General features: G+C 63.1%; 47 protein-coding genes and 1 pseudogene. 26 read left to right on the forward strand and 22 right to left on the reverse strand.

Going from position 1 to position 51,723, the window contains the following annotated elements; translation table 11 throughout:
• Positions 1 to 117 precede the first annotated feature (117 nt).
• The 9 genes from tssA to AC57B1_RS19635 all read right to left on the reverse strand — a co-directional run bounded on the left by tssA (position 118) and on the right by AC57B1_RS19635 (position 10,945).
• Positions 118 to 1,224: a type VI secretion system protein TssA gene (gene tssA, locus AC57B1_RS19595; protein WP_496418359.1), complete on the reverse strand. Its 1,107-nt coding sequence runs from the start codon at positions 1,222 to 1,224 to the stop codon at positions 118 to 120.
• Positions 1,225 to 1,288: 64 nt separating this feature from the next.
• Entirely contained in the window at positions 1,289 to 3,964 is a 2,676-nt protein-coding gene (gene tssH / locus AC57B1_RS19600; protein ID WP_496418360.1) for a type VI secretion system ATPase TssH, read from the reverse strand.
• A 35-nt stretch (positions 3,965 to 3,999) separates the two neighbouring features.
• A complete protein-coding gene (gene tssG, locus AC57B1_RS19605) occupies positions 4,000 to 5,094 on the reverse strand; it encodes a type VI secretion system baseplate subunit TssG (RefSeq protein ID WP_408349571.1) in 1,095 nt (364 codons plus the stop codon).
• Positions 5,058 to 6,896: a type VI secretion system baseplate subunit TssF gene (gene tssF / locus AC57B1_RS19610; RefSeq protein ID WP_496418361.1), complete on the reverse strand. Its 1,839-nt coding sequence runs from the start codon at positions 6,894 to 6,896 to the stop codon at positions 5,058 to 5,060. Before tssF ends, tssG begins: the two co-directional genes overlap by 37 nt.
• A gap of 138 nt (positions 6,897 to 7,034) precedes the next feature.
• Entirely contained in the window at positions 7,035 to 7,514 is a 480-nt protein-coding gene (tssE, locus tag AC57B1_RS19615) for a type VI secretion system baseplate subunit TssE (RefSeq protein WP_091801930.1), read from the reverse strand.
• 85 nt (positions 7,515 to 7,599) lie between these two features.
• Positions 7,600 to 8,103 carry an Hcp family type VI secretion system effector gene (locus AC57B1_RS19620; protein ID WP_091801933.1) on the reverse strand — a complete coding sequence of 168 codons (504 nt, stop codon included), beginning with the start codon at positions 8,101 to 8,103 and terminating at the stop codon, positions 7,600 to 7,602.
• A gap of 71 nt (positions 8,104 to 8,174) precedes the next feature.
• Positions 8,175 to 9,665, reverse strand: a complete 1,491-nt coding sequence (gene tssC, locus AC57B1_RS19625; RefSeq protein WP_091801935.1) for a type VI secretion system contractile sheath large subunit — start codon at positions 9,663 to 9,665, stop codon at positions 8,175 to 8,177.
• Between the two features lie 15 nt (positions 9,666 to 9,680).
• A complete protein-coding gene (gene tssB, locus AC57B1_RS19630; RefSeq protein ID WP_408187373.1) occupies positions 9,681 to 10,229 on the reverse strand; it encodes a type VI secretion system contractile sheath small subunit in 549 nt (182 codons plus the stop codon).
• Between the two features lie 35 nt (positions 10,230 to 10,264).
• On the reverse strand, positions 10,265 to 10,945 hold the full coding sequence (locus AC57B1_RS19635) for a tetratricopeptide repeat protein (RefSeq protein ID WP_496418362.1): 681 nt from the start codon (positions 10,943 to 10,945) through the stop codon (positions 10,265 to 10,267).
• A 362-nt stretch (positions 10,946 to 11,307) separates the two neighbouring features.
• On the opposite strand from AC57B1_RS19635, the gene tssJ reads away from it, so the two are divergent.
• The 3 genes from tssJ to icmH all read left to right on the forward strand — a co-directional run bounded on the left by tssJ (position 11,308) and on the right by icmH (position 14,165).
• On the forward strand, positions 11,308 to 11,934 hold the full coding sequence (gene tssJ / locus AC57B1_RS19640) for a type VI secretion system lipoprotein TssJ (protein ID WP_408349560.1): 627 nt from the start codon (positions 11,308 to 11,310) through the stop codon (positions 11,932 to 11,934).
• Between the two features lie 108 nt (positions 11,935 to 12,042).
• Positions 12,043 to 13,389: a type VI secretion system baseplate subunit TssK gene (gene tssK / locus AC57B1_RS19645; protein ID WP_496418363.1), complete on the forward strand. Its 1,347-nt coding sequence runs from the start codon at positions 12,043 to 12,045 to the stop codon at positions 13,387 to 13,389.
• A complete protein-coding gene (gene icmH, locus AC57B1_RS19650; RefSeq protein WP_091801949.1) occupies positions 13,386 to 14,165 on the forward strand; it encodes a type IVB secretion system protein IcmH/DotU in 780 nt (259 codons plus the stop codon). Before tssK ends, icmH begins: the two co-directional genes overlap by 4 nt.
• A 69-nt stretch (positions 14,166 to 14,234) precedes the next feature.
• Here icmH and zwf read toward each other — a convergent pair whose 3' ends face one another.
• From zwf to AC57B1_RS19670, 4 genes are all read right to left on the reverse strand, one after another.
• Positions 14,235 to 15,722, reverse strand: a complete 1,488-nt coding sequence (gene zwf, locus AC57B1_RS19655) for a glucose-6-phosphate dehydrogenase (protein WP_408349554.1) — start codon at positions 15,720 to 15,722, stop codon at positions 14,235 to 14,237.
• A gap of 332 nt (positions 15,723 to 16,054) precedes the next feature.
• Positions 16,055 to 16,993 carry a bifunctional Delta(1)-pyrroline-2-carboxylate/Delta(1)-piperideine-2-carboxylate reductase gene (gene lhpI / locus AC57B1_RS19660; protein WP_496418364.1) on the reverse strand — a complete coding sequence of 313 codons (939 nt, stop codon included), beginning with the start codon at positions 16,991 to 16,993 and terminating at the stop codon, positions 16,055 to 16,057.
• A gap of 338 nt (positions 16,994 to 17,331) precedes the next feature.
• Positions 17,332 to 17,583, reverse strand: coding sequence for a hypothetical protein (locus tag AC57B1_RS19665; RefSeq protein ID WP_496418365.1), 252 nt, complete (start codon positions 17,581 to 17,583; stop codon positions 17,332 to 17,334).
• Between the two features lie 177 nt (positions 17,584 to 17,760).
• Positions 17,761 to 19,101: an NAD(P)/FAD-dependent oxidoreductase gene (locus AC57B1_RS19670; RefSeq protein WP_091801962.1), complete on the reverse strand. Its 1,341-nt coding sequence runs from the start codon at positions 19,099 to 19,101 to the stop codon at positions 17,761 to 17,763.
• 252 nt (positions 19,102 to 19,353) lie between these two features.
• Here AC57B1_RS19670 and AC57B1_RS19675 point away from each other — a divergent pair, with 252 nt between their 5' ends.
• The 3 genes from AC57B1_RS19675 (at position 19,354) to AC57B1_RS19685 (ending at position 22,099) form a co-directional block, all read left to right on the forward strand.
• Positions 19,354 to 19,608, forward strand: a complete 255-nt coding sequence (locus AC57B1_RS19675; RefSeq protein WP_408349546.1) for a helix-turn-helix transcriptional regulator — start codon at positions 19,354 to 19,356, stop codon at positions 19,606 to 19,608.
• A gap of 2 nt (positions 19,609 to 19,610) precedes the next feature.
• Positions 19,611 to 20,951, forward strand: a complete 1,341-nt coding sequence (locus tag AC57B1_RS19680; RefSeq protein WP_496418366.1) for a type II toxin-antitoxin system HipA family toxin — start codon at positions 19,611 to 19,613, stop codon at positions 20,949 to 20,951.
• Between the two features lie 293 nt (positions 20,952 to 21,244).
• Positions 21,245 to 22,099, forward strand: a complete 855-nt coding sequence (locus AC57B1_RS19685) for a helix-turn-helix domain-containing protein (protein ID WP_496418367.1) — start codon at positions 21,245 to 21,247, stop codon at positions 22,097 to 22,099.
• Between the two features lie 46 nt (positions 22,100 to 22,145).
• On the opposite strand, the gene AC57B1_RS19690 is transcribed toward AC57B1_RS19685, so the two are convergent.
• Positions 22,146 to 23,984, reverse strand: a complete 1,839-nt coding sequence (locus AC57B1_RS19690) for an ATP-binding protein (protein WP_496418368.1) — start codon at positions 23,982 to 23,984, stop codon at positions 22,146 to 22,148.
• Positions 23,954 to 24,484 carry a putative pterin-binding protein gene (locus AC57B1_RS19695; RefSeq protein ID WP_408184945.1) on the reverse strand — a complete coding sequence of 177 codons (531 nt, stop codon included), beginning with the start codon at positions 24,482 to 24,484 and terminating at the stop codon, positions 23,954 to 23,956. The genes AC57B1_RS19690 and AC57B1_RS19695 overlap by 31 nt, the downstream gene beginning before the upstream one ends.
• 233 nt (positions 24,485 to 24,717) lie before the next feature.
• On the opposite strand from AC57B1_RS19695, the gene AC57B1_RS19700 reads away from it, so the two are divergent.
• Complete coding sequence (locus tag AC57B1_RS19700) at positions 24,718 to 25,665, forward strand: phosphoribosyltransferase family protein (protein WP_408349534.1); 948 nt, start codon at positions 24,718 to 24,720, stop codon at positions 25,663 to 25,665.
• Positions 25,666 to 25,761: 96 nt separating this feature from the next.
• On the opposite strand, the gene AC57B1_RS19705 is transcribed toward AC57B1_RS19700, so the two are convergent.
• Positions 25,762 to 27,483, reverse strand: coding sequence for an ATP-binding domain-containing protein (locus AC57B1_RS19705; RefSeq protein WP_496418369.1), 1,722 nt, complete (start codon positions 27,481 to 27,483; stop codon positions 25,762 to 25,764).
• 215 nt (positions 27,484 to 27,698) lie between these two features.
• Here AC57B1_RS19705 and AC57B1_RS19710 point away from each other — a divergent pair, with 215 nt between their 5' ends.
• Together AC57B1_RS19710 and AC57B1_RS19715 are read left to right on the forward strand one after the other, a co-directional pair.
• Positions 27,699 to 28,325 carry a glutathione S-transferase family protein gene (locus tag AC57B1_RS19710; protein WP_408349528.1) on the forward strand — a complete coding sequence of 209 codons (627 nt, stop codon included), beginning with the start codon at positions 27,699 to 27,701 and terminating at the stop codon, positions 28,323 to 28,325.
• A gap of 156 nt (positions 28,326 to 28,481) precedes the next feature.
• On the forward strand, positions 28,482 to 29,057 hold the full coding sequence (locus AC57B1_RS19715) for a Fur family transcriptional regulator (protein ID WP_496418370.1): 576 nt from the start codon (positions 28,482 to 28,484) through the stop codon (positions 29,055 to 29,057).
• A 162-nt stretch (positions 29,058 to 29,219) separates the two neighbouring features.
• Here the strand turns inward: AC57B1_RS19715 and AC57B1_RS19720 are convergent, their stop codons facing one another.
• Positions 29,220 to 29,732, reverse strand: a complete 513-nt coding sequence (locus AC57B1_RS19720; RefSeq protein ID WP_408349522.1) for a response regulator — start codon at positions 29,730 to 29,732, stop codon at positions 29,220 to 29,222.
• Between the two features lie 514 nt (positions 29,733 to 30,246).
• Between AC57B1_RS19720 and AC57B1_RS19725 the strand changes: the two genes are divergently transcribed.
• The gene (locus tag AC57B1_RS19725) at positions 30,247 to 30,966 is read left to right on the forward strand and encodes a ribonuclease activity regulator RraA (protein ID WP_496418371.1); all 720 of its coding nucleotides are present in this window, start codon (positions 30,247 to 30,249) and stop codon (positions 30,964 to 30,966) included.
• Positions 30,967 to 31,170: 204 nt separating this feature from the next.
• Here AC57B1_RS19725 and AC57B1_RS19730 read toward each other — a convergent pair whose 3' ends face one another.
• A complete protein-coding gene (locus tag AC57B1_RS19730) occupies positions 31,171 to 31,959 on the reverse strand; it encodes a TetR/AcrR family transcriptional regulator (protein ID WP_496418372.1) in 789 nt (262 codons plus the stop codon).
• Between the two features lie 75 nt (positions 31,960 to 32,034).
• Here AC57B1_RS19730 and AC57B1_RS19735 point away from each other — a divergent pair, with 75 nt between their 5' ends.
• From AC57B1_RS19735 to AC57B1_RS19745, 3 genes are all read left to right on the forward strand, one after another.
• A complete protein-coding gene (locus AC57B1_RS19735; RefSeq protein WP_496418373.1) occupies positions 32,035 to 33,570 on the forward strand; it encodes an MDR family MFS transporter in 1,536 nt (511 codons plus the stop codon).
• 395 nt (positions 33,571 to 33,965) lie between these two features.
• Positions 33,966 to 35,234, forward strand: coding sequence for a hypothetical protein (locus AC57B1_RS19740; RefSeq protein ID WP_408349511.1), 1,269 nt, complete (start codon positions 33,966 to 33,968; stop codon positions 35,232 to 35,234).
• 203 nt (positions 35,235 to 35,437) lie between these two features.
• A complete protein-coding gene (locus AC57B1_RS19745) occupies positions 35,438 to 36,511 on the forward strand; it encodes a TAXI family TRAP transporter solute-binding subunit (RefSeq protein WP_091802001.1) in 1,074 nt (357 codons plus the stop codon).
• A gap of 47 nt (positions 36,512 to 36,558) precedes the next feature.
• Here AC57B1_RS19745 and AC57B1_RS19750 read toward each other — a convergent pair whose 3' ends face one another.
• Entirely contained in the window at positions 36,559 to 37,086 is a 528-nt protein-coding gene (locus AC57B1_RS19750; protein WP_091802004.1) for a hypothetical protein, read from the reverse strand.
• Positions 37,087 to 37,336: 250 nt separating this feature from the next.
• Between AC57B1_RS19750 and AC57B1_RS19755 the strand changes: the two genes are divergently transcribed.
• From AC57B1_RS19755 to AC57B1_RS19800, 10 genes are all read left to right on the forward strand, one after another.
• Positions 37,337 to 38,224, forward strand: a complete 888-nt coding sequence (locus AC57B1_RS19755) for a DMT family transporter (protein ID WP_091802007.1) — start codon at positions 37,337 to 37,339, stop codon at positions 38,222 to 38,224.
• A gap of 124 nt (positions 38,225 to 38,348) precedes the next feature.
• On the forward strand, positions 38,349 to 39,245 hold the full coding sequence (gene sapR, locus AC57B1_RS19760; RefSeq protein WP_496418374.1) for a sap1 transcriptional regulator SapR: 897 nt from the start codon (positions 38,349 to 38,351) through the stop codon (positions 39,243 to 39,245).
• Positions 39,246 to 39,395: 150 nt separating this feature from the next.
• A complete protein-coding gene (locus tag AC57B1_RS19765) occupies positions 39,396 to 39,677 on the forward strand; it encodes a hypothetical protein (RefSeq protein WP_496418375.1) in 282 nt (93 codons plus the stop codon).
• A 196-nt stretch (positions 39,678 to 39,873) separates the two neighbouring features.
• Positions 39,874 to 40,467 carry a GNAT family N-acetyltransferase gene (locus AC57B1_RS19770; protein WP_408349500.1) on the forward strand — a complete coding sequence of 198 codons (594 nt, stop codon included), beginning with the start codon at positions 39,874 to 39,876 and terminating at the stop codon, positions 40,465 to 40,467.
• Positions 40,468 to 40,667: 200 nt separating this feature from the next.
• Positions 40,668 to 41,525, forward strand: coding sequence for a MerR family transcriptional regulator (locus AC57B1_RS19775; RefSeq protein ID WP_496418376.1), 858 nt, complete (start codon positions 40,668 to 40,670; stop codon positions 41,523 to 41,525).
• Between the two features lie 274 nt (positions 41,526 to 41,799).
• Complete coding sequence (locus AC57B1_RS19780) at positions 41,800 to 42,795, forward strand: sulfonate ABC transporter substrate-binding protein (protein WP_496418377.1); 996 nt, start codon at positions 41,800 to 41,802, stop codon at positions 42,793 to 42,795.
• A 123-nt stretch (positions 42,796 to 42,918) separates the two neighbouring features.
• On the forward strand, positions 42,919 to 44,517 hold the full coding sequence (locus tag AC57B1_RS19785) for a flavin-containing monooxygenase (protein WP_496418378.1): 1,599 nt from the start codon (positions 42,919 to 42,921) through the stop codon (positions 44,515 to 44,517).
• A gap of 118 nt (positions 44,518 to 44,635) precedes the next feature.
• Positions 44,636 to 45,544 carry an SDR family NAD(P)-dependent oxidoreductase gene (locus tag AC57B1_RS19790; RefSeq protein ID WP_408349491.1) on the forward strand — a complete coding sequence of 303 codons (909 nt, stop codon included), beginning with the start codon at positions 44,636 to 44,638 and terminating at the stop codon, positions 45,542 to 45,544.
• A 68-nt stretch (positions 45,545 to 45,612) separates the two neighbouring features.
• Positions 45,613 to 46,494 (forward strand): metal-dependent hydrolase, encoded by an 882-nt coding sequence (locus AC57B1_RS19795; protein WP_496418379.1) that lies wholly within the window; start codon positions 45,613 to 45,615, stop codon positions 46,492 to 46,494.
• Positions 46,491 to 47,435 (forward strand): alpha/beta fold hydrolase, encoded by a 945-nt coding sequence (locus AC57B1_RS19800; protein ID WP_496418380.1) that lies wholly within the window; start codon positions 46,491 to 46,493, stop codon positions 47,433 to 47,435. Before AC57B1_RS19795 ends, AC57B1_RS19800 begins: the two co-directional genes overlap by 4 nt.
• Here the strand turns inward: AC57B1_RS19800 and AC57B1_RS19805 are convergent.
• On the reverse strand, positions 47,410 to 47,964 hold the full coding sequence (locus tag AC57B1_RS19805) for a putative glycolipid-binding domain-containing protein (protein ID WP_496418381.1): 555 nt from the start codon (positions 47,962 to 47,964) through the stop codon (positions 47,410 to 47,412). The two genes, AC57B1_RS19800 and AC57B1_RS19805, sit on opposite strands and share 26 nt — an antisense overlap.
• A 241-nt stretch (positions 47,965 to 48,205) precedes the next feature.
• Between AC57B1_RS19805 and AC57B1_RS19810 the strand changes: the two genes are divergently transcribed.
• Genes AC57B1_RS19810 through AC57B1_RS19820 form a run of 3 tightly spaced genes read left to right on the forward strand, consistent with a single transcriptional unit; the run spans position 48,206 to position 50,217 of the window.
• Entirely contained in the window at positions 48,206 to 49,150 is a 945-nt protein-coding gene (locus AC57B1_RS19810; protein WP_496418382.1) for an urea transporter, read from the forward strand.
• A gap of 57 nt (positions 49,151 to 49,207) precedes the next feature.
• A complete protein-coding gene (locus AC57B1_RS19815) occupies positions 49,208 to 49,984 on the forward strand; it encodes a class II aldolase/adducin family protein (RefSeq protein ID WP_496418383.1) in 777 nt (258 codons plus the stop codon).
• A gap of 47 nt (positions 49,985 to 50,031) precedes the next feature.
• Positions 50,032 to 50,217 (forward strand): 4-oxalocrotonate tautomerase, encoded by a 186-nt coding sequence (locus tag AC57B1_RS19820; protein ID WP_408349472.1) that lies wholly within the window; start codon positions 50,032 to 50,034, stop codon positions 50,215 to 50,217.
• A gap of 170 nt (positions 50,218 to 50,387) precedes the next feature.
• On the opposite strand, the gene AC57B1_RS19825 is transcribed toward AC57B1_RS19820, so the two are convergent.
• Together AC57B1_RS19825 and AC57B1_RS19830 are read right to left on the reverse strand one after the other, a co-directional pair.
• Positions 50,388 to 51,587, reverse strand: coding sequence for a porin (locus tag AC57B1_RS19825; protein ID WP_496418384.1), 1,200 nt, complete (start codon positions 51,585 to 51,587; stop codon positions 50,388 to 50,390).
• A gap of 23 nt (positions 51,588 to 51,610) precedes the next feature.
• Positions 51,611 to 51,723 (reverse strand): annotated as a pseudogene (locus tag AC57B1_RS19830) (IS5/IS1182 family transposase); the annotation flags it as partial.

Consider the following 51,723-nt stretch of genomic DNA (forward strand, 5'->3'; position numbering starts at 1 on the left):
ACGTGGAGGCCGCCACGCTTCAAAAGCCGGACGGCCAATCTGCCAGCGGGCTCTTACGGATAATACGACTCACTGGCAAAAAATCAGTGCTCTGAAAATGAGTTATGCAGACCTTCCCTAGCTGTTCTCTTCCGGCTTCACACCGAGCAACTCGCGAATATGCGCGAGCGATCCGTCGTCTTTCACCACGCTCGAAAGCCATTGATGCAACGGCATATCCGCCGCCTCCGCTGCCTTGTCGGCGAAATAGGCGGCAGGGTTATGCGGCTCCGTAGCGCGAAAGAACCTGGCCACCGCGCGCAAATGCGCGACAGCCTGCGCACGGCTTTGAATTCCTGCAATGGGGCTGGCGGGCATGGTCGTCAACACAGGTTCCTCACGTTGCGGTGAAGTCTTGAAGGCGGGCTCGGCCCGTTCGTGCTCGTTCGGCGCAGGTCCTTTCGCGGGTGGCGCCGCTTCGGCGTTCACGCCCACTTCGCGGGCGAAGCGTTCCACCAGCCGGTAGACGCTTTCATACGCGTCTTTTGCCTGACGGAAACTCGGCGCGGAATCGCCGGCATGCCGGTCCAGCTCCTGTTCGAGCGCCAGCATGGCCGCTTCAAACGCTTTCAGATCGGCGAGCAGCGCGGCGTAGAACGCCGTTGATGTGGCGCGTTTCGACGCCTCGATCTGATCGATCGACGGTTTGCCACGCGCGATGTCGTCGGCATGATCCGGATCTCGCTTGACGGCCTGCGCGACGTGCGTGGCGACATCCCAATCGATCGTGCTGTACGTATTGCCTTGCGACGACGTGATCGGCATCGCGCGCAGCAGATCGCCGGTGCGGCCGACGAGCCACGCGACGTTGCCAAGGCGATACTCGGTGTCGTCGCCGTCCGGCAACGGATGAACGTGGTCCCAGTAGCGCTCGCAAAGTCCCGTCAACAACCCGTAGCCTTGCGAGAGACCGTTGATGCCTTCGTCGATCGCGAGCGCCTCGGTCAGCCAGACTGCCAGGCGAAGATCCTTGGTCTGCGTTTGTAGCAGACTACTCGAGCGCTCGATGACAAACGACCAATCCGCCTCTTTGATTTCCGTGACCCACTCGCCCTGATCCAGCGACGGGTCTTCGAAACGGCGTGCGTGCTGAATCGCATCGAAATCCGCTGAGAAAAGCAGATCTTCGCCACAAGGCGAGATTTCGCTGAGCGGAGCCAGCAACGTGTTCAGATTAATCGGCATGAAAGAAAGCAATAAGTATCCGGTACGGCATTAAACAGATTGACGCGCGATTCGGCGCGCCCGCTCATACCACCGTGTAGTCGAATTCGCCCGCTTCGCTCGCCCGCACGGCGATGCGTTCGAGCGAAGCGCCGTTGGCCACGCGTTCCAGCACGCGCTGCGCAACTTCGGGCAGCAACGTACCGTTCAGAATGTGGTCGACATTGCGTGCGCCTGAATCCACCTCGGTGCACCGCGCGAGCACCGCATCGACCAGCGACTCGTCCCACTCGAACACGGCCTTGTGATTCGACTCGATGCGACGGCGGATCCGTTCGAGCTTCATGTCGATGATTTCGGCGAGCACGTCATCGGTAATCGGATAGTACGGCACCACTTTCATGCGGCCGAGAAACGCCGGCTTGAACGCCTTGTACAGTTGCGGGCGCAACGTCTCGGCGAGTTCGCCGGCGTCGGGCAGTTCTTCCTCGCTCTTGTTCAGGCAGGCTTGCATCACGGCCTGCGAACCGACATTCGAAGTCAGAATGATCAGCGTGTTGCGGAAATCGATTTCGCGGCCTTCGGCGTCGTCCATGGTGCCCTTGTCGAACACCTGGAAGAACATTTCGAGCACGTCCGGGTGCGCCTTTTCGACTTCGTCGAGCAGTACCACGGAGTACGGATTGCGACGCACCGCCTCGGTCAATACACCGCCCTCGCCGTAACCGACATAGCCCGGCGGCGAGCCTTTCAGGCCGGACACGCTATGCGCTTCCTGATACTCGCTCATGTTGATCGTGATCATCTTGCGTTCGCCGCCGTACAGCACGTCCGCCAGCGCGAGTGCGGTTTCGGTCTTGCCGACGCCCGACGGCCCGACGAACATGAATACGCCGCGCGGCTTGTTCGGATCTTCGAGATTGGCACTCGCGGTACGCACGCGCTGCGCGATCGCTTCAAGCGCATGATCCTGGCCGATCACGCGCGCGGCCAGCAACGGTTGCAGGTTCAGCACGGTCTGGATTTCATCCTTCACCATGCGGCCGAGCGGAATACCCGTCCATGATGCGACGATCTCGGCGACCACATGAGCGTCGACCTGCAACGGCACCATTGGCTGGCCGCCTTGCAAGGTGTGCAATTCGGCCACACGCGTGGCAAGCGTTTCGCGCGCCTGCTGCGCCTTGCCGGCTTGTTCGGGGTCCGCGCTGGCGACACGCGCCGCGTCGAGGTCCGCGCGCAGCCCGACGATTTCCGTTACCAGAGCGCGCTCCTTGTCGTAGCGCGCTTCGTCTTCGGCGAGGTCCTTGAGGTCTTCCTCACGCAGGGCGCGCAATTCAGCGAGACGCTCGTCGTGCAATGCGCCGCTCGCTACTTCGCGTTCCAGTGCGGCGATTTCAGCGTCGATACGTTCGAGGCGCTTCTTCGTGTCGTCGATTGCAGCCGGCGTGGAGCTGTGCGCGAGCGCCACTTTCGCGCAAGCCGTGTCGAGCACACTGATCGCCTTGTCCGGCAGTTGCCGGCCGCTAATGTAGCGATGCGACAGGCGCACCGCTTCGGTGATCGCGTCGTCGAGCACGCGCACGTTGAAGTGTTTTTCCATCAACCCCGCCATGCCACGCAACATAGCCGCGGCGAGCGCCTCGCCCGGCTCCTCGATCTTCACGACCTGGAAGCGCCGCGCGAGCGCCGCGTCTTTCTCGAAGTATTTCTTGTACTCGCTCCACGTGGTGGCCGCAATGGTGCGCAATTCACCTCGCGCCAACGCCGGCTTCAGCAGATTCGCGGCGTCGTTCTGCCCCGCCTGACCACCCGCGCCGATGATGGTGTGCGCTTCGTCGATAAACAGAATGATCGGATGCGGGCTCTTCTTCACCTCGTCGATCACGTTCTTCAGGCGGTTCTCGAACTCGCCCTTCACGCTCGCCCCGGCTTGCAGCAGTCCCATGTCGAGCACATGCAGCGCCACGCCTTTTAGCGGCGCGGGCACGTCGTCGGCGGCAATGCGCAGTGCCAGCCCCTCGACCACCGCCGTTTTGCCGACACCTGCTTCGCCCGTCATGATCGGGTTGTTCTGGCGGCGGCGCATCAATATGTCGATGGTCTGGCGAATTTCGCCTTCACGGCCGATTACCGGATCGATCTTGCCTTCGCGCGCTCGCTGCGTGAGGTTGCTGGTGTACGTATCGAGCGCGGGTGTTTTCGATGGCGCGCCCGGTGCGGCATCGTTGGCCGCGGCCGCGGCTGCGTCCCCTTCCGCGCCTTGCGTGCCGTTGCTGCGCTCCACTTCGCGCGAGCCGGCGGTCAGCTCATCGAATTTGTGCTTCAGATCGGTCACGCGTACGTCGCGCAGCAGCGGCGACATGCGCTCGGCGAATTGCGCGAGATCCGGCGCGCTCAGCAGCGCCAGCAGCAGATGCCCGGAACGGATGCGTCCGATCTGCGAATCGAGCGATGCAATCAGCCAAGCCTGTTCGAGCCATTCGATCAGATGCCTGGAAAACACCGGCGTGCGCGTGTTGCCGGTTTTCAACCGCTGCAATTCGCGCTCCAGATCCGCACGCAACGCGTGCGCGTCGATTTTGCTTGCGCGCAGAACCAGCGCGACGTCGCTGGCCGGTTCGTCCAGCAGTGCCAGCAACAGATGCTCGAGGTCGACCTCGTAGTGACCACGCGCGAGACAATTGTTCGCCGCCAGCAACGCCGCCTGCCGGCAGGTCGGATTCAGTTTGGCGATCAGGGTGTTGAGGGACGTGCTCATGTCGTGCGATCCGGGTCCAGGTTCTGTCGTTATAGTCAGTGAATCACGTGCAATTCGTAACGGGCATCCGCGCGATCACGGTCGGCCTCTTTCGTGCACAGGAACGCGTCCCAGCCGAGGCGCGCGCCCTTGCTCAACACGCTCGGGCCGACGGCCTCACGGCGCAATACCAAAGACACCTCGTATTCGAGCGTGACGCCGGCCAGCAGCGTCAACATGCGTTCGAGCGCCACCGCGCGATCGGCGCCAGGTAGAAACGCTTCATAGTCGGCTTTATCGAGCGGTCCGATCACGAGCCGCGCACGCATGTCGCGCTGCCAGACGCGCTCGCCCGCCAGCGCGGTCGCGCCGAGCGTCGCGTTCACGCTGCCGAGCAATGTCAACTGATCGTGCGGCACGTCGTACCATTTGCCGACGAACTGCTCGACGCGCACTCGCACTTTGAAGTACTCCGACAGCGTGCGTTGCAAATAAGCCGCCGACACCGGACGATGCCGCGCGGCCAGCGCGTAACCGGCAATGGCTTCGTCGAACAGTGCGCCCTCGCCGCTTTGCAGACTGTTGCGCGTGTCGTCGTCGGCGACGCCGGCCAGCGCGAGCAGCAACGGCAAATAACGTTCGTCGCGGTCCAGCTCGTAATGAAACGGCAGACGGTATTTTTTCCACGCCGCGTAGAACAGCGCCGTCGCGCGATTCGAAAACACGTCGAAGAACTCACGCGCGGCACGATCGCGCTTGATCTGCTCGCGCGCGACGATCTGCTCGGTGTAATGCAGCGGCAGCGCGCCCTGCCCGCCGAGCAGACCGAAAAACGCCGGCGTGATATCCACTTTGTCGAGCGAGCCGTCTTCGAGCGCGGCGGCACGTTGCGTTTTCTGTTTCAGCGCCGCGCCCGCAGCGTCGTAAGACTGCGCGCCGTGAATCTCACTCGGCGGAAACGACATCGACAGCGAATTGCGGAAAGCGATTCGCTGCGCGACGATTTCTCCGGGGCGCCCGGCATGGGAAGGCGATTGCTGAGCGAACCACTTCTCGAGAATTCGCACCGCCTGAAAGAATTCGAAGCGATGCGGCTCGTCGAGAAGCTGCTCGACTACGCCAGGATCGATTCGCCGCTGCGCGGTTTGCATCGCAGAATCTCCTCGCCGGTGCGCTTCGACACGACGACCAGTTGCACAAAGCTGTTCAGATGCACGTACAGCCCAAAAAACGTGTCGATCACCCGCACGAACGACGCGAGACTCGTGCCGACGAAATGTTCTTCGTCGATAGTCAAACGAATCTCAATGCCGCGCACGAAAGTGGCAAACGGTTTGCCAGGTAGCCATTGCACGGCTGCGCGCTGTTCAATGCCCACCAGCCCGTCGATATGCCGCGCCGAGACCGCCGTGCGCCGCAAATCGTAGAGCACGAGCATTTCCTTGAGCGCCGACAGACCGCTGTTCGCCAGCGAGACGTGATTCAACGCCAGATGCGAGATCAGCCGCCAATGCGCGGCGCGCCCGCGCTCGAAACGCACGCTCGGCGTGGGGCGCCGCAGCATCGAGATGCTGCCGGTCAGCGAGCCGCCCTCGAGAAACAGATCGCCGCCTTCGAGCCCTACGGCGAGACCGGCGGGCAGATCGCGATTGGTACAGGTCAGATCAAGACTCAACGTATCGGTTTGCGGCGCGGCCGGTTCGAAGTCGATATCGACGATCGAGATTTCGGTTTCATAGCCGGGGCTTTTCTGCGCGACCCAATCGTTGCGTCTGGCGAACCAGTAGTGCCCCGCGCGCGCTGCTTCGCCGTGATGCAGCGAATAGAATGGCCGGAATTCGATCACCGATTCTTCATGCGCCTGCTGCCTGACGAGTTTCACCGAATCGATCGAATAGACCTCGTAGGCAAATGCACGGCGCGCTTCGGCTATTACCGGATACGAAATCGCCTGATGGCTGACGCGAATCGGCTCGCCGTGCTGCTCGAACAGATTCACCACGGGCGTGCAGAAAAGGCGGAAATGATGTGCGCCCAATGAATCCAGCAAACGCGCCACGTGTGAGTCGCTGCGCACTTCCTTGAGCACCACGTGCAGCGTGACACGCTGGCAGCGGCCGCTCGCGCGCGTCATGGCCGCGAGATCGAAGTCGGCGAAATTGAATTTCTCGGGGAACGCGAAGTACTCGGTCAGCAACCGGTACGCCGGGTGCGATTTGGCTGGATAGTCGATCAGCGCGTCTTCTTCGCCGAAACCCGCCTGCACGACCGGCGATTCGCGCACCTCTTTCCACACGCCGCGCCGGTCCGCCTCCACATACGTGGCCATGGCGTTGACGAACAGACAGTCCGCCAGCGCCGCGATAAAGGACTGTTCGCCGTGCAGGTGCGTGCGCAGCGTGCCGAGTTTAAGCGCGGACAGATCGAGTTGCGCCGCCGTCGATTCAAAGGTGATCGACACGATCGCCGTGGCATTGCCTGGTAGCACGGTTGCACTCGGCGCCATCGCCACCGAGGTGTATTTCGCCTCCGAAATACGGATTGGCGCCAGCGTCACGTCGTAGGCGGTACGGAACCGGCATTGCACGCCGCGAATGGGCCGTGACTTGAGTTCAGTGCCGCGCTCCACCCGTACGGGTCCCGTCAAATGACTCAGCGCGGCGGACGTGCCCAACTGTGCGATCGAGCACGACGGAAATGGCCGCAGGTAGTGCGGATACAGCACTTCCAGCAGCGCTTCGGTGAATTCGGGGTAATCGTCGTCGAGTTTCTTGTTGATGCGCGCGCCGAGCAGCGCGAACGACTCGATCATCCGCTCGACGTGCGGGTCCTCACAATGCTCGCCGGACATGGCCAGACGCGCCGCGATCTTCGGGTAGCGTTCGGCGAAGTCGCGCGAATAGCGCCGCAGAAATGACAATTCGCGCTCGTAATACGGCAGCAATTCTTCCATCGATCTATCCCCGGACCTGAAACCTATCCGCCCAATCTATCGCCGCCGTTGCGCGTAACGGCGGCGGTAAAGCGGTACTAAGAAAGCCATTGCTCGACAACCCCGCCACCTGAAATGCGGCGGTTGAAAATCTTGCTGCTACAGCTTCGCGCGTGCGCGCGTCACCGAGTATTGCAACGTGGACGGTTGCAGCATCGCGTCGAAACTCACCGGTTCTTCCGCCGGATGCACGACCAGCAGCGCCTGAATGGCGAAGTTCAACGCATTGGTCGATTGTTCGTTCAATTCGAGTGTGACCGCCACATCCTGCAAGCGCGGCTCGTGCCGTGCAATGGCCTGTTGAATCGATTTGCAGATGAACGTGCGGTCGTAATGGCTCGCGAGGCTCAGGCCCGCGAAATCGTTCAGACCGTACGTGAGCACCGAGCGCTGGCATTCCGGTAGCGCCGCCAGCTCAGGCTCGGTCAGGGCGATGCGCGTATTCAGGATCGCCTCGACGTCGCGTGCGACGGTGCTCTTCAATTCGTCCAACGACAATTGCCGCATTGCCGGAGAAGCCGGCAGATGCGGTTCGTCGTCGAACAGCTTGTCGAGAAAGCTGGGTTCGAAACGTTTCATCAGCGTCCGAAGAAGCGGATCGATGCGAGGCGCGCACGGCACACGGCGGCCCTCGCGAGCCACGCGTGCCGGATGCGCCCCTGCATCAGACCGCGTACGTCTTGTCGTTCTTCGTCAGGCTCCACGCGCCTTGCGCGTTGCCGCCCTGGTTGCCGCCGATCTTCTGCTGCGTGTACTTCCATTGCACGGCAGCGTATTTCAGCGAGAACTGCTCGGAAGGCAGGCCTTCGCCCACCACGCTCGGCGTCACGCTCGAGATGATCACGTACTTGAGCTTCACTTCCAGGTACTTGATGCGATTGCCTTCGCCGTCCGAACGCATGAAGTCGATCGTGACTTCGTCGAACGTCGTGCCGCCCGATGCATGTTGATAGATCAGCGGGCTGACCACGTCGATGTCTTTCGTGAACAGCATGTCGGCATGTTCGCAGCGCTCGGAGGTGTGACCACCTGCCGTTGAAGCCGTTGCCGAACGCGGTTGCGTGATCGAATGGCTCCACGAATCAATTTCGATCCAGCCAGCGTGATCCTTATCGGCAGACTCGCCTTTGATCGCCGGATTGCCGAATTTTAAATAGATATCCTTCATAATTCATCGACTCCCCAAAGAGGTGGTTTTAGCAGCTAATCCGGGCGGCCGGCCCGGGTTCTCTGATTTGCTTATGAATTGGCCGGTTTCGGCAGGTCGGCGACGAGCCGCAAAGAAATCGACAGCTCGTCCAACTGGAAATGCGGACGCAGGAATGCAACCGAACGATACGCACCCGGCTTGCCCGGAATCTCCGAGACCTGTATCGATGCCTCGCGCAACGGGAACTGCGCCTTCTGCTCCTGAGTCGCGTTGTCGTCGAGCAGCACGTACTGCGAGATCCAACGGTTCAGGAATACTTCGACATTTTGCGCCGATGCAAAGCTGCCGATCTTGTCGCGCATCATCGCCTTCAGGTAGTGCGCAACGCGCGACACCGAGAAGATGTACTGCAATTGCGCGGACAGGACTGCGTTCGCATTGGCGCTGTCGGTGCTGTATTTCTTGGGCTTCTGCACCGATTGCGCGGCAAAGAACGCCGCATAGTCCGAGTTCTTGCAGTGCACGAGCGGAATGAAACCGAGGTCGCTCAACTCCTTCTCGCGGCGATCGGTAATCGCGATTTCGGTCGGGCATTTCAGCGCGACTTCGCCGTCGTCGGTTTTGAAGGTGTGAGTGGGCAGATCTTCCACCAGACCGCCACCTTCCACGCCGCGAATCGCCGCGCACCAGCCGAAGTCGTCGAAGGCCGCCGTGAGGCGTGCGGCGAATGCCCACGCCGCGTTACACCACAGGTATTTGCTGTGATCCGTGCCGTCCACGTCTTCGACGAAGTTGAAACCCTCCGCCGTGGCGCCGTCTTTCGGATTGAACGGCAGGCGGCCCAGAAAACGCGGCAGCGTGAGGCCGACATAGCGCGAATCTTCGGCGTCGCGAAACGACTTCCACTTCGCATATTCGACCGTGTCGAACACCTTGCCGAGATCGCGCGGCCTGCCGAGGTCGGCAAAGGTTTCGAGGCCCAGCAATTCAGGCGACGCGGAAGCGATGAACGGTGCATGCGCGGCTGCCGCGACGTGCGACATCTGCTCGATGAAATACACGTCTTCCGGCTGGCGCGTCACTTCGAAGTCACCGATGATCGTGCCGAACGGCGAGCCGCCGAATGTGCCGAACTCTTCCTCATAGATCTTCTTGAACAGCGCGCTCTGGTCGAATTCAATCGCCGTCTTGAAGTCGCGCACCAGGTCGCGCTTGGGCGCATGCAGCGCCTTGATCTTGACCGTTGCGCCGGTATTGCTTTCCTTGCACAGGTAATCCAGACCGCGCCACGTGCTTTCCATGCGCTGGAATTGCGGCGCGTGCATCACCGCGCTCAACTGCGCGGAGATCAGGCGGTCGAGTTCGGCGACGCGTGCGTCGATCGTGGCCGACAGGTTGTCGGATACCACCACCGTACCGTCGAGCACCTGATGCACGAGCTCGCCAATCAGGTCTTTCGCGCGCGCGTGTTCGGAATCGGACTTCGCCACGCGGCTCTTCTCGACGATTTCGTCGAGCAGCGTGGATTCCGTACCGCCTTGCGCGGTGGCGAGTTGGGCTGCTGCCGTTTGTTGGTTCATCTCACACCCCGTGCTTTATTCGCCCTGCTTGTCGTGGTCCGGCGCGCCGCCGTGCTGGTCCGCCGCGTTGCCCTGATCTTTCGCCAGAGTTTGCAACTGCTGCGTGTTGTTGAGCACTTCGCTCAGCAGGTCTTCGAGCTTGTCGTTGCCGGCCAGCTTGTTGCGCAGATCGGCGAGCTTCGAGCGCGCTTCGAGCAGGCGTCGCAGCGGTTCGATTTGCGCGACCACTTCGTCCGGATTGAAATCGGCCATCGACTTGAAGCGCAGATCGACCGCGAATTTGCCGCCGGCTTCGCTCAGGCGGTTTTCCACCTGGAACGCGGCGCGCGGCTCGATCGCTTTCATCACGTCGTCGAAGTTATCGCGATCGATGTTGACGAACTTGCGATCGCGCAGCTTCGGCTGCTCGACTTCGGACTGCCCCGCCAGATCGGCGACCACGCCGACGACGAACGGCAGCTCCTTCACCTCGATCGCATCGCCGCGCTCGACCTCATAGGTCAATTGGACGCGAGGCGGCCGCACTTTTTGCAAGCGTTTTTGAATGCTTTCTTTCTTCGCCATCGTCGGCTCCCGGGTGCTGATGGATCAGGCTTGGATCAGCGCAGCGCGCTGAACGGATCGGACGCGCCGCCGCTTTGCGCGGCTTTGGCGGGTGCGGCAGGCGCCGCCGGCGCCGCGGGAGCAACCGGCGTGGCGGCGGCCGGCGCGGCACTCGTGCTGGCATCCGGCGTATCCACGGCTTTGCTCTTCGCGGTGTGACGAATGACGCGCTTCTTCTTCACCACGGGCTTGTCGCTCGGGTCAGGCGGGAACAGCGTGGCTTCGCCGAGCGTGTCGCGCAGTTGCTTGGCGAGCGCTTGCGCGTCCGACTTCGCATCGCCCGCGAGCGATGCGTCCTGACGCAATTCGCCGAGCGATTGCGTGGCGACGCGCAGGCCGGCCACGGCCAGCACGCTCTTGGCCTGACGATCGGTCTGGTCGCGTTGCAGCGCTTCCTGCGCGGCCACGATTGCCTGACCGTAATGACCTTGCGTGAACTGGATCTGCGCAATACGCGACCACGGTTCTTCACGCGTCGGATCGGATTTGGAAAGCTGCTGATAAAGCGCGATTGCGCGATCCTGATCGCCGCCCTTTGCGACGGTATCGGCATCCGCGAGTTGCTTATTAAAAGCCTCCGGTGTGGTCGCGACATTGTTACCCTGTGTCGCACAACCGGCCATCACGCCGCATGCCAACACAACCCCAGATAGTTTTACTAACAGACGCTCATTCATCGTTTTTCACCGACGTGCGAATTTTTTATTTCAAAGGGAAAACCGGAGTTTTGCTTTGCTTCAAGTGCGCGGGTATAGTACAGGCCAATTTTCGATAATTCAACTTTCGTGTGAAGAAGGATTGCACAAAAAAATGCATGAGGGTCATTTAAACGAAACATGCAGAAATTGTTTCCTGTTGCAATAGCGAGAAACACAAAGCGGAAAAATTTTCCACTCCTCGACCGCTATAGGTAGTCACGTCTGGCTTCATGCGCTTTGCATAAAGCGGCATTACGTGGCAAAACAATTTTGCAAAATGACGGACTTGATTTCGTTATTGATTGTTCTGATAGGGGACGGCGGCGAGCCGGTCGATGTATATGAATTCGCGTCTTATCCACTATGCATCGCGGTTGATTGCCAATGCCGCCGCGTGCGCGCTCCTGGGCGGTTGCGCGGCTGGCGTGACGGTGCTCGGAGCCGCCGCCAACGCGGCTTTGCAGGCGAGCGGCCTCGGCAAACCGGACCTGCCTGACGCCCAGAAACCGCCACGCAATGTCGGTCTCACCTTATACGCAGCGCCGAATCTGAATGCGGCGAACGACAAACGCCCATTAGCGCTGGTAGTGCGGCTATATGTCCTGAAAGACCCGACCTCATTCCAGCAGGCGCCATTCGACGCCTTTACCGATCCAGCGAGGGAAAAAACTACCTTGGGTGGCGATTTGCTGGGTGTGCGCGAACTCACGCTAATCCCGGGCCAGCGCTACGTTGTTACCGAAAAAGTCTCGCGTGAAGCGCAGGCGTTCGGTATCGTCGCGTTATTCCGCGATCCGGCCATGCAACGCTGGAAATTCGCCTTCGACCCGGCAAAGTCGGAGAAATCCGGCATAATGATCGGCCTGCATAACTGTGCAATGACGGTGACCAACGGCACTGTGATCCCACCAGAACAGGGATTGCCCGCACAACCGCTGAATATGCTCTCTTCGGTGAGTTGCGGATAAAGATGCCGATAAAATGCGATTTAACATTTTTCACAGATTTAACAATGCGGCGCTCGAATCGGTTATCTCCGGGTGCGCCACACGCTGAACGCATATAACAGGTTTGAGATGAGTTATTCCGCAAAAGTGCTCTGGGGGGAAGGCCTGTTTCTGAGGCCGCAGCATTTTCAGCGTCAGGACGCCTATCATGAGGCACGCCTGTTCGAATCGATCCAGGCGATCCAGCCGTACAACTGGGGCGTGCGTTCGGCGCGCTTCGACCGCGACGCGCTCGGCAGCAACGTGCTGCGCGTGAGCGAACTTTCGCTGGTGTTTCCCGACGGCGCGCTCTACTCCGCGCCGCAAGCCGACGACCTGCCGCCGCCCATCGCGCTGGATACGCTGCCCGACGGCATCAACGAGTTCACGTTTTATCTCGCGCTGCATCCGGTGCGCGAAACCGGCGCGAACTATTCGCAAGACAGTAACGCGGGTTTCGTCTCGCGTTACGTCAGTGAGCAGACGCCGGTGGCCGATCATTTCACCGACGCCGCCGAAGCCGACATCACGTTTCTGAAAACCAGCGTCAAACTCATCGCGCACAGCGAGCCACGCGACCAGTTGCTGTCGGTGCCGCTCGTACGCGTGCGTCGCACGGCCACGTCCGGTTTCGAAATCGACGACACCTTCGTGCCGCCCTGCCTCGCCATCGACGCTTCGCCGGTCCTGCATCAGCGGCTGCGCCAACTGATCGACGCACTGCAGGCCAAGGTCAATGCGTTGTATGGCTTTCACCGCGAGCCGACCAAGAACATCATCGAGTTCCGCTCCGGCGACATTGCGTCGTTCTGGCTGCTGCATACAGCAAGCGCGGCGTTCGCTTCGCTCGCGCATTTGTACCAGCATTCGGCGCTGCATCCTGAACGTCTGTTCCAGGAACTGCTGCGCCTCGCCGGTCAGTTGATGACGTTTTCGAAGGGCTATGCGCTGTCCGACTTGCCGGCTTACCGGCACGACGATCCGGGCCCCGGTTTCGCGCGTCTCGACACGATCCTGCGCGATCTGCTCGAGACCGTGATCTCCACGCGCTACTTCGCGATTTCGCTCGAAGAAGTGCGCCCGTCGTTCCATGCGGGCCGGCTCGACTCCGGCAAGATCGACGACAAGACCCTGTTCTACATCGCGGTGTCGGCGGACATGCCCACCACCGAGCTCGTGGAAGCCGTGCCCGCGCGCTTCAAGGTCGGCGCGCCGGACGACGTCGACAAGCTGGTGCTCTCGGCCATGCCGGGCGTGCGCCTCGTCTACACGCCGCAGGTGCCGCCCGCCATTCCGGTCCGCCCGGGCGCCTGCTACTTCTCGTTCGAATCGCGTGGCGCGCTGTACGACCGCATGTTGCAGGCCCAATCGGCCATGATCTACGCGCCGTCGGGCATCAACGATCTTCAACTCGAACTGATCGCCGTCACATCATGAGCTACGCGCCCTCCCTCTTTGGCGGCAGCACGCCTGCCGCGACGCCCGCCCCGATCACCGAGCCGAGCTATCAGGTCCGCTCGCTGCTCGATCTGCTGTACGACGGCTTCTTCATGCTGTTTCTGTTGAAGAACGGCCGCGAGCCCGGCGACGCGCAAGAATTCAGCCAGCGCATCCAGCAGTTTCTCGGCGACTTCGAACGCGGCGCGAAGAAGCTCAATGCGTCGGCGGAAGATGTCTACGCGTCGAAGTTTGCGTTCTGCGCGGCCATCGACGAATCGGTGTTGTCGTCCACGTTCAGGATCCGCACGGAGTGGGAGCGCCGGCCGCTGCAACTCGTGCTGTTCGGCGAGCAACTGGCGGGCGAAAAATTTTTCCAGTATCTCGAGGAATGCCGTGCACAGGGCGCGGCACGTCTGCAATCGCTCGAGGTGTTTCACATGTGCCTGCTGCTCGGATTCCAGGGCAAATATCTGCTCGAGGGACCGGAGAAGCTCGCCTATCTGACCGCTCGCATCGGCGATGAAATCGCGCATATGAAAGGCAAACGCGCGCCGTTCGCGCCGCATTGGCCGCTGCCCGATCAGGTCGCGCACCGGCTGAAACGCGAGGTGCCGTTGTGGTCGATCGGCGCGGTGTTCGCGCTGGTTGGACTGCTGGCCTACCTCGGCCTGAACACCTATCTGCGCGACCAGACCTTGCGCTCGCTCGCGCCGTATTCGCAGGTGGTCAAGCTGGGGCCGCAATCGGCCACCTTGACGATTTCGTTGCCTTAGGCCTGCGTTTATCGCGGACATAAAGAAGCCCGCTTTCGCGGGCTTTTTCACTGCGCTGAAGAAAACCGTTTATTGCGACTCTTCCGCCCACACGGCATTTTCGCGCGCCATCAGCGCGGTCGATGCCGACGGTCCGAACGTGCCCGCCGTATAGCTACGCGGCTTCTCGCCCGACTTGCTCCAGCCCGCCAGAATCGGCTCGGCCCATGCCCATGCCGCTTCCAGTTCGTCGCGACGCATGAAGTGCGTGAGACGGCCGCGAATCACGTCGATCAGCAAACGTTCATACGCTTCCGCGCGGCGCTCAGTGAAGGCCTGCTGCAAGTCCAGATTCAGATTGACCGGCACCATATGCATGCCGCTGCCCGGCTCTTTCGCGAGCACCTGCAACTGGATCGACTCCTCGGGCTGCAACTGGATCACGAGCCGGTTGCCGTAGTTGTGCCCGCTATTCCCGTTCGGGATGATCGAGAACGGCAACTCGGAAAACTCAATGACGATCTCCGACACCTTCTTCTGCATCCGCTTGCCGGTACGCAGGAAAAACGGCACATGCGCCCAGCGCCAGTTGTTGATGTGCGCGCGCAAGGCGACGAAGGTTTCGGCGCGGCTGCCTGCCGGCACGTTGTCTTCCTCGAGATAACCCTTCACCGCCTCGCCGTCCACGGCGCCGGCGGTGTACTGGCCGCGCACCGTATCGCGCGCGATGTCTTCCGGCGTCATGGGCCGCAGCGAGCGCAATACCTTGAGCTTTTCGTCGCGGACCGCGTCCGGGTCGAGCGACACGGGAGGTTCCATCGCGACAATGCACAGCAATTGCAGCAAGTGGTTCTGCACCATGTCGCGCAGCGCGCCGGTTTTGTCGTAGAAGCCCGCGCGGCTGCCCACGCCGACCGTCTCCGCCACCGTGATCTGCACGCTCTTGATGTACGGCGCCTGCCACAGCGGGCCAAAAATCGGATTGCCGAAGCGCAGCACCATCAGGTTCTGCACGGTTTCCTTGCCGAGGTAGTGGTCGATCCGGTAGATCTGCGCTTCGTTGAAATGCTTACCGACCGCTGTGTTGATCTCCTGCGCGGAGGCCAGATCGTGGCCCAGCGGCTTTTCGAGCACCACGCGCGAGTTGCCGTCGACGAGTCCCGCGGCCGCGAGGTTGTCGCAAATATTCGTGAACAGATCCGGCGACGTCGCCAGATAGAACACGCGGCGCACGCCTTCACGCGACGCTTCCTTCAGGCGTTGATAGTCCTCGACCGAGTCCACGTCCATGCGCACGTATTCGAACAGCGCCAGGAATTTGTCCCAGGCGGCGGCTTCGAACGCTTTCTTTTCGATGAAGGGCTTCGCCTTCAACTCCATGAATTCGTTGATGTACTCCTCACGCGACCACGGCTTGCGGCCGATCGTGAGAATGCGGGTGTCCGGCGGCAGATTGCAGTGCAGATGCGCCATGTAGAGCGCGGGCAGCAGCTTGCGAAACGACAGGTCGCCGGTGCCGCCGAAGATGATCATGTCGAGCGGCAGGTCGGGAGTGGCAGAAGCGTGGTGGGTCGTCATAGCGCGGTCGCAGCGTCGTGATGGATGAGGCGTCGGTCAACGGGCAGAAAAAAGCAGCAGCACAAGCAACAGCACAAGCAGCAGCGAAGCGCCGTGCCGGCAGGCCGGCACTTTTTTCTGGCAAACGTCTATGGTGCAACGTTTTGCGATTGTTTGCACGGCAACATGTGCCTCAGGTTGGCGCAATATGCCAACCTGAGGCGGTAAGAGCCTGTTTGCAAGGCTTTTTCGGCGCTCACCGGCATGCCGGTCGCATTGCTATATCTCCGCTGCTCGTCACCCCCTCACGCCATGGCACCAGCTACTCACGCACGCTTTTGTGCGGCGAGCCTTCAACTGCCTGACAGCGCATCGCGCGCCACGCGGCACGCCGCCAGATCCCACGCCGCACAGCCGACACTTTTGAAAACGATCGGTTTTTTTTGCGGCCGCAGCGCCGGATTGCCGAGCACCGAGGCGATCCCGCCGACCTGAGCCCAATCCACGCCCGCCTGAATGAAGTCACCGGCCTCGTGGCGCGCTCCGGCCTCGTCGTCGACGAAAAGCGCGCTCCCGGCAATGGTGTGCGCGCCGATCTCGACCATGGCGGGCGTGAATGCGCCGACGCCGATCACGAGGCGCTCCGCGCGCGCGGGTTCGTCGTAGACGGGCTGTCTGCTCGTGGTCAGCGCGATCACGACGTCCACCGAGTCGGGGATGGTCGCGCCGCCGTCTTGCGTGAGCGGCCGAAGCTCGCGCACCTTGTCGTGATGCTGCGCGCAAAATGCCTCGGCGCGCGCGGGCGCACTGCCCTTCACCCATACGCACGCTTCTGGAAACAGCTCGCCGATCGCCTCCAGATGGTTGAGCGCCTGCGTGCCGGTGCCGATCAGCAGGAATTCGCGCGGCGTGCCGGCGGCGAAGGTTTCGACGCCCAGCATCGAGATTGCCGCCGTGCGGCGGCCCGTGACGATCGGTCCGTCGAGGATGAAAAGCGTCTCGCCGGTGTCGGCGTCGAACGTCATCACTTTGCCGTGGATGGTGGGCAGGCCGCGCGGGCCGTTGCTCGGGCACACGTTGACCAGTTTGTGGATCGCGAGATCGGGCGCGGTGGCAGGCATCGACAGCATGATGCCGCCCTCGTTGAGCGGCACGACGAGCCGTTCGGGACTCGCGATGCGTTGCTGTGCATACTCGATGCTCGCGCGCTTGAGTGCGTCGACGAGCGCGGCATACGGAATCAGCCGCGCGGTCGCGGCGGCGTCGAAAATCTGCGTGGTCGGGCGAGTCATGGGCAGGTTGTTCCAGTCCTTGGCAGAGGGTTGAGTTGGGATCGACTAGCTAGCGGCGCTCGCTTCGTCCGCCTCGCGCGATGGATAGATCGGCATCGGCAGGCCCGCGCGCCGCCATCGGTCGGCTCGGGTTCGGGCATCAGGCATGCGGTGGCTTCGTGAGTCGAGGACAAACGATTCTACGACGCCTCGCGCGTCGTAGGGCCGGATCGCGGCAGAGAGCGGGTCAGGTGGGAGGTGACGGGAGGATCAAGCGCCGCTCGAAGAGGGCGTAAGGGCAATCGAGGGCAAATCCCCGAGCGGGTTACAGCGGTGCCACGGGCGGCTCACGCCCCGCCTCATTGCGAGGTATTTTTATCGCTGCCCTTCTTGCCACCCTTGAACATGGCGCGGCACGCCGGACTCAGTTCATCCACGTGCTGCTTCATGCATGCGGTGATTTTGTCTTCGTTGGGAATGTCGGCGGCGCAAAAATGCATTGCATCGCCACGACAGGCCTTGGTCTGCTCATCGCGGCTGGCAGCGTTGACCGGGTTAGCCGAGCTTAGGACGACAAGGCTGGCAGCAAGCAGGACGGAGACTCGATTCATGACAGGTCCGTTATCGCAGAAAGAGATGCAGGCTTTCCAGCAGAAAACGGGCCCGATCATTGCGCTCGCCGATCGGTCCGACCCATGCGGGGTTGTCCCAATGCGTGTAGTACGCATGCCGGCGTGTCGCAACGTGAGTAGTTCGTCGGTCGTGAAGTGGATTGAGCGCGGTGTTTTTTACAGCATGCTGCGAGGCCGCTGCATCGTACCGTCGAAGAAACGCTGCAAACGGAAGGCCGACAGATCGAGCGAGGCCTTGCCGCCGTCGTTCAATTCCGCGAGCAGTTTGCCGACAATCGGTCCCATGGCGAATCCATGACCGCAAAAGCCGGTGGCGATCGTCAAACCGCTAACCTGCGGCGGCGCGTCGATCACGGGGATGCCGTCGGGCAGCACATCGATCAGACCGGCCCATGATTCGACCACCTGCGCGTCCTTCAGCGCGGGGAACAACGCGCGCAGTTTTTTCAACGCACGCGGCGCATGGCTCACATTCGGCTGCGGATGCGGATCGCGCGGATGCAGCACACGGTCGTGTTCCGGCACGCCGCCCGGCAGACGCTCGCGCAGATCGCGCAGACACGCGCCGTTCAGATGGAAGCTGAACTTCTCGCGCTGCGCCCACAACTCGGGCAAGAACCACTTGAGCGCGCGGAAATGGCCGAGCGTCATGTCGACGTCGACCTGCATGTCGTCGGCGAGATTGATCGCGCCGTTCTCGCGTTGCCGCACGCCGAGACCGTGCCCCCAGAACGTCGACGCGGTGATGCGCGGCAACGGGTTGGTGCGCATGCAGGTGCCGCGTACGGCCTGTTGCGGCAGTTCGAGCCCGAGCGTTTTGAGCAGACGCCAACTGCTGGCGCCGGCCGCGCAGATGAAGCGCGAAGTGCGCAGCGTGCCGCGCTCGGTGACCACGCCGGCAATCGCACCGCCCGCGCGCTCGACGCCGATCACGCCGCAGCCTTCGAAAAACAGCGCGCCGGCCTCGGCCGCCCGCGCCGCGAAGGCGGCCGTGGCGCGGCGCGGTTCCGCCTGACCATCGCTCGGGGTGTAGAGGCCGCCGAGCGCCGGGCCGTGCATGCCGGTCACGACCGTGTCGATCTGCTTGCGATCGAGCGTGCGTGTATCGAGCCCGTACTGACGCGCGACGTCCATCCATTGCTGGAAGGAGCTCCAGTCTTCCTCGCCGGTCGCCACGTACAGACAACCGCCCTGACGCCATTCGAGATCGAAATTCAGCTCGCTTTCGAGCGTTTTCCACAGCGGGATGCTGGCCATCATCAACGGCACTTCGGCGGCTTCACGGCCCTGCTGGCGCACGAATCCCCACGCCCGTGACGACTGCTGCCCGGCAATCCGCGATTTGTCGAGCACCACCACCGAGAGGCCACGGCGCGCCAGATAGTACGCGGCCGCGCAGCCCATGATGCCGGCGCCGGCGATCACCACGTCGGCATGTTTCGGAAACGGCTGGTCGGCGGGCGTGAAGTTCGCATGCAGGGGGTAAGTCGTGGTCATCGGACGGGCAGGTTTTAAGTGTGGGCGTAATCTTCGCAGGCGAGGCGCTTGTTCGCAATGCCGCGATGCCTGAGTCTCCCGGCCCGACGCGGAAACGAGACGAAACGGCGCGACATGCGCAGTTTATGCGCCACACAGATATTCGCCGTTTATTCGTCACACGCATATAGTCAAAATATGCGTCATACAAATAATTGACAGATATGCGTGTGGCGCATAAAATGCATTTATTCGTGTTGCGGATAATTTGCCATGCTCCACCTCATCGCCACGCCGGATCAGATGGCCCAGTTGCTTGCCGCCAGCCGGCGGCAAGCCGGACTCACGCAGGCCGAGGCGGCGGCGCGGATCGGCGTCAGCCAAAGCCGCATTTCGGCACTCGAAACCGACGCAGCCGCCCTTACTCTCGCCCAGTTGCTGGCCTTGTGCGGCATCTACGGTCTGCAATTGCAATTGCGCGACAAGAGTCAGACGCTGCCTGGCCCCGCGCCTCTTGTCGAGTGGTGAACATGGGCCGCCAAACTCACTCACGCGCGCTCTCCGTGTGGGCCAATGGCGAGCGGGTCGGCGTCTGGCGCCTGCCCGGGCGCGGCCCCATGGAGTTTGCCTATGATCCCGCGTGGGTCGCCTCGCCCGCGGGACGGCCCCTGTCCCTGTCGATGCCGTTCACGCCGGGCAATCTGGCGCACAAGGGTTCGCGCGTCCTCAACTATTTCGACAATCTGCTGCCCGACAGCGAGGCAATCAGAAAGCGCATCGCCCAACGCTACCGGACCGAGACGCTCGACGCGTTCGACCTGCTGCAAGCCATCGGCCGCGACTGCGTGGGCGCCGTCCAGTTACTCGCCGAGGACGACGCGCCACAAGGTGTCGAACGAATCGAAGGCACGCCGCTCACGGACGCCGAAATCGAAGCCATGCTGGCGCGCACGGTCAGCAACCCTGCGCTCGGCGCGCCCGACGAAACGCACGATTTCCGCATCTCGCTCGCCGGCGCGCAGGAAAAAACCGCGCTGCTGTGGCACGAGGGCAAGTGGCAAAGGCCGCACGGCGCCACGCCCACCACGCACATTTTCAAGCTGCCGCTCGGCCTCGTCGGCAATAAACTCGCCGATCTCAGCACCTCGGTCGAAAACGAGTGGCTCTGTCTGCGGATTCTGCACGCCTTCGGCCTGCCCGTCGCCAACACGGAGATCGTGACGTTCGGCAAGCAACGGGTGTTGAGCGTCGAACGCTTCGACCGCCAGTTGCATTCGAGCGGGCAATGGCTGTTGCGCCTGCCGCAGGAAGACTTCTGCCAGGTGTACGGCGTGCCGTCGCATCGCAAATATGAAAACGAAGGCGGCCCGGGCGTGCTCGACCTTGCGCGGATTCTCCAGCAATCGGTCGAGGCCCGGCAGGACATCGAAACGCTGCTGGCGAGCCAGATCCTGTTCTGGATGCTGGCGGCGCCGGACGGTCACGCGAAAAATTTCAGCATTCGCCTGCTGGCGGGCGGCCACTACCGCCTGACGCCGCTCTACGACGTGATGTCGATCTGGCCGGTGGAAGGCAGCGGCCCGAACCAGTGGTCGTGGTTCAAGGCGAGGCTCGCCATGGGCATGTGGTCGCGCAGCAAACACGACGCGTTTCGCGACGTGCAGCGGCGCCACTTCAACACGATGGCGCTGAAGTGCTCATACGGCGCAAACGCGGAACCGTTGATCCAGCGGTTGATCGAACAGACCCCCGGCGTGATCGAGCGGGTCTCGGCGGAATTGCCCGAGCGTTTTCCGGCCAGGGTCGCCGAACGGATTTTCAAAGGCCTGACAAGCTCGGCGGCGAAGCTCGCCAGCATGCCCGCAGACTAGGCCTGTCGGGCGGCTTGCCCCGTTCGGCGTATTTCTTCACCGATGCGGCACGGTTTAATCGGTAAAATACAATTCATGCTCAATGCATAAAACGATCGCCGCACCAGCCTGTTTCGACACTCATCCTGATGGGCTCGGCGACGCTCAACAAAACTACAGACTGCGATACTTTTTACGGTACATTTGCTGTCCCCCGCGTAGCCGCGTCAATGCGCAATGAATGTGCATGGCAGTGTCGCGCCTGTCGTATCGCGCTCCCCAGTACCCATTAAGACGGCGGATTCTCACGCAGTATGGCCAACGAAACAAACTCACCCGACTCCATCGCAGTCGCCGAGCGCGTGCGCGAGTTGATGAGCCGGCACGGAATCGGCAAACGCCAGCAGACCACGGAACTGTGCCGCATCCTCGATCTGAGTTTTTCACAGGGGCACCGCAAGCTGCGCGGTAACAGCCCGTGGACTCTATCCCAGATCAAGAAGGTCGCCGAGGTGTACGGCGAACCTGCCGCCCAGCTATTCGGCGCGCAATCGCTGGATCCGGGCATGGTCGGCGCGATCGCCCAGGAAGCCGTGTTCAGCGTCGGCGCAATCGAACTGGCCTGCACGGCCTGGATCGGCGCCGCGCTCGAGCCGGGCAGCCGCCCGGAATTCGTCGCGTATTCCAGGCTCGGTCAATGGCGCGTGGCGCGTCACGACGGCACGCTCTACCAAAGCGCGTACGAGGTTCACAAGATCGAGATCTATCCGCGTCGCGCGGAAACCGACAAGCCGACTATCGCCGTGGTCGACGACGATCAGGCAAGCGCCGACAACCTGCGTGACTATCTGGAGCGCAGTGGCTTCACGGCGGTGGCGATCTACGGACTCGCGGCTTTTACCGAACAACTGCAAACCCAGGTGTTCGACGGTGTCGTGATCGACTGGCTGTTCGGCCCGCAAACCTCGGCGGCCGCGATTCGCGCGGTGCGCGCCTCGGAAAACCCGGACGCGCCGATTTTCGTGCTGACCGGTGAATTGCTGACCGGCAAGGCCAGCGAATCGGAGATCAGCCAGGTGATCCGCAATTACGACGTCGCGTGTTATGAAAAGCCCGCGCGCATGGCGATTCTGGTGGCCGATCTGTCGAAGCGGTTGAACCGGCCTTGAGCGGCCTTGAGCGGCCTTGAGCGGCCCTGAGCGGCCTCAACGCGAGTCACACCATGCGCCGCGAAGCCAGGGCCCGCTGCAGCGCGCTGCGAAGCTGCTCGTAATGCACCGGCTTCAGTAGCGCTTCGACGAACGGCCGGGAGCCGGCGTACGTGTCATTGTCCTCGTCCGGCGCATACGCGCTCACCACGATCACCGGCACGCCGGCGGAGGGCCCGCCGCGCGCGGCAAAATCCGCGAGAAACGTGTAGCCGTCGCGCTCGGGCATATGCAGATCGAGCAGCACCACGTCGCAGCGGCGCGCGTCGAGCCAGGCGAGCGCATCGTCGGCATTGGCGACGGCGTGCGCGTCGAAACCCATGTACGCGACCATTTCGCTGAGCGACTCGCGAATCAGACGGTTGTCGTCGACGATCAGCACGCACGGACGCGCGCCCGCGGGCTCGGCGTTCGCCGTCACATCCGGCGGCTCGGCGGCGGCGACCGACGTGACGGGAATGGTCACGGTAAAGGTCGTGCCCTCGCCCACCTTGCTCGCCACCTCGACGGTGCCGCCGAACAGTTTGACCAGTCCCTGCACGATCGTGAGCCCCATCCCCGCGCCTTCGAAGCGGCGCGTGCGCGACGCGTCCAGTTGGGTGAACTCCTGGAAGATCAGCGGAATCTGCGCATGCGGCACGCCGGGCCCCGTATCGCTGACGACGAACATCAGCAGCGCCGGCCGCTGCCGCAACTGCACGCGCACGGTGCCGGTCTCGGTATAACGGATCGCGTTGGTGACGAGGTTGTTGACGATCTGGCGAATCCGGTGCGGATCGGAATCGACCAGGCCGCTCATCCCGCTCGCCTCGCTTTCGAGCCGCAGACCGCGTGCGGCGGCAGACATCGCGTGTTCGTCGACGATCGACGCCAGCAACTCGCGCGGCTCGAAATGTTCGTGACGCAACTCCAGTTTACCGGCGCCGAGGCGCGCATAGTCGGTCAGGTCCTTCATCTGCGCTTCCAGATGCCGCGCCGCGGTATCGAGCCGCTGGATCACCTTGCGGTCCGCTTCGGAGTGATAGTTGAAGCCCAGCAACTCGATCGACGACACAATGGCGTGCAACGGCGTGCGCAGTTCGTGACTGATCATGCCGAGAAACGCGTCCTTGGCGTGACTGGCCTCGCGCGCCGCGCGGCTCGCCTGGTGCTCGGCTTCGAGCGCCGCGTGCTGCTGGCGCATCAGACGCGTGCGGCGCCGCCCATTCAACACGAGCAACAGTGTCGCCGCCGCCGAGAGCAACAGCAGCAACAGACCGCCGGCGAACAGCATGCGGCGCTTGTCGATGAAATCGCGGTTCATCGCTTCGCGGTCGGCAACATCGGCGAAACGGCGGCTCAGTGCGAGATCGTTGACCTCGTTCCAGTGCTGGCGCAGTTGCGCGACGATCCGGTTGGCCTGGCTGCGATCTTTCGGCAACGCATCGATTTCGGGCTCGATGCCACCCAGCAACTGATCGAGCGAATGAATCTCGTCCAGTTGCCTTTGCAGCAGCGAGAGCTGCGTGGTCAGCCGGCGCGTCGAGCCCGCCAGCACATGGAGTTTCGATTGCAGCAGCTGATAACGCAGCATCAATCGCTGATAGTCGTCGTCCACGCCCGACTGATAGAGCAGCAACTGATTCTCGAAGCGCGCGTAGGTAATCTGCAACTGCGCGGCATCCCAGTAGAAACCGTCGTAGGTGCCCGTCAACTGCTCGGTGGTGCGCGGGTTGAGCAGATTCGCGTACAACAGGTAGCCGATCGCGCCCGCCGGCGCCGCGAGCGCGGTCAGCCAGATCAGCACGTACACGACACGGCGCCACGGGCGGCGCACTATTTGACGATGAGGGCCTTGATCTGCCATACGAATTTCGAATCGCCCGAAGCGCCCGCGAGTTCATCGGGGAACGCATCGCGCGGGTAAATAAGGAACAGCGGCCCGAAGTCGCTGATCTTAAGACGCCGACCATTCATGCTGTACGCGACGATCACGCCGTAGCGATCGCAGTCCGACACAGGAACGGTGTAGGTGTAGTCGTCGAGCGTATGGATTTCGACCTGACTGCCATACGCGCCGACCGTCTTCAGAATATCCGCGAGCAAGGGGCCTGTGAAGGTGGAACGCGGCGTCCAGGTAGTCGCGGTCGTGATCGCGTGGACCGGCAGCGCGAGCAGTTGAGCCTCGGTGAAGCGATATGTCTGGTGGGACGCATCGCTCGTCTTGCCGATCTTGCCGCGCACATCGAGCGATAAAGGTGGCAGGTCCGACTGAGCCTGTGCGCCCCATGCGGCCAGTGCGAGAACGACGCCCGCGGCCCAGATTGCACATTTGCTGCCCTTCACCCCTGCGGTCGAGCTGGTCATCTGCTTTTATATTCCGTTATCTAATTTCCTGCGGGCGGCCTGACAGGCCCCGGGTCCGATCTGTTGCCGCGCCCGCCACCCGTTGCCTCCGACGCGCGATCTTTGAACCGCATGCATAATATCGCCAAAATTCTCTGTCTCAAAAACGAGGAACCGCGGCGGCGCGAGCGCCGTACGCTGCTTCCGCGCCAGAAACAGTTGCCCCACACGCGCCACGCGCCTCCCTACGAGTCATGAACAAGCCGGTCTTGCCCCTGACGTACGAACAACTCGATCACTGGATCGAGTCGCTGCAACCAGCCCTGCTGGCCGAGCGCTTCACGATGGCGATCGGCATTCTGCGGGGCGGCGCCCCGCTCGCGCTGATGGTGTCGCATGCGGTCGGCACGCCGGTCGCCTTCCTGCGCTACGACCGCCAGACACGCACGGTCGCCTGGGATTCGACGCTGCCGATTCCGCCGGCAGGCTCGAACGTGCTGCTGTGCGAGGACATCGCGGGGCGCGGTTTCACGCTGACCGATTGCATCGCGTTTCTTCAGCAGCAAGGCCTCGTGGTCAGAACGCTGACCGGTGCCGCGGACGAGCTGAGCCGCATGCAACCCGACTATACGATCGATGCTCGCGGCTACTTCGCCTTGTTCCCGTGGGAACGCCAGGCCTACACCGAGCGTTATCGCGACGACTGGGCGCGCGTCGAAGCAGGCGAGGCACCCGCGATGGCGGACGATCACGAATACGCCACGTACGCGATCGACCTGGACGGCATTCTGCTGCCCGACGTGCCGCTCACGCGTTATGACGAAGACCTCGCCGCCGCGCTCGCCGAACGCGATGCACTGCTGCCATTCGACGTGCTGCCCGGCATCGACCTGAAGCAGGTTCTAACGATCATCACCGGACGGCCGGAAGTGGATCGCGCGCGTACCGAAGCGTGGCTTGCACGGCACGGTTTTGGCCACCTGCAACTGCTGATGCGAACGCCCGACACGCACGATGAAAGTCCCGCCGGCAGCGCCGCTCACAAGGCTACGGCCGCATTGCGCGGCGGTGTCACGCATTTTATCGAGAGCGATCCAGTGCAGGCGCTGCTGATCGCACAACAGGCGCCGCTCTTGCGGGTGATCTGGTGGGACGCGCACACGCAAACCGGCATGCTGGTCGGCGCGCGTGCGTGGGTTTGAGCGCGTGAATGGCTCAAGTGGCCTGATAGGTCCAGATGACCTCGATCGCCCAGGTGGTCCCAACGGCCTGACCAACCGCAACGGACCTGCTCGCTGCTAACCTTCGCGCGCCTCTTTCACTTCCTTCGTCTCCTTGCCGTCGCGCAAATGCAGATGCCGCGCGGCCCGTTGCGACGCGACGACGATCAGCTTCATCGTCGCGCGGGTGGCGCCGACGAACAGCTTGCGCGCGATACGCTCGTCGAAGGTCTCGAAGTCGACCTCGGTGAAAATCACGCACGGCGCCGCCTGCCCCTTGAAGCGGTAGATCGATTCGAACAGCACGTCCCCTTCGCGGTACTCCGGGGTGCCGAACAGATCGTACTTACCCGTGAAACTACGCAGCCGATGCGGCCCGAGATGATCCAGCGCGGTCATCGCCGAGCCTTCGCGGCCGCGAAACGACAGCACCACGATGTCCTGCTTGCGAAAGCCGAGCGAGAGCGCCTGCGTGATAGCGCGCTTGGTGGCTTCGATGCTGCTTTCGGCCGCATTGGCTCCGTCGTAGGTGGAAAGCGAGATATCGGAGCCGTCGAACGGACTGCCCGACGCGAGCGCCGCCGCGACCGGCACCGACGCGCCGACCACGTTGCGCACATAGTCGAGAATGTCACGCGGGCTGCGATAGTTGGTGGTCTCTTTCAGCGTAGTCCAACCGGGCAGCGCGACCGGTTCACGCATGTACAGATTCTGCAGCGGATCTTCGAGCCACCACCACGCGGCGCCTGGGCGCAACAGGCGCTCGAGCGCGGCGACCCACGGCTGCTGGAAGTCCTGGCCTTCGTCGACGATCAGAACATCGAATTGCCAGCGCGGACCGATCGGCGTTTCGGCGAAAATCGTTTCCAGCTGATCGAACGCCGCGAGCGAAGTCCCGTTGGGGGACACGCCGCCCGCCTGGAAATCCGGTTCGCGGCCGGCATCACGCGCGATCCAGTCGCATAGCTGGTGATAGTTCGCCACTTTCGCCTCGGGCGGCGCCACCCGCGCGATGTGATCCGCCAGCGGCCGGTTGAAGCACACATAGAGCGGCTGCTGGCCGCGCGCCACCGCGTCTTTCATGACCTGCACCGCGAGTTGCGTCTTGCCGGAGCCGGCCGTGCCGATTACGCGCAAGCGGAACGGCGAGAATTCGAGCCGCCTCGCCCACGTGGCGAGGCCGCCCGCCAGACGCGTGACGAGCGTGCCCGCCTGCCCGAGCAGCGCGCTCGCGTCGGGCGTGAGCGCCAGTTCGTCGGCGAAAAAATGGTGAATTTTTGGCGCGATCGCGAGGCGCGGCTCATCGGCCGGCAACGCTTCGCGGATAACCGCCGCGAGCCGGTCCTTACGCGTGGCGTCGACGATCCGGGCGGGATTCACGCCGGCAATCGCCGTGTCCTTGACGATGTGATCCGGGCAATACAACAGTTCCTCGATGAAATACGTACCCGCGCCGAAGGCCGCGGTAAAGCGCCGGTGCAAACTTTCGACGGTGTGCGCGAGCGCGATCGCCACATTGCGCTCGGTCTGCAAGTGGACCTTGACGAGCCCTTTCGGCGTTTCGCGCAGGAAGCCGGTTTTCTGTTCGACGATCATCATTCGCCCGGCCGGACTGACGATCACGAAGTCGGCTTCGCCGAACACCGAGAAGTTCTGGTTCAGCCGTGTCCAGTGCACGCCGTGATAGACGGTGTAGCCATCGGGAAGCGCTTCTTCCAGCAACGCCAGTGTTTCGCGCTCGCGGGCCGCCGCGCCGGTGGCGGCGAGGCTCTTCCAGTCGTCGGGAATGATACGGGCCATGCGTGCCTCGTCGAATTCGGGTGGGCTCATTGTACGCAACGCATGCGTATTGCCGAATGCCTGTCGCAGCGTCGCTTTCAGGCGTACCGCCCGGTTCGTCCGGCACGGCCGGTTGCCGCCCGGCGGCGCGCACTGGCACGCGCATCGTGTATCGTTACTGGTTGAACGCCGCGCGACGGGCGCGGCTTGCCAACTGTCAAGGAAGGATTTACCGGATGATTACGATCTGGGGACGCGCCAATTCGGTCAACGTCCAGAAAGTTTTGTGGTGCTGCGATGAGTTGGTGCTGCCGTATGACCGAATCGACGCTGGCCTGCAATTTGGCCGCAACGACGAACCCGCCTATCTCGCGATGAACCCGACGGGCAAGATTCCGACGCTGGTCGACGACGACTTCGTGCTGTGGGAATCGAATTCGATTTTGCGCTATCTGGTGCTGCAATACGGCGAAGCCAGCCTGCTGTATCCCTCTGACCCGAGGTCGCGCGCCGGCATCGACCGTTGGCTGGACTGGTCGTTGTCCACGTTGCAACCCGCCGAGCGTCCGGTGTTCTGGGCGCTCGTGCGCACACCCGCCGCCGAGCGCGACACCACCAAACTCGCCAGCGACTTCAACGCCGTCGCCGTTCTGTGGCGCATGCTGGACACGCATCTGCAAGGGCGCTTCTTTCTCGAAGGCGAGAAGTTCACGCTGGCCGACATCGTGATCGGCGCGTACGCGAAACGCTGGTTCGGCGTGGACGGCGTCGAGCGTCCGCCGCTGCCGAATCTGCAGCGCTGGTATTCGCGCATTGCGACGCGCACGGGTTTCAAGAAGTATGTCGACTTTCCGCTGACTTGATTGAGCCGTCGCGTTTGTCCGATCTGGCCGCGTGTGGCCAAGGCTCCGGTCACACGCCGTGCTTCTGCCGCTGTTGCGCGAGTCCGGCCCGCCGCGCACTCGTGCGGCGCGCCGCGCGCTGGCACAGCGAGGCACGATGGCCTTTATAATCGACGCATGAAGACTGCCAAGCCCGCCGCGACCATCCACAAAGCCGCCCCGACCAACTCCGCTCACACCCATGAGCCGGGGCACACGCACGGTGACTCGCAGGAAGCCGCCTTGACACTCGCGGAAGAATATTGCCGCGAACGCGGCGAAAAACTCACGCCGATCCGTCGTAAAGTGCTCGAATTGCTGTTGAATTCCGGGCGCGCGACCAAAGCGTATTCGCTCCTCGACGAGATGCGCCAGATCCATCCCGGCTCGGCGCCGCCCACCGTTTATCGGGCGCTGGATTTTCTGCTCTCGGCGGGGCTCGTGCATCGCATCGAATCGATCAATGCGTTCACCGTTTGCCACGATCTGACGCAATGTCAGCATGGCATTCTGGTGGTTTGCCAGCAATGCGGCAACGTCACCGAATTGCATCAGCCCAAGCTGCGCCAGGCGCTGGTCACGCAAATCGAAGACGCGGGCTACCGGCTCGCGAGCGATGAAATCGAATTAAAGGGATTGTGCTCCGCCTGTCAGGCAGCGGAGGCAGCGGCGTCGAACCCTGATCCGGCCGCGCCCGTCGCCACCGTCAAATAGCGGCAGCGAGGCCGGCCGGTTCGCGGACCGCGCAGTGGCGGCTCGCCGCTCAGGCGCCGGGCGTCCGAAACTGCAAGCGGCACTCGGCGGATCCGAAGGAACGCGACTGCCGCGCGCCACAGATATTGGCAGACCATCTGCTGCGAGGCCGTCCTGCTGTATTCAGCCTGCAGCGCGAGCGTCGATCGCGTCGTGCAGCAACTTCACGAGGTCTTCCGGCAAAGCCGGTTTGGTCATGAAGTGCTGAAAACCTTCGCCGATGCTTCGTAACCGGTAAGCGTCGTCGGTATGGCCGGTGAGCGCGACGGCCACTGAAGGCACGTGATCCCCGCGAATCTCGTGGTCGCGCAAGCGCTGGATCAGATAGAAGCCATCCATGGCGGGCAGTTCGAGGTCGCATACCACGGCGTCGGGCAACAATCGCAGCGCCGCCTCCACGCCCTCTTCCGCATCCGCCACGGCGACGACATGCGCGCCTTCTGCTTCGAGTAGCAAGGTCAGCGATTCCCGGCTATCCGGGTCGTCTTCTACGAGCACGATCGTGGCCTGATCGAGTCTCAATGCTGCATTCATTTTCTGTTGTTGCTCTAAAAAACCGGTTAGGCCGTCAGACGTGGCCAACGTGTCACTCTGCTGTTTGCCGCCGATCTGCGCGGCTGCGATAGTGCTGTTCATGGTCCGACTCGATTTCATGCGCCGAGTTGCAAACAAGCCCGCGATTGTAAAACATGGCCTGAGCGCCAACGCGTGCGCCAGTAATGCGCCAAAATTGCACGCCAATGAAAAACCGGCGCTCGGCGCCATTGTCATGGCCGACCGATGCCGACTCCCGATTCGCCACGGCGGCTCGTGCAAATCCCATTCGGCACGGCCTATCCCGCCCAGCGTCTCTTTTCACATTCCTGTTCGTTGCGATGCCGGCGGTGGTGCTTGATGCCGTCTGCATTAACGTCCACCCCATCGGTAGCACGTAGCGTGCCTCGCCGGCTTCCGTGCGGAGAGGTTGGATTGTGTGGCGGGTGGCGGCTTGGCAGCGGGTGACGGGTGACGGGTGGCGCGACATGCGTGGCGCTATCATCGTGTGCGCGGGCAGTATCGGGACGTTTCAGCGGCCCGTCGCGCCGCAGGCCGTACGCCGCGCATGCCCTCTCGCTATTCACCACTCTCAACCCGGAGGCCGTCCTACACCATGCCCGATCTCGACTCCGCCACGCTCGAAGCACTTCGTCACGTCAGTAGCGCGACACTCACCACCCAGCTGTTCAAACGCGGCTTGCGCAACACGTTCATGCAAGGCGTCGCGCCGCTTGCCGCGCACAGCGGCGCGAATCTGGTCGGGCCGGCGTTTACGTTGCGCAACATTCCGTCGCGTGAGGACATCGACGTGCTGGAATTGTTTGCCGATCCCGAGTACGCCCAACGCAAGTGCGTCGAAACGATTCCGGCCGGCCACGTGCTCGTGCAGGATTGCCGCGGCGAGCGCGGCAGTGCGTCGTTCGGTTCGATCCTGACGCAACGTTTGCAGGTTCGCGGCGTGGCGGGCATGGTGTCCGACGGCCCCGTGCGAGACAGCCCGACGATCACCGCTTTAGGGTTTCCAGTGTTCTGCGCGGGCGCCAGCGCGCCGCCCAACCTGATCCGCCATCATGCGGTGGATATCAATGTGCCGATCGGCTGCGGAGGCGTCGCCGTGTTTCCCGGCGACGTGATCGTAGGCGATGCGGATGGCGTCGTGGTGATTCCGCTGAAAATGGCCGACGAGATCGCCCAAGCCGCCGCCGAACAGGAGCAACTCGAAGCGTTTCTCACCGAGCGGATTCGCGACGGCGCGGCCTTGCCGGGCACCTACCCGCCAAACGATGCGACGAAGGCCGCTTACGAAGCGTGGAAGCAGAAACGGAAAGCGTGAGACCGGAATAGCGTGGAAAGGCGGTGTAGCGTGTGGGCCGGTCATGAGAATTCGCAGCATGTACGCGCGGCACAGTGAGCGGCGAGCGGCGAGCGGCGAGCGGCGAGCGGCGAGCGGCGAGCGAGAAGCTTAAAGCGAGAAACGGGAAACGGGAAACGAGGAGAGGCGCAATGAGCGGACATGCGCAGGCGGCAGCCCTCCGCGTCAACCTCCCTTCTTCGGACCCATTCCCTGCAGCAGCAACGCCACGGCATGCCGGGCAATTTCCTCGCCGCCGATGTTGCGACGCATGGGATCGTTACGCCACAGTTTCGACGCAGCCAGCGGCAAAATCGTCAGCCCTAGTAGCGTGACGAAGACGAGCGCGGGTTCCAGCCCCGCGTTGAGCCGTCCCTCTTTCTGCCAGCGCGCGATGGCCAACAGCGACGCCTTCTGATGCGCGTCGCCAAAGCGTTCATGCATGCGCTGGCGCAGCAAGCCGCCGTCGCTAATGACTTCGCGCACCCACAGTGATGGAAACCACGGGTTGTCGACGGCCACCCGCACCATCCGCTGCGCGAGTTGCGTGATTGCCGCCACTGGATCGTCGGGATTTTCCTGGAACGGCACGCCCAGCCCGGCGCGCAACGGAGCGAAACGCTCGTCGATCAACACGTCGAGCAGCTGATCGCGCGTCTTGAAGTAGTAATGCATCATCGCCGGCGTGAAGCCGGCCTCGCGAGCAATCTCCCCAAGCGTGGTGTCGACAATGCCCTGTCGCGCAAACAACTCGAGCGCCGCGTCGAGCAGACGGTTGCGCTGCTCGACGCCACGCGCCGCGCCGGACGGCCGGCCCGGCCGCCGGGCGGGCACGGTGGCCTCGTGGCTTGCTGGCGCGCCGTCCTCCGCTTCAACGGGCCGCCCGCGCGCCGCCCGCGGCCGGCGAACCTTCACGGTAGCCGTGTCGCTCGGGGCGTTCTTCACCGCTGGATCGTCGGACGGAATTCTTGCCATTGCACTCGATTTGACTGGTAACGCGATGTCGCATATATTAATCTCTAAATTAATTAATTTCAACGACCCAATGCCATGGATCAATCGACCACGACTCAACCCGCCGCGCTGACGCACCCTCACGCGCAGGACGGCACGCAGGCTGGCGATCACCCGCCGATCCGCCTGCTGTTTCCGGCGCTGCTACTGGTGATGTTGCTCGCCGCGCTCGATCAGACGATCGTTTCGACCGCGCTGCCGACCATCGTCGGCGAACTGGGCGGGCTCAACAACCTGTCATGGGTAGTGACCGCATACCTGCTCAGCTCGACGATCGTCGTGCCGCTGTACGGCAAGTTCGGCGATCTGTTCGGCCGCAAGATCGTGCTCCAGACCGCAATCATCGTCTTCCTGGTGGGCTCCGCGTTGTGCGGCGTCGCGCAGGACATGACGCAGCTCATCGTGCTGCGCGCGCTGCAAGGTCTCGGCGGCGGCGGTTTATTGGTGGTCACGATGGCCGCCATCGCGGATGTGATTCCGCCGGCTGAACGCGGCCGCTATCAAGGCGTGTTCGGCGGCGTGTTCGGTCTCGCGACCGTCGTCGGCCCGCTGCTCGGTGGCTTTCTCGTCGAGCACCTGACGTGGCGCTGGATCTTCTACATCAACCTGCCGCTCGGCATCATCTCGCTCGTCGTGATCGGCGCGGTCTTCAAGCCGCATGTGCGCCAAGTGAAGCACACGATCGACTACATGGGTGCCGCATTTCTCGCCGGCGCCCTCACCTGCATCATCCTGTTCACGAGCCAGGGCGGCACGATCCTGCCGTGGTCGTCGCCGCAACTATGGTTCACGCTGGGCATGGGCCTCGTGGCGATCTGGGGCTTCATTCACGAGGAACGCAGCGCCGTCGAACCGATCATGCCGCTCGAACTCTTCAAACAGCGCACGTTTCTGCTGAGCAGCCTGATTGGTTTCATCATCGGCGTGTCGCTGTTCGGCTCGGTGACGTTCCTGCCGTTGTATTTGCAGGTGGTCAAAGGCTCGACGCCGTCGCAAGCTGGCATGCAGATGCTGCCGATGATGGGCGGCCTGTTCCTGATGTCGATGGTGACCGGCCGCGTGATCAGCAAGATCGGCAAATACCGCATGTTCCCGATTGCCGGCACGTTCCTCGTGGCGATCGCGATGTTGCTGCTCGCGCGCCTGCAGATCAATACGCCGATTCATGTGATGTATATCGACATGGGCATTCTCGGCTGTGGTCTCGGCATGGTGATGCAGGTGCTGATTCTCGCCGTGCAGAACACCGTCGAGTTCAAGCACATGGGCGTGGCCACTTCGGGCGCGACGTTGTTCCGCTCGATCGGCGGCTCGATCGGCGTGGCCGGTTTCGGCGCCGTGTTCTCGAACGGCCTCGCCGCGCGTCTGGAAAAGCTGATTCCGGCGGACACCGAATTGCCGCATGCGCTCGGGCCCGCCGCGATTCATCAGTTGCCGCCAGCATTGCGCGACGACTATCTGCAGGCGTTCGCCGGCGCGCTGCACACGGTGTACCTCTCGGCTGCGTGCGTGGTGGTATTGGCGTTCGCGCTCGCGTGGCTGCTGAAGGATCATCCTCTACGTAAACACTGATTATCGTGCCGCTTGCGTTAAGCGCTTGATGCAAGCGCTTAACGACGGTGAAAACCGCGACAAAGACGAGGTCGAACGCCATGCGCGCCGACCTCGTTCTGTTTTTTGCGTGAATCGAAAGGTGTGAAAAAATCTCCGCAGCCGTTCGTCCTGCCGGCATGGAGTGCAATTCGTCGTACCTGTGAATGTTCGCTAGCGCACATAGGATAGGTAGCAACGTCGATTGACGTTCTGATCGAAACGCCACATATTGCGAGCAGCGGCACCGCAAGCTTGGGCTTGCCGCTGAGGACTCTCCGGCGCATGTGGATCGTGATTTCCGCGGACATTGCTCCCGCTTCAACATGATCCGGAACATGCCGTAATGGCATTGTTTTACAAAGGTGGGTCACAGCATGTCCACCCAGACACTGATCGGACACAGTTTTCCGACGCCCTGCAAACGGTGTGGCGGGGCACTGTACAGGCAAGTCGACTATTGTCCCTATTGCGGTGCGGTGCATCCGCTCGACGCGGGTCCGCACAAGCGCACCGTGATTCCCGGCAGTCGCGCGAGCGCCACTACGAAAGCTGCGCAAAAGAACAACCTCGATCCATCAACACTGGACGAAACCAACTTCGCGTCGCGTGCGATGGTCGCTGGCGAACCCGTTACCGGCGAGACCGCGCTACCCGCCTCGGCGCTCGTGTCGCCGGACGCACCGGCGCCGCATCTTTCCCAACCGGCTAAAGCGACGAGCCATGGGACGATTTCGATTCGCAGGGCGCTCTATGCCATCGGGGCGGTTGTCGTCATCGGCCTGGGGTATGTCGGATATTCGCTATTCAGCGATCGCGATCTGTCGAGCGGAAATGGCGGCCAGTCCGCCGATAACGAAACTAATCAGGATGCCAGAACGACGACCGGCACGATCGCGCCGTACACACCGGCTCAGTCCGACAACCAGCTCGCCGCTGCGGGCAAACCCGCCGTGTCGGTTAACCCCGCGAAGCCGGCTCAGGTGATACCGGCGGCGCCCGTCACGCCGCCTGTTGTTGCGGCGGCGCCCGTCAAACCCGCGCCGCCCCGGTTCAGCGATGCCGCACAGGCCTTGCAATCAGCGCGCCTCGCGTTGCGCGGCAACGATCTCTCTTCAGCACAAGCCGCGCTCGGCGCCGCTCAGGCGCTGCAACCAGGCAATTCCGACGCTCAAGACCTGGCGGGAGAATTGAAGCCCCTGCTCGCACGCCGCGACGCCGCGTTGCAGGCGGCGCAAACTTGCGCCGCGCAGCAGTCGTGGCCTTGCGCCCGTCAGCACGCCAACGAGGCGCTCGTGCTCGACACCGGCAATGAAACTGCGAAGTCCATTCTGGCCCGCGTGATTCGCGAGACCGGTTGGGCACCGCTCACCCCGCACGCCGCAGCGGGCACCGCGCCGCAAGTCAAACCGACTGCACAAGCGCAAGCCGCACCACCGTCTCAGCAGGTGGCTCAACTGCAAACCCCGCTTCCCCAAGGTATGCCGGCGAATAATCAGGCCGCAATGGGCGGTCCCCGCCCCGCGACCACGGCGCCCGACAACAACAGTGTCGAAGCGCGCGAACGCGCGATCAAAGACTCCGGCTGGAACCGCGCGAACGCGAATGCCGCCAAGCCCGGCGCGGGCACCGCACTCAAGCAGTGAACAATATTCTGGATACCAAAACACATAGTCGACGTGAGCGGCATCCGAATGCATAAGGGCGCGCATAAGCGCCCGTGGTTTGAGAGGTAACAGACGGACGTGGCTTTCTCAGCACATAGAACATGACATGGCAAACCGGCTCACTGGTGCTTCGCGTGCCGACGCGCGAAGCTGTACGAACCTGACCGATAGGTAGATAGACCATGCTAAAGAGACTTCTGGCGGGATGGTTGGGGCTGGCGCTGATGGTCGTATTTTCGCTGGCCTGCGCGGAGCCGGCGCATTACAAGATCGTCACCGGTCCGGAACGGGGCACGTATATCCAGATTGGCCAGGATCTATCGAAATGGGTTGCGCAGCCGGCGGGCATCGATCTGGAAGTGATGGCGTCGAAAGGCTCGGCTGAAAACGTGCAGCGCATGCGCTTCGAGCCGGGGGTCAAGCTCGCGCTGGTGCAATCCGATGTGTACCAGGCGTATATCGACATGGCCAACGCCGGCAACGCCGACGCGGGCACGGCAATCCGGCCGCTGCGGCTCATCATGCCGCTCTATGACGAAGAGATTAACGTCGTGGTGCGCGCGGATTCGCCTTTAAAGACGTTCGCCGACATCAAGGACAAAAGCATCAGTGTCGGACTGATCGGCAGCGGCACCGCGCAATCGGCCACCACGCTCTACCACCTGATGTTCGGTCAGGCGATTCCGGAGCAGAACATCCAGCATCTGAGCAACGAGGACGCGCTCGCCGCGCTGATCGTGAAGAAAGTGGACGTCGCGATTATCGTGGTCGGCCAGCCGGCGAAACTGTTCAACGACATGAATCCCGACCTGCTGCAGCAGATCCGCCTCCTGAAGGTCGACCAGGCCGCACCCGAAACCGCCCGCGCCAAACAGACCTATTTCCCCGCGACGATCCGCGCAACCAGCTATCCGAACTGGCTCAAGGAAGATGTTCCCACGCTGACCGTCAAGGCCTTTCTCGTCACCTACGATTACGGTCTACGCGATACCGTCGGCAATCTGAATCACTTTGCCGACTCGCTATGCGCCAACTTCGACAATCTCCAGGAGCATGGCCACCCGAAGTGGAAGCAGGTGAAGCTGGAGTTGCCGACGCTCGTGCGTGGATGGAAATACTACTCGCCAGTCGAGAAGCATCTGCGCGCATGTCTCGCGAATAAGAGCGCCGCGATCAATGCCACCGCGGCCCAAGCCGCGCCGAAACCGCGCCCCACGTGTTCTGATCAGGAACGGCTGCTTCTGCTATGTAAATAGGGTTGGCAGCGACAAACGCGCCTCTCGCGCGACCGGGAGCGACTGGACTAGCGGGCAGCCTGGCCGGTCGCCTTCGGCGGAATGGGACCGAAGAACATTGCCATGAACCTGTCACGGCCGATCACGCGAACCAGCTCGGCAACGACGCAGTAGATCGCGATCAGCGTCACCAGCAGAATCTGGATGGCCCAGAAATGCGGCCAGTTGAGATCGGCGAGCAACCTGCCGTTGGCGGCGGCGAGGCTCGGCGCCTCCTTCCAGTATTCGTAAAGATGCTCCAGGTAATGCACGATCAAAGCCACCAAGGTATAAATCACCGTTTTCCAGCCGATATTCCAGATCAGCGGTTTCTCGGGAAACCGGTTGATGAACGGCAGCATGTTGGCGATCAGCACCGATTTGCCGAGAATGAGCGCGGCGATGGTCACGGAAACCGATGTCGGCAACGTCACGTCATAGCCTCGGGTAATCAGCGCGCGCATGATCGCGACAATGTGGAGAATCACGAAGAAGTAGATGGTCGGCGGAAGCATCTCCATGAACTCGTGCTTGATCGTGGTGGTCAGCTTGCTCATGTTCGTCTCCTGAAGTGATCGGCGCAATCCCCTGAACTCCAAGTTCATGATAGACACGATAAGACCTTTATGACGAAGCCGGAACATTGCCGCCGAAGGTAATCCGTATCAGCGGGTGGCAAGTCGCGTAGCCGCTGTACCGCTCCATTCCTCGATACAGTTTGGGCGATTTGTACCGATCCGTACCTTACTGTCCATGGTCGGATAACCGATGCTATGCGTTCTCTCTCCTCACGCATGGACTCTCCGGATGGACAAGACAACCAACGGCTGGCTGAGCGGCTTCATAGGCGTGTTGATTTTCAGCGGCTCGCTGCCGGCCACGCGCATCGCCGTCGAAGGCCTGGACCCGCTGTTCCTGACGGTCGCGCGCGCAACGATCGCCGGCACGCTCGGCCTGTTGCTGTTACTCGTGTTTCGCCAGGCGCGCCCCGCGCGCCGCGACCTGATCCCGCTCGTGGTAGTCGCACTCGGCGTGGTGATCGGCTTTCCGCTCCTGACGGCGTTGGCGCTGCGGCACGTGAGCTCGGCGCATGCCGTGGTGTTCGTCGGCCTCCTGCCGCTCGCCACGGCGATCTTCGGCGTGCTGCGCGGCGGCGAGCGTCCGCAACCGGCGTTCTGGCTGTTCTCGGCACTCGGTAGCGGCGCCGTGGTGGCCTTCGCCCTGCGTCACGGGCTCGACGCATCGCCCGTTGGCGACGCGCTGATGCTGGCCGCCATCGTCGCCTGCGGGCTGGGGTATGCCGAAGGGGCGCGTCTGTCGCGCCATCTCGGCGGCTGGCAAGTGATTTCGTGGGCGCTCGTGCTGTCGCTGCCGCTCATGCTTCCGCTCGCCTTGTGGGCTCGCCCCGCATCGTTCGACGGAGTCAGTCACGCGGCGCTCTGGGCCCTCGCCTATGTGTCGCTTTTCAGCATGCTGATCGGCTTCGTGTTCTGGTATCGCGGCCTCGCGCTCGGCGGCATTGCGGGCGTCGGACAACTGCAACTGCTGCAGCCGTTCTTCGGCCTGATGCTTGCCGGACTGCTCCTGCACGAACAGGTGCCGCTCGCGATGATTCTCGTCACCGTCGTGGTCGTGGCCTGCGTGGCGGGCGCACGGCGCTTCTCACGGGCGGCGCCGGCGCGGCCGGTTGCCTGATGGGCGCATCGTCCGCGGTACGCCTTCGCGTCGGCCACCTTTCAGACGCACTCGGCGCGAGCAGCCGGTTGAATATGTCATCATCCCGATGATCGATTAACCACTGCCCCGCCACGCGACTACGATGCCGACCGCATTTGCTCAAACCGTCGAAGCCCGCTTTGCCGAACTCACCCCCACCTCCAAACGCGTCGCCAGCTATATGCTGGCCAACCTCGACCGGCTCGGTCTCGAAACCGCCGACCAGATCGCCCAGCAAGCCGGTACGAGCGGCATTTCGGTCGGCCGGTTCCTGCGCAGCATCGGCTACCAGAATCTCGACGACCTGAAGCGCGAACTGCGCGGCGCTCAGGCGCGCCCCTGGCTGATCACCGACCGCCTCGACGCGTTCCGCCGCACCGCGGGCCATCACGACGACACCCCGCTGGAAACCGCTTCGTCCGTCGCGCCCAACCCCGCGCTCGCCCACTCGCTCGAACTCGAGATCGGTGCGATCCAGCATGTCTATCAGCTCGCCCAAGCGCCGGTGTTCGCGCGCGTGGCCGAGCGTATCGCCAACGCGGACGCCGTCTACATTCTCGGCATTCAGTCCACGCGCGGCATCAGCAACGCGTTCTACAGCTACCTGGAATACATCCGCCCGCGCGTGTTCTATTCCGACGGCATGTCGGGTTCGTACGTCGATTCGCTGAACTCGGGGTTCGAAGCGCCGTATCTGATCGTCACCGACACCCGCGCCTATTCGAAGGTCGCGCGCCGCTATTGCGAAGCCGCCACACGTCGCGGCCTGCCGTTCGCGCTCATCACCGACATTTATTGTCCGTGGGCGCGCGAATTCGACGGCGATCTGCTACAGGTCAAAACGGACGTCGGCCAGTTCTGGGATTCGCTCGCGCCGCTTACCTGCCTGTTCAATCTGCTGATCTCGGCGATCGTCGACAGGCTCGGGCCGGACCTCGACGAACGCGTGGCACGCAACCGTGAACTGCAAAGCGAATTCGATCAGTTCGACGACCTCTGACGCAAGCCGCTCGCTTCGACTTACGACCGACCATCGACTCAACGCGCGCGTCGCCGCTCGACATGCAGCAAGCGGGCCTCTGCGCCTGACGTGATCGATCGACTGCCAGGAAAACAGGTATCCTCACCGGCTCGTTCAGAAGGAGGATCCATGAAGCTTTCAATTTGCCTGGCTGCCGCCGCGCTGACATGCTCTGTTGGCGCATACGCCCAGACTTCGCAAACCTTCCGTTTCGGCGAAGGCCAAAGCGCGCTGCCTTCAGGCAATGCGCACCCCGCGCCCGCTCCCCGTGCGCAGGCTCAAGCGCCGGCGGCTGCGGCGCCTGACGAACATCACGCGCCGCCGCCGAAAGCCAGCCCGAAACACAAGGTGAAGCATTCCCGGCACCATCGCGGGCATGTGACACAGCCCGAGACGTACTCGCATAGCTAAGTAGCGCAGGCCTGGCCGTGCGCCTGGTGCGGCCGAACTGAGTGGCGCAAGCCCGGCCGTGCGCGCGGCGCGGCCGATCAGTCCGTGCACGGATACCGGCTATACGTCCCGGCGATTTTTGACTCGCTTCAAATTCGCGCGCGCGGCGGGCATAGTAAAACGTATCCGCAGACTTATCGCCACGACAGGAACACGTATGAGCACCACCCGCCCCGCGCCCTCTGCGGCGGCCTCAGCGAGCGAAGTCGCCCCGCTGATCCGCGACGCCACTGAAGCCGACCTTCCCGCCATCCAGGCCATCTACGCACACCACGTCCTGACCGGCGTCGCCTCGTTCGAGGAAATTCCGCCTTCCGTCGACGACCTGCGCATGCGGCTCGCATCGGTACGCAGCCATGGGCTGCCGTACATGGTCGCGCAGATCGACGGCGAGGTCGCAGGCTATTGCTACGCGACGCCGTACCGGCCGCGCGCCGCGTATCGCAACACAATCGAAGACTCGATTTACGTGAACGACGCCTATCGCGGCCGGGGGCTGGGGCGCGTATTGCTCCAGGCGCTGATCGAGCGTTGCGAAACCGGACCGTGGCGCCAGATGGTCGCCGTGATCGCGGACGGCGGCAGCGGCGGTTCGCTATCGCTGCATACGCAATTGGGTTTCGAATTGACCGGCACGTTGAAGTCGGTGGGTTTCAAACACGGTCGCTGGCTCGACACCACGTTGATGCAACGCACGCTTGGCAAAGGCGATTCGACCTCGCCGGACGACGTTGCGCCGGCAGGCGTTTGAAGCGCGACGCCCGTCACGTCTGAAACCTCGGCAATGCGTCGCGCAATCCGTCGTTCATGCGCGGACAGAAATGCACCCACGGTGAGTCGTGCAAAAGTAGCACCGGCAACATAAGCGCATCCCCGCGAAAGTTCCGATCACCGGCGTGCATGCGGCGGGCGCGCTGGCGGCCGCGCGCGCCAGCGCGTTAAAATCCCGCCATGCCCAACACGCCGCCTCCTGTCCCGCCGCTGTACGCCGATTCCGGCGACCCGGCCAGCGCCTCGCCGCGCAACGAATACACCGTCGACGAACTCGCGCGCGTCACCGACACCACCGTGCGCAACGTGCGCGCCTATCAGGACCGGGGACTGCTTGCTCCGCCGGAGAAGCGCGGCCGCGTCGGCGTCTACGACGATACGCACGTGTCGCGTCTGAAGCTGATCAACCATCTGCTCGCACGCGGCTACACGCTAGCCAACATCCAGGACCTGATCATGGCCGTCGACGAGGGCCACGATCTTCGCTCCATCCTCGGTCTGGAAACGGCGATCGGCGGCCGCTGGTCACGCGAGCGGCCAAAAAAATACTCGCTGATCGAACTGCTGCAAATGTTCGGCGACAAGGCCTCGCCGAGCGCGCTCGGCAAAGCGGTCGAGCTCGGCCTGCTGGAGCGCAACGGCCTTTCCTTCGTGTCGGGCAGCCCGACAGCGTTGGCCGCCGGCGCCACCATGGCGAAGGAAGGCATTCCGCTTGCCGACCTGCTCGACGCCGTGGGCATCGCAAGGCCGCATTTCAACGCGGTTGCCAAAGCGCTGGTCGATCTGGTGGTTCGCCAACTGGACCGCTACGAGGCCGGCGCGCTACCGCCGCCCGCCGACGTGCCCGCTCTGGTCGAGGCCATCTGGCGCGTGCGGCCGCTCGCCATGGTGCTGGTCGAAAGCGAAATGAACCGCGCGCTCGAAGAAGCCTCCGGCGACTACCTGGGCGACCGCGTCGCGGGCATCATGGAAAAGAAACTGGGCCATCCCGCCGATGGCACAGCCGCCGCGGTGAAGAAAGACAAATCGAAAAAGTAAGCCTGCGCGCAGTCGCGGCCGCGTTAGTGCTTGTACACGCCAACTGACGCGGCGAGCGCGACGCGTGAACGGCGCCATCCTCCGGCGCACGTCATATTCAAATCTGCATTGCTTCGTTTGATCGGCGGGACGTCCATGCGACGATCCCCGAACGTCGCCGCAACACGTTTTCAGGCGCCTCCGCAAGCCCTCGCCATGGCTAGCGCAGACGTGCGCAGATCACGCTGAAAACAAACCGCGGCCACACCAATCGAACGCAATGGAGATTCGCAGGATGGCCCGTCACACCGGTTTTTCGCTTCAATTCGCCGCGGCCCTGCTCGCGGCATTCACGACTTTCAGCGCCACCGCGCAGACCAGCGGCAACGCCGGCGAGCCGGCCAGGGTATTGCGCATCGGCTATCAGAAATCGGGCTTGCTCGCGGTGCTCAAGGCCCAGGGCTCCCTCGATGAAAAGCTCAAGCTGCTGGGCTATAGCATCAAATGGTTCGAATTCCCGGCAGGACCGCAATTGCTCGAAGCGTTGAACGCGAACAGCATCGACTTCGGCTACACGGGTGCGCCGCCGCCGGTGTTCGCACAGGCGAGCGGCGTGCGCTTCGTGTACGTGGGTGCGGAGCCGTCGGGACGTCACGCCGAAGCCATTCTGGTCAAGAACGACTCGCCGCTGCATGACGTGGCCGATCTGAAGGGCAAGCGCGTCGCGCTGCAGAAGGGATCGAGTTCGAACTATCTGCTACTTGAGGCGCTTAAGAAAGCGGGGCTGCGCTACGAGGACATTCGTCCGGTGTACCTGCCGCCCGCCGACGCCCGCGCCGCCTTCGAAAGCGGCAGCGTGGATGCATGGGTGATCTGGGACCCTTACTACGCGTCCGCACAGCAGGCGTTGAAGGCACGCACGTTGGCCGACTACAGCGAACTGAACGCGCCGTACAACTTCTATGAAGCGACGCGCGACTTCGCGCAACAGCATGCCGATGTGATCGGCGCGATTCTCGGCCAGTTGCGCACCGCCGGGTTGTGGGTCAACGCCCACCCGGTGGAAACCGCCGCGCTGATCGCGCCGAAGGTCGGTCTCGATCAGAAACTGGTCGAGACGTGGGTGCGCCGCTATCCGTACGGCACGATGCCCGTCACGGACGAAATCCTGCGCTCGCAGCAGAGCGTCGCCGACGCGTTCTACGGCGCCAATCTGATCCCGCAGAAAATTACCGTGAAAGACAGCGTCTGGCAGAACCGGGACGTCGCGGCGGCCCTGGTCGCGAAGTGAACATCGCGTGCCTTCGGTCCTAGAGGGGCGCGTCTAACCGCCTTCTTGCGTCATCCGTTACCAGCCTCTATTGTTACATCCATCAATGTAACAGTCGAGAGAGTAAAAAAGGAGACGGAACGGATGAACGCACGCATGCTGCCTCACGACACCGCGGCGCCGGACGCGTCCGCGCCTATCGAGACCGACATCGCCATTATCGGGTCTGGGTTTGCCGGCCTCGGCATGGCGATCCGCCTGCGCCAGGCCGGTATCAGCGATTTCATCGTCGCCGAGAAAGCCGACTCGGTTGGTGGCACCTGGCGTGACAACCACTACCCCGGTTGCGCCTGCGACGTCCAATCCCACCTCTATTCGTTCTCCTTCGCCCCGAATCCGCGCTGGACCCGTATGTTCGCGCGCCAACCGGAAATCCGCGCTTATCTGGAGGAATGCACGCAGCGCTTCGGCGTGCAGCGGCATCTGCGCTTCGGCCACGAACTCGCAACGGCGACCTACGACGAGACGCGCCACCGCTGGCAATTGACCTTCGCGAACGGCCAGCAATGGTCGGCGCGCGTGCTGATCTCGGGCATGGGCGGCCTTTCGCGCGCGGCCATGCCGAACATTCCCGGCATCGAAAACTTCAAGGGCAAAGCGTTTCATTCACAGCAGTGGGACCACGGCTATTCGCTCGAAGGCAAGCGCGTCGCCGTGATCGGCACCGGCGCGAGCGCGATCCAGTTCGTCCCGCAGATCGCGCCGCGCGTCGCGCATCTCGATCTGTTCCAGCGCACGCCGCCGTGGATCATGCCGAAGGCCGACCGCCGCGTGAAGCCGCTGGAACAATGGCTATTCAAACACCTGCCGTTCACGCAGAAGATCATGCGCTCGGCGCTCTACTGCATGCTCGAATCGCGTGCGTTTGGCTTCGCGGTTCATCCTTCGCTGATGAAGACGGCGCAAAAAGTCGCCGAGCGGCATCTGCGCCGTCAGGTGCGCGATCCGCAATTACGCGCGACGCTCACGCCCAACTACACGATGGGCTGCAAGCGCATTCTGATCTCAAACGACTACTTCCCCGCCCTGTCGCGCCAGAATGTTTCGGTGACGACCACCGGTATCGCCCGTATCGAGGAGGACGCGGTCGTCACCACCGACGGTAAGCGTCACCGCGCCGACTGCCTGATCTTCGGCACCGGTTTTCAGGTGGCCGATCCATTTCCGCGCGGCGTGGTGCGCGGGCGCGGCGGCGTCGATATCGTCGATACATGGCGCGACGGCGCGCATGCGTATCTCGGTACGACATTGCCTGGTTATCCGAACTTCTTCATGATCGTCGGACCGAACACCGGTCTCGGCCATAACTCGATGGTGTTCATGATCGAGTCGCAGGTGGAATACATTCTGCGCGCACTGAAGACGATGACCGCGGAACGCGCCGACGCGATCGAAGTGCGTCCGCAGGTCGAGCGTGCCTACAACGAACAGATCCAGCAGAAACTCGGCCGCGCGATCTGGTCGACGGGCGGCTGCAAGAGCTGGTATCTCGATCCGAAAACCGGCAAGAACACCACGCTGTGGCCCGGATTCGCATACAAATTCCGCCAGGCCACCAGCACGTTCAGCATGAACGACTACCTTGCTTATTCGCCCGCGCCGCAACCGGCAAGCGAGCCGATGGTGTCGCCGCCGCCCGCCCACGCTCACGGCGGCGCGACGGCGTCGGTGGAGGCGACCTGAGAGGACATAACGATAACGACAGGCGCTGTTCAGAGAGGACAACAACAATTTCGCATAGGGCCGGAGTGAAAGGTTGAAGCACTAGCTCTAATTGAACGCTGTGCATGGAGATAAGCCAATGAAAAACTTTACCGACAGAGTGGCCGCGATCACCGGCGCAGGCTCGGGCATGGGCCGCTCGCTCGCGATCCAGCTCGCGCGCGAAGGCTGCCACCTCGCGCTAGCCGACCGCAATGCCGCAAGCCTCGCCGAAACCGCGCAGCTTGCGCAGGCCGCGGCGCCACACATCGTCGGCGCGCCGCTGCGCATCACCACCCGCGTGCTCGATGTCGCGGACCGCGCCGCGATGTTCGACTGGGCCGCCGAAACCGCCGCGCAGCATCAGCGCGTCAACCTCGTGTTCAACAACGCAGGCGTCGCGCTGTCGAGCACCATCGAGGGCATGGAATACGCCGATCTGGAGTGGATCGTCGGCATCAACTTCTGGGGCGTGGTGCACGGCACCAAGGCATTTCTGCCATACATCAAGGCGTCCGGTGCGGGGCATATCGTCAATACGTCTAGCGTGTTCGGACTGTTCTCCCAGCCGGGCATGAGCGGCTATAACGCGACCAAATTCGCGGTGCGCGGCTTTACGGAAGCACTGCGCCAGGAACTCGACCTGATGAAGTGCGGCGTGTCGGCCACCTGCGTGCATCCGGGCGGCATCCGCACGGCCATCGCGCAATCGAGCCGTATCTCGTCGAACATGGTCGGCTTCATGCTGGAAACCGAACAGCAGGGCAAGGACGACTTCGAGAAGTTCTTCATCACCACCGCCGACGAAGCCGCGCGTGTGATTCTCGACGGCGTGCGCAAGAACAAACGGCGCGTGCTGATCGGACGCGACGCGCGGGCCGCTGACTGGCTGGCGCGCACGTTGCCGGCCGCCTATCAGGCACTGGTGGTGATGCAAACGCGGCGGATGAAACGCATCGCGGAGAAACGCGCGCGGCGCGCCGCGCAGGTGGACGGCAAGCGCGCATAAAGCTGCGCCATGCGCGTCACTCGCTCAGAACATTCAGCAACACATAGAGACTCACAAGGAGAAAGGCCATGATGCCGGTTCGCCGCGACCTCCGTTTCAACTTGCCGCAGGAACGTGCCTGCGATTGGCACGTGCAGGGCTCGCATGTGACACACTTCTTCAATGCGCTTTCGCTGCTGTTTCCGGCCGGCGAGCGTTTCTTCATGGACAGCGTGCGCAACTACCGCGACCAGATCGACGACCCGGTGCTGAAGAAGCAGGTGCTCGGCTTCATCGGCCAGGAAGCCATGCACACGCGCGAGCATGTGGAGTACAACGATCTGTTGCAGGAAGCCGGCTTGCCCGCGCATAAGCTCGACAAACGGCTATGGGCGATTCTCAACTTCGGCCGCAAGGTTCTGCCGCATTCGTACCAGCTCGCGGTCACCGTCTGCCTCGAGCATTACACGGCCATGCTGGCGGGCCTGCTGCTGCAGGACGCGACGCGCATCGGCGGGTCGGTGGAGGGCTATACGCAGATGTGGACCTGGCATGCACTCGAAGAAACCGAACATAAATCCGTTTCGTACGACGTATGGAACACCGTGCTCAAGCCCGGACTCGGCCGTTATCTCCTGCGCACCGGCACCATGCTCGCCACCACCGTGACGTTCTGGCTGATCGTATTCGACTACCATGTGCGGCTCATCATCGCCGACCGCAAACGCGGTGGCCATCTGCGCGGCATGTGGCGCGTCGTGAAGTATCTGTACGGCCCGCGCCACGGTGTGTTTCCTCGCATCGCCGGTGAGTGGCTGAGCTTTTTCCGGCCTGGATTTCATCCGTGGGATCACGACAACCGCGCGCAACTGGCGCGAATCGACGGACTGGTTGCCGCGGTCGATGCCACCAATGCGGCCACGCCGAGCACCCGCAAGGCCACGCGGCGCGGCGTGCAGGCGGCCGCGTGATACGCGACACGCTCTCGGTCGAAGCCAGCGGCGTGCGGCTCGCGGTTTATGTGAGCGGACCGCGCGAGGCGCCGCCCGTCGTGCTGGTACACGGCTACCCTGATTCGGCGGCAGTGTGGGAACCGGTGCGCGCGCAACTGGATGCGCGCTATCGCGTGATCGCCTACGACGTGCGCGGCGCGGGAGCCTCCGAGGCGCCGGCCACGCGTCACGCTTACGGGCTCGAACGCCTCGCCGCCGATCTTGCCGCCGTCGCCGACGCCACGTGCGGCACGCGGCCGTTTCACCTCGTCGGGCACGACTGGGGCTCGATTCAATGCTGGGAAGCCGTGACCGATCCCGCGTTCAAAGGCCGCATTGCTTCGTACACGTCGATCTCAGGGCCGTGTCTCGATCATGCTTCCTTCGACTTGCGCGGCGGCGGAGACACTGAACCCGCGCAGAAGACAAAGAAGCGCCCGTTCGGCAGCAGTGTCCGGCAGACGCTCAAGTCCTGGTATATTTTCTTTTTCCATTTGCCGTGGCTGCCCGAGCTGGTATGGCGCGCGGGCGGCGCACGTCTGTGGCCGCTATGGCTGCGGGTGACGGAACGCGTGCGCCCGGCGCCCGATCCCGCGCAGATACGCAACGCGATCAACGGCCTGAATCTCTACCGCGCCAATTTCATCGACAAGCTGCTGCACCCGCGCGCGCGTCACGCGCACGCGCCGGTGCAATTCCTCGTGCCGTTGCGTGACCGTTATGTCGGGCCGGCGCTATCGCTCGGACTCGAGGGCTGGCTCGGCGCATATGAACGCATCGAGATCGATGCGGGCCACTGGGTCGTGCTGCGCGAACCCGAACGGATCGCGGCAGGCATCGAGCGTTTCGTGGAACGGCACCGCACGGACCATGGCGGCTCGGCCGCATCGACGCTCAACGCTCGCGCGGCAGGCGTGTGAACAGCGTCGGATAGTCGATCACGAGGCCGTCTTCGTCCACCTTCATGTCGGCCGTAAAGTCGCGGAAGATGCCCTCGTAGCGATACTCGCCGTGCAACGCGATGCACGTATAGGCTTGCTCCACGCGCGTGACCTGCAAATCCGGCGTAGAGATATACGCTACCGAAATGGGCCGGCGCTCGCCCTCGGCCAGTTGCAAACGGCGAATCGGCAGCGTGTTGGTAAACGGCGTGGCGGCGATATCGATGTCGATGCAACCTTCGATCGCACTCAGTGCAAGCCCGTGGCCATCGCGCCAGTGGCCCTCGCCATCGCCATGCAATTCCAGTTCGCCGCCGCCGACGATCTTCAGCCACGCAAAGCGCGTGCGCCATTGCGCGTCGCAACGCACCTTGTAGTGCAGCCCATACGGCTTCCCATAGCGCTGCCCGACCAGCACGCTTTCTACCGCGAAGCCATCCTCATGCGCGTCGAACACCAGATGTTCGATGCCGTCGCCCTCTTCCGATGCCCACCGTACTTCACGCATCTGACTGTCTCCTCGTGAAACGGCGCAGCCTGCACGCCGGGCTACTATCGTAGCGCGAAAGCTTTCGGCTCACCGACACGCCGTGGCGTGGCCGGCCTGTGTCGCAAATAGCCACTATCAAGCATGGCGATGCACGGCGCGGCGTAGCTGGCCTATCCTCGCCATTCCCAGCTCTCCTGCCTGCGCGCTTGCCGTGCGCGCCCGGATTTGCGCCTCATCGACATCACGCCGCCTTCACATCATGCACGCCGCCGCGACCGAAGCTCAATCCGCCGCCTTGCGCACGCTGTTGCGCAGTGTCGGCCAGATCGTGCTGCAACCGAACGCCTTCACCGGCGCGTGCCTGCTCGGCGCGTGGCTGCTCGACGACCCGCGCCTCGCTTGCGCCGCGCTCATGGGTGCGGTTGCGGCCAATGTGAGCGCAGTCCTGGCCGGATATCGCGAGGACGATACGCGTGCCGGCTTGCACGGCTTCAACGGCGCGCTGGCGGGTCTCGCCGCCTTCAACTTCATCGCCGACAATGCCACTGCCGCCGCTGTGGCGATTCTCGCCGCCACCGCCACGGCATGGCTTCTGGACCCATGGTCGCGCATGCTGCGCGTGCGCGGGCTCGGCTTTTTTTCGAGCCCGTGTCTGATCATCAGCTGGCTTTGGCTGCCGTTCGTCGCGGCGAACGCGCAACCGGCAAGCGGGGCCGCGACGCCCGCATCGAACGCGCTGCAATGGGGCGGCGGCCTGCTCGCCGGTTTCGCACAAACCGGCTTCGCATCAGACGCACTGCCTGGCTTGCTGGTGTTGATCGGGATCACGGCTTCGTCACGCAAGCATGCGTTGCGGGCGTTGATCGGCGCGGGGTTCGCGAGCGTCGCGCATCTGATGCTTGGCGCGACGGCAAGCTCGTTCGATGCAGGCCTGTTAGGATTCAACGGCGCGCTGACCGCGCTCGCGCTTGCCGACTGCGGTGTCGTTACGATGCTCGGCGGTGTGGCCCTGTCGGTCGTGCTGCAAGCGGCGGCCGCCCACTTCGGCTGGCCGGTTATGACAGCGCCTTTCGTCCTCGCGACGTGGAGCGTGCAATGGCTCAGGCAGCGCTCGGCGCATGGCGTCGCGGCCGCTGAACCGGCGCAGCGGATCGACGCCGTGCGCAGCGCGGCGACTCCGGGTCCGGCCAGCCGCGTGAGTTAGGCCGTCGGGCAGCGCCATGCATGCGCCGCGGCGCTGAAAAAATTTCAGGAGACAGACATGTCGTTCACTCACACCCCTGCCGGCCGCATCGCCGAAGCGGGGCCAAGGTCCGATGCGGAGCGGCAAACCCGCGTCGACCTCGCCGCCGCCTATCGGCTCGCGGCGCTCAACGGCTGGGACGATCTGATCTACACGCATATTTCGGCGAGCGTTCCGGGCGAGCCCGGCCACTTCCTGATCAATCCATTCGGCCTCGCCTTCGATGAAGTCCGCGCGTCGAACCTCGTGAAGATCGATATAGAAGGCAACATCGTCGGCGCGAGCGAACATGCGGTGAACGCGACCGGCTTCGCGCTGCACGCGGCGGTTCACGCGGCACGCGCCGATGCGTTCTGCGTGATGCATTTGCACAATACGGCGGGCGTGGCGGTTTCCGCTCAGCCGGCCGGCCTGCTGCCCGCTTCGCAACATGCGCTGCGCTTTTACGGCCACCTCGCGTATCACGCTTACGAAGGCCTTGCGTTCACGCCTGCGGAGGGCGAGCGTCTCATCGCGCATCTCGCCGGCAAACCCGCCATGCTATTACGCAATCACGGCACGCTGACCGTTGGGCGCACCGTCGCGGAAGCCTATGTGCTCATGGCAACACTGCTCAAGGCATGCGAGATCCAGTTGCAAGCGCAAGCATGCGGCGCGGAACTCGTCGTGCCGAGCGATGCAGTCGCCGCACGCACAGCGGAACAACTTTACGACGGCGGCGCCATTGAAGGCGCACTCGAATGGCCTGCCCTGCTGCGCAAACTCGACAGGCTCGATCCCGGCTATCGCGCTTGAATTCGCCTCACGCTCACCTCAAACCCATCCCTATACGGAGTCACGCCATGCCCACGTTTCATATCGAACTCTTCGAAGGCCGCTCGGTGGAACAGAAACGCCAGTTCGTCGAAGCCATTACCCAAGCGACCTGTGAATCGCTTGGCGTCGAGGCCAACTCGGTGGAGATCATTCTCACCGACGTGAAGCGCGAAAACTGGGCAACGGGTGGGCGTTTGTGGTCTGACGCGTGAAGGCGAAGCGCGCCGTACGCGCCGACCGGTCCGACGCGCTCAATGCCAGGCGGCCGGCGTCGTCGAAAATGCTGCGCGCATTGCGCGCGCAGCCTGTGCTGCTCGGCGACGCGCGTTAAAAAACGCGCCGCCGTGGCGGCGTAGCAACACACCGCCACCGGGTTACGCCATCAGAACTTGTGGATGATGCCCACGCCCGCGGCAAACTGGCTACGCGACGAGGACGGCGCGCTATTCTGACCGTCGCCGATATCAGCCGTTGCATTGATGATGCTCACGCCGTTCGTGCCCAGCGTCTGGCCGCCTGCGCGTTGATACGCCTCGAGCGCGTACAGACCGGTGCGCTTGGAGAGGCTGTAGTACTGCGACAGGTTGAACTGCTGGTAGCTAGCCGAGCTCGTGATGCCGTTCGCTTTGGTAGCGCGCGTATAGCTGTAGCCCGCAGCCAGGTCCAGTGCTGTCAAAGGCTTGAAGTGCAGCACGGCGCCGCCCGTGTTGAAGATCGCCGTGGTGTGGAACGGCGAGTTGATACCCGGAATGTACTGCACGTTCGAGTACGAGAACGACACGTCCCACTGCGGGGTGAAGGTATAGCCACCCGTCACCGCCACGCGCTGCTGAGCCTGGGCGCGCTGATAGCCGTTGTTGATGCCCGACACGCCAGCCTGAGCGCCGTTGTTGGACGTCGTGGAGTCAGCGCCCCATGCGCCGCCGCCAGGCGTCGAGTTGTTGATGCGCTGGAAGCCGGCCGCAATGCCGAACGGACCATTCAGGTACTGCAACGCCGCGCTCCACGTCGAACCGGCGTTGAAGCTGCCCGGCACGCCGCCCAGCGAATACGAGCCGCTAGCCGTCAGGCCGTACAGATTCGGCGACGTGTACACCAGCGAGTTATTCGCGCGGTACAGCGTATCCAGAGAGTCGATATCGCCCGGGTGCGCGCCGTATGCGCCCGTCAGCCACGTGGTCGGGCTATACGGCGAGAGCATCGTGTAGTACGACGTATATTGGCGGCCGGCCGTGAACGTACCGTAGCTGGCGTTGGCCACGCCGACATAAGCCTGACGGTTGAACCCGAGGCCGGAGACGGACTGTGCGCCGGTCGCGCTGTTAAAGCCCTCTTCCAACTGGAAGATCGCCCGCGTGCCGCCGCCCAGATCCTCCGAGCCCTTCAGGCCGAAGCGGCTGCCGGCCCAGATCCCGTTGACCATTTTCACAACCGAGCGGCCGCCGGAGGTCGAGCCGAGCGTCGTCTGACTGCTCTGATAGCCGATACCCGTATCGACGATCCCGTACAACGTCACGCTGCTCTGAGCGTGTGCGCCGAGGGCGACCAACCCAAGGGCCGAGGTTGCTAGTGCCTTTTTCATTTCTGCTCCTCTTTAAGAGCGTGTTAGGCACTTTGAAGTACTGGCACTGCGTGAACGAGCATGAGCATTGCGAAGACCACGAAATGAAGTCCTGCAAGGGTTTCGGGCAGCCGTTCATAATCACGTGCGAGACGGC

The organism is Paraburkholderia sp. BGA-UO-ETr-F21 (assembly GCF_059567925.1).

Coding starts and splice junctions, on each gene's coding strand:
- tssA (WP_496418359.1), bottom strand. CDS start 1,224: ATGCCGATTAATCTGAACACGTTGCTGGCTCCGCTCAGCGAAATCTCG.
- tssH (WP_496418360.1), bottom strand. CDS start 3,964: ATGAGCACGTCCCTCAACACCCTGATCGCCAAACTGAATCCGACCTGC.
- tssG (WP_408349571.1), bottom strand. CDS start 5,094: ATGCAAACCGCGCAGCGGCGAATCGATCCTGGCGTAGTCGAGCAGCTT.
- tssF (WP_496418361.1), bottom strand. CDS start 6,896: ATGGAAGAATTGCTGCCGTATTACGAGCGCGAATTGTCATTTCTGCGG.
- tssE (WP_091801930.1), bottom strand. CDS start 7,514: ATGAAACGTTTCGAACCCAGCTTTCTCGACAAGCTGTTCGACGACGAA.
- AC57B1_RS19620 (WP_091801933.1), bottom strand. CDS start 8,103: ATGAAGGATATCTATTTAAAATTCGGCAATCCGGCGATCAAAGGCGAG.
- tssC (WP_091801935.1), bottom strand. CDS start 9,665: ATGAACCAACAAACGGCAGCAGCCCAACTCGCCACCGCGCAAGGCGGT.
- tssB (WP_408187373.1), bottom strand. CDS start 10,229: ATGGCGAAGAAAGAAAGCATTCAAAAACGCTTGCAAAAAGTGCGGCCG.
- AC57B1_RS19635 (WP_496418362.1), bottom strand. CDS start 10,945: ATGAATGAGCGTCTGTTAGTAAAACTATCTGGGGTTGTGTTGGCATGC.
- tssJ (WP_408349560.1), top strand. CDS start 11,308: ATGAATTCGCGTCTTATCCACTATGCATCGCGGTTGATTGCCAATGCC.
- tssK (WP_496418363.1), top strand. CDS start 12,043: ATGAGTTATTCCGCAAAAGTGCTCTGGGGGGAAGGCCTGTTTCTGAGG.
- icmH (WP_091801949.1), top strand. CDS start 13,386: ATGAGCTACGCGCCCTCCCTCTTTGGCGGCAGCACGCCTGCCGCGACG.
- zwf (WP_408349554.1), bottom strand. CDS start 15,722: ATGACGACCCACCACGCTTCTGCCACTCCCGACCTGCCGCTCGACATG.
- lhpI (WP_496418364.1), bottom strand. CDS start 16,993: ATGACTCGCCCGACCACGCAGATTTTCGACGCCGCCGCGACCGCGCGG.
- AC57B1_RS19665 (WP_496418365.1), bottom strand. CDS start 17,583: ATGAATCGAGTCTCCGTCCTGCTTGCTGCCAGCCTTGTCGTCCTAAGC.
- AC57B1_RS19670 (WP_091801962.1), bottom strand. CDS start 19,101: ATGACCACGACTTACCCCCTGCATGCGAACTTCACGCCCGCCGACCAG.
- AC57B1_RS19675 (WP_408349546.1), top strand. CDS start 19,354: ATGCTCCACCTCATCGCCACGCCGGATCAGATGGCCCAGTTGCTTGCC.
- AC57B1_RS19680 (WP_496418366.1), top strand. CDS start 19,611: ATGGGCCGCCAAACTCACTCACGCGCGCTCTCCGTGTGGGCCAATGGC.
- AC57B1_RS19685 (WP_496418367.1), top strand. CDS start 21,245: ATGGCCAACGAAACAAACTCACCCGACTCCATCGCAGTCGCCGAGCGC.
- AC57B1_RS19690 (WP_496418368.1), bottom strand. CDS start 23,984: ATGGCAGATCAAGGCCCTCATCGTCAAATAGTGCGCCGCCCGTGGCGC.
- AC57B1_RS19695 (WP_408184945.1), bottom strand. CDS start 24,484: ATGACCAGCTCGACCGCAGGGGTGAAGGGCAGCAAATGTGCAATCTGG.
- AC57B1_RS19700 (WP_408349534.1), top strand. CDS start 24,718: ATGAACAAGCCGGTCTTGCCCCTGACGTACGAACAACTCGATCACTGG.
- AC57B1_RS19705 (WP_496418369.1), bottom strand. CDS start 27,483: ATGGCCCGTATCATTCCCGACGACTGGAAGAGCCTCGCCGCCACCGGC.
- AC57B1_RS19710 (WP_408349528.1), top strand. CDS start 27,699: ATGATTACGATCTGGGGACGCGCCAATTCGGTCAACGTCCAGAAAGTT.
- AC57B1_RS19715 (WP_496418370.1), top strand. CDS start 28,482: ATGAAGACTGCCAAGCCCGCCGCGACCATCCACAAAGCCGCCCCGACC.
- AC57B1_RS19720 (WP_408349522.1), bottom strand. CDS start 29,732: ATGAACAGCACTATCGCAGCCGCGCAGATCGGCGGCAAACAGCAGAGT.
- AC57B1_RS19725 (WP_496418371.1), top strand. CDS start 30,247: ATGCCCGATCTCGACTCCGCCACGCTCGAAGCACTTCGTCACGTCAGT.
- AC57B1_RS19730 (WP_496418372.1), bottom strand. CDS start 31,959: ATGGCAAGAATTCCGTCCGACGATCCAGCGGTGAAGAACGCCCCGAGC.
- AC57B1_RS19735 (WP_496418373.1), top strand. CDS start 32,035: ATGGATCAATCGACCACGACTCAACCCGCCGCGCTGACGCACCCTCAC.
- AC57B1_RS19740 (WP_408349511.1), top strand. CDS start 33,966: ATGTCCACCCAGACACTGATCGGACACAGTTTTCCGACGCCCTGCAAA.
- AC57B1_RS19745 (WP_091802001.1), top strand. CDS start 35,438: ATGCTAAAGAGACTTCTGGCGGGATGGTTGGGGCTGGCGCTGATGGTC.
- AC57B1_RS19750 (WP_091802004.1), bottom strand. CDS start 37,086: ATGAGCAAGCTGACCACCACGATCAAGCACGAGTTCATGGAGATGCTT.
- AC57B1_RS19755 (WP_091802007.1), top strand. CDS start 37,337: ATGGACAAGACAACCAACGGCTGGCTGAGCGGCTTCATAGGCGTGTTG.
- sapR (WP_496418374.1), top strand. CDS start 38,349: ATGCCGACCGCATTTGCTCAAACCGTCGAAGCCCGCTTTGCCGAACTC.
- AC57B1_RS19765 (WP_496418375.1), top strand. CDS start 39,396: ATGAAGCTTTCAATTTGCCTGGCTGCCGCCGCGCTGACATGCTCTGTT.
- AC57B1_RS19770 (WP_408349500.1), top strand. CDS start 39,874: ATGAGCACCACCCGCCCCGCGCCCTCTGCGGCGGCCTCAGCGAGCGAA.
- AC57B1_RS19775 (WP_496418376.1), top strand. CDS start 40,668: ATGCCCAACACGCCGCCTCCTGTCCCGCCGCTGTACGCCGATTCCGGC.
- AC57B1_RS19780 (WP_496418377.1), top strand. CDS start 41,800: ATGGCCCGTCACACCGGTTTTTCGCTTCAATTCGCCGCGGCCCTGCTC.
- AC57B1_RS19785 (WP_496418378.1), top strand. CDS start 42,919: ATGAACGCACGCATGCTGCCTCACGACACCGCGGCGCCGGACGCGTCC.
- AC57B1_RS19790 (WP_408349491.1), top strand. CDS start 44,636: ATGAAAAACTTTACCGACAGAGTGGCCGCGATCACCGGCGCAGGCTCG.
- AC57B1_RS19795 (WP_496418379.1), top strand. CDS start 45,613: ATGATGCCGGTTCGCCGCGACCTCCGTTTCAACTTGCCGCAGGAACGT.
- AC57B1_RS19805 (WP_496418381.1), bottom strand. CDS start 47,964: ATGCGTGAAGTACGGTGGGCATCGGAAGAGGGCGACGGCATCGAACAT.
- AC57B1_RS19810 (WP_496418382.1), top strand. CDS start 48,206: ATGCACGCCGCCGCGACCGAAGCTCAATCCGCCGCCTTGCGCACGCTG.
- AC57B1_RS19815 (WP_496418383.1), top strand. CDS start 49,208: ATGTCGTTCACTCACACCCCTGCCGGCCGCATCGCCGAAGCGGGGCCA.
- AC57B1_RS19820 (WP_408349472.1), top strand. CDS start 50,032: ATGCCCACGTTTCATATCGAACTCTTCGAAGGCCGCTCGGTGGAACAG.
- AC57B1_RS19825 (WP_496418384.1), bottom strand. CDS start 51,587: ATGAAAAAGGCACTAGCAACCTCGGCCCTTGGGTTGGTCGCCCTCGGC.